The following is a 55,528-nucleotide window of genomic DNA, read 5'->3' as shown; positions in this document are numbered from 1 at the left end:
GGGCAGCCTGCCCTAAGGCCCGGTCCCGACCACGCAGAGGACGGGTCGCCCGTTCTCCGCCTCCGGGCAGGCGAACGCCGAGGCGTGCGCGGAGAGCAGTGGTGCCGGGACGCCGCGGCCGTCCTGCTCGGAGGTGTACCAGCCGGTGGGCGGTGGCGGTTCCGCCGATGCCCGGAGCCAGAGCGTGAGGGCGCCGCCCCCGGTCACGACGACCGCCCACACCACCAGGACCCACCGCCACACCCGGCGTCGTCCCCCCGCCGCGGTCACGCCGAAGCCGCTTCGCCCCGGTCCCAGACCTCCACGTCCACGACGGCGTCCACCGGAATCGGCCCGTAGATGTGCGGGAACTCCTCACCACCGGGCTCCATCGCCTCGAACCGGACGGGCACGTCCAGCCGTTCGGCGTCGACGACGAGGACCACGAGCTCGTCGGGTCCGGTGTAGGAGCCGTACACCATGGCGGCCACGGCCGGGAGTTGGTGGCGCACCGAGCAGTGGATGAAGCCCTCCTCCTGGAGGGTCCGGCCGCGGGTGGACATCTCGAAGGCGCCCGGCGCGCGGGCCGCGTCCCAGAGGGAGCGCTCGGTCAGGTGCAACAGGGGTTCGGACATACGGCCAACGCTATGGCCTCAGCCGGGCCGCCCGCGCCTCCAGATATCGCCGTTCGGGGAGGCTGAGGGTCTGACCGGCCGCCGACGCGTAGGCGGCCCTCGCCCCGGCCGTGTCACCCGCGCGCTCCAGCAGATGGGCGCGGACCGCGTCCAGCCGGTGTCCCGCTGCCGCCGCCCCCTCCAGTCGGTCGAGTTCGGCGAGGGCGGCGCGCGGGCCGTGCACCATGGCCACGGCGACCGTGCGGTTGAGGCGTTCGACGGGGCCCGGGACCCGGCGGACGAGGACGTCGTACAGGCCGAGGATCTCGGTCCAGTCCGTCGCCTCGGCCGAGGGTGCCTCGTCGTGGACCGCGGCGATCGCGGCCCGGAGCGCGTAGGGGCCCGCCGGGCCCCGCGTCAGCGCCTCCGTCACGAGGGCCACCCCCTCCCCGATCGCCGCCTTGTCCCAGCGGTCGCGGTCCTGCTCGTCGAGGGGAACGAGCTCCCCGTACGGTCCGGTCCGCGCGGTGCGCCGGGCGTCGGTCAGCAGCATCAGCGCGAGCAGGCCGGTCACCTCGCCGTCCTCGGGCAGCAGCCGGTGGACGGTGCGGGTCAACCTGATGGCCTCGCGGGCGAGTTCGGCCCGTTGGAGTGCGGTTCCGGAGGTCGCCGTATAGCCCTCGTTGAAGATCAGGTAGAGGGTGTGCAGGACGGCGGGCAGCCGTTCTTCCCAGTGGTCGGGGCGGCCGAAACCCATACCCCGCACCCGCTGCTTGGCCCGGCTGATCCGTTGCGCCATGGTCGCCTCGGGCACCAGGTACGCCCGCGCGATCTCCGCCGTGGTCAGACCGCCCACCGCGCGCAGGGTGAGCGCGATCTGCCCGGCCGGGGGCAGATCGGGGTGGCAGCACAGGAAGAGCAGGGAGAGCGTGTCGTCCTCCGAAGGGGCACGGTCCGCGCCCGGCGGCGGTGCCGTGAACGCGTCCCGCGGCGTCAGCGCCGCCGCCTTCTCCTCCCGCAGCCGCCGCGCCTCCTCCGCGCGCAGGGCGTCGACGAGCCGTCGCGAGGCGACCTTGATCAGCCATCCGCGCGGGTTGTCCGGCACGTCCTTCGCGGGCCACTGCCCGGCGGCCGCGAGCAGCGCCTCCTGCACGGCGTCCTCGGCGGCGTCGAAGTGCCCGTAGCGACGGACGAGCGCGCCGAGGACCTGCGGCGCATGGCGGCGCAGCAGGTCCTCGACCTCGGTCGTGCCTCTCATCCCGCTCAGATGTCCCCGGCACCGTCCTGGATACGCCGGACGACCACCGGGTATTCGGTGAGGCCCTCGGGGCCCGGGCAGCGGGTGACGCGCTCGGCGATCTCGGTGACCCGCTCCAGGCTCGCGCAGTCGACCACCCAGTAGCCGGCCATCAGCTCCTTGGTCTCGCTGTACGGGCCGTCGGTGATCACGGCCTTGCCGTCGGGCCCCCTGCTCACCAGGCGGGTCTGCGCGGGCTCGACCAGCCCCTGCGCGTCGACCAGTTCACCCGATTCCGAGAGGTCGTCGCTGATCGCGCCCATGTAGGCGTACATGGCCTGCAGTTCCTGCTCGCTCCAGGCCGGCGACTGGGCGGTCGCCTTGCCCCGCATGCTCTCGTAGTCGGCCTGTGTGCCCTGCACCATCACCAGGTACTTCATGAGTCCGCTCCTTCGGCTTCCTCGGCTCGGACCGCCCGTACCGGGCGGCTCTCACAGGGGACGTCGGAGCCGGCCCGCCCTTCTCTACACGGCGGCGGCCGGCGCTTCAGGAATTCTCCGCGGCGGGCTCGTCCGGCAGATCGTGCCCGGGGCCGCGCCCTGCCGGCAGGTGGTGTCCGTGCCCGGGTTCGTCGGTGTACGCCTCACACTCCGGGTTCCGGCAGGGGCCGGGGCCCCATCTGGGGACCCAGGCGCCCAGGGTCTTGTACCGGTGCACCACCGTGGCGACCGGTTGCCCGCAGACGGGACATGCATGCTCATCGGTGCCCATGCCTTCAGGGTAGGGCGGCGGCGGACTCAGCGCTTCCTGCGGTACGTCCGCACGAGCACCCCGTTCCCGAACACCCGGACCACGTCGAGCGTGAAGTCGCTGATGTCGAATCCGGAGCCGAACATCGGCATGCCGGAGCCGAGGACCACGGGGTACGTCTTGACGACCAGTTCGTCCACCTCGTCGATCAGCGCGCCCGCGAGCATCGAGCCGCCGCACAGGTAGATGCCGAACGCACTGTCCTCCGACTTGAGTTCGCGGACCGTCGCGCGGATGTCGTCCGCGACGATCCGCACCTGCGGGTCGGGCGACTCGGCGAGGCTCCGGGAGGCGACGTACTGGCGCAGATGCGCGTAGGGGCTGGTGACTCCGACGTCCAGCGCCACGTCGTAACTGGCACGGCCCTGGACGACCGTGTCGAACACCCGGTTCTCCAGGTCGTCGACGCCGAGGGCCCGGCGGCCTTGCGTCGGCAGGGTCTCCGGGTACTCCGCCTTGAGGAAGGCGAGGAACTCCTCGTCGACGAACGGCATGAACGCCTGGGCGTCTCCGTCGGGGTCGCCGATGAAGCCGTCGATCGAGCAGGCGACGAAATAGGTGAGCTTGCGCAAGCGGGTCTCTTCTCGTAGGTGGCGTCTTCTTGGACGGCTTTCGCCGAACCACGTCAGTTATAGTGCTTCACCTGTAGTGGTTACAAGGGGATTTCCCGGCCGGTCCCGGAGAAGGTCCGGACGGCCGACGCGGAGGAGGCCCGCATGGCGAGGAACATCGAGCGCAGAGCCGCTCTCGTCGACGCCGCCGTGGCGGTGCTGGCGCGGGAGGGGGCCCGCGGGCTGACGTTCCGCGCGGTGGACGCCGAGGCCGCCGTCCCGGTGGGCACCTCGTCGAACTACTTCACCGACCGCGACGACCTGCTCCACCAGATCGACGCCCACCTCCACCGGCGCCTGGCCCCGGACCCGGCGGTGCTGGCCGATCTGCTGAAGGGAGCCCGGAACCGGGCCCTGGTCCTGGAGTTCATGCGCGACCTGCTGGCCCGAGCGACCCGTGACCGCACCGGGTATCTCGCCCTGTTCGAGATGCGCCTGGAGGCCACCCGCCGCCCCGCCCTGCGCACCTCGTACACCGCGTCGGTGCGCGGTGACCTGGATCAGGCCATGGGGTTCCACCGGGACGCGGCGCTGCCGGGCGGCGACGAGACCGTGGTCGTCCTCTACCTCGCGGTGCTCGGGCTGCTCCTGGAACACCTGACCCTGCCCGGGGTGCTGGACGACGCCCTGCCGGGCGTCGCCGTACCGGACGCCCTGCTCGAAAAGATCGTGTCGACCATCGTCCCGGAGGCCTAGGCCTCCGGGACGATGGTCGGGGTCGGGGTCGGGGTCCGGGTCGAGGTCGGGGTCCGGGTCTCCAGGCCGTCGGTGGTGCAGGCCGCCGAGGGGCAGGCCGTCGGGGCACAGGCGGCGGGGGCGCCGGAAGCGGGCGGGGCGGGCCGGGATCTAGAGCTGGGAGGACCGGCCACCGGGGCGAGGGTCGCGCCACATCGGCCACATCCGCGGACCCTCCGGCAGGTCGAGGGGACGGCCCGTGAGCACGAAGCCGAGCCGTTCGTACAGCGCGCGGCTGCGGTCGTTGCTCGCCTCCAGATACGCGGCCAGGCCCTCGCGGTCGCAGCGTTCGAGGACCGACTCGATGAGCGCGCTGCCGAGCCCCTCGCCCTGGCGCTCCGGCGCCACGCCGATCATCCACAAGTACGCGTGGGCGCGTCCCACGGGGTGGACATCCGCCGTGAGCCGGCCGATCAGCTCGACCCGTTCATTGTCCGGGTCGACAGCCGCGCGCAGGTGCGCGGGGCCGTCCTCGTCCGCACCGTCGCCCTCCACCGCGTCCTCATGACCGCCGTCGGGGAGGGACAGCCACAGGGCGCACGCCGAACCGTCCTCGGCCAGGTCCACACGCCCCTCCGCGAGCACCACGTCGGTGAAGGCCGCCATCAGCTTGGGGTGCGTCGCACGGCGGTGCGCCCGGTCCGGGAAGACCCAGTTGCTCACCGGATCGTCCTGGAACGCCTCGTCCAGCAGCCGGACGACCAGCTCCCGGTCCGCCTCGCCCGCCACCCGTATCGCCACACCCATGACCCGCCCCACCCTTCGCCCCAACCAGCCTTGACCGTACGGCGGTTGAGCCTAATGCGCCCCGGAGCCGACGGACCGACCCCGGGTGCCCGAGGGGTGGGGGCGGCCGGATGTCCGGCGCCCGGAAGATCCGGATGCTCGCGGGCGCGGGGGCCGGGGCTCGGCAGCGAGGGCGCCGGGCGCGGCGGCGGCACGCGTGGCACGGGGAACAACACGCGTGGCGTGGGCGGCTGTGCGGTCCGGCATGTGCGAAGGCGCGGGCCCCGCACACCGTGGGGATGTGCGGGGCCCGCTCTCCGGAGCCCGGCACCGTACGGATGTCAGGTGCCGTACGGTGCCCGGGACTCCGGGGTCTTCGACCGGCCGGGCCGGTCAGGTGCTGCGCCGGGTGACGAACTCGGCGAGGGCGAGAAGACCGCCCGCGGCCTCGGGGTCGGGGACAGCCCGGGACAGTTCGTGCATCGCCCGGGACATCCGGTCGGCCGCCTGGACCTGCGCCCAGTCGCGCCCTCCCGCACGCTCGACGGCGAGCGCCGTGCGCTCCAACTCTCCTTCCCGGTAAGGCGCCGCGTACAACTCGGCCAGCTCCGCGGCCGCCGGGGTGCCCGAGGTGAGCGCGGCGACCACGGGCAGCGACTTCTTGCGGGCGGCGAGGTCCGCCCCGGCCGGTTTGCCGGTGCGGCTCGGGTCCCCCCAGATCCCGATCACGTCGTCGATCAGCTGGAAGGCGAGCCCGGCCTCCCGGCCGAACGCGTCGAGCGCCTCTACGTCCTCGGCGTCCGCCCCCGCGTACAACCCCCCGATGGCACAGGCGCTGCCGAGCAGGGCGCCGGTCTTCGCCTCGGCCATGGCCAGGCACGCGTCGAGGGTGACCTCGCCGGGGCCGAGCCGCTCCATGGCCGTGTCCGTGTGCTGTCCGGCGCACAGTTCGACGACGCAGCCCGCGAGCCGCGCGGCGGCCGGCGAGGACGCGGGGTGCGGGTCCTCGGCGAGCAGCCGCTGGGCAAGCGCCTGCAGGGCGTCCCCGGCGAGGATCGCGTCGGCGTCGCCGAACACGGTCCACGCGGTGGGACGGTGTCTGCGGGTGGTGTCCCGGTCCATCACGTCGTCGTGCAGCAGGGTGAAGTTGTGGATCAGCTCCACCGCGGCGGCCGCGCGTACGGCCGTCGCGTGCTGTCCGCCGAGCGCCTGGACCGCGGTCAGCACGAGCGCGGGCCGGATGGCCTTGCCGGGGTTCCCCGCCGCCGGAGTGCCGTCCGCCTGCTCCCAGCCGAAGTGGTACAGCGCGATCCGGCGCATCGAGCCCGGCAGCGAGTCGATGGCCCTGCGCAGTTCGGGGTCGACGGACGCCCGGGCGCGCTCCAGGATGCCCGCGGCCTCCTGCGCGTCGAGCGGGTTCGACGTGCCCTCCCCTCCCATGGGTCTCCCGCCGGCACTTCGCCTGTCCGGAGCCCCGGCCGGGCGCCGCCCGTTCGGAATTCCGGCCGGACCCTGCTGCGTCTCCGTCGTCATGCGATCACCTGCGCGATCGCACCGGACCGTCGGCCGACGGTCGCCGAACGGCCGCCGGGCGCGCACCCCCGTCGCGTTCCCGCCCAGGGGGAGGGGAACACGACGGGCTCCGCTTCGCGGAACGTCACCGCCAGCGGCCGATCTCGACGTTCTCCAGGATGCCGAGGGCGTCCGGCACGAGCACCGCGGCCGAGTAGTACGCCGTCACCAGGTAGGAGATGATCGCCTGTTCGTTGATGCCCATGAAGCGCACCGACAGGCTCGGCTCGATCTCGTCCGGGATACCGGCCTGCTGGAGCCCGACGACTCCCTGCTCGGCCTCGCCGGTGCGCATGGCGATGATCGAGGTCGTACGGGCGTCGCTGACCGGGATCTTGTTGCACGGGAAGATCGGTACCCCGCGCCAGGTCGGGATGCGGTTGCCGCCCATCTCGATGGTCTCGGGGACGAGTCCGCGCTTGTTCAGTTCGCGGCCGAACGCGGAGATCGCGCGCGGGTGGGCGAGGAACAGTTTGGTGCCGCGCCGGCGGCTGAGCAGCTCGTCCATGTCGTCGGGGCTCGGCACGCCGTCGTGGGGCTGGAGCCGCTGGTCGTACTCGCAGTTGTTGAGCATGCCGAACTCGCGGTTGTTGATGAGCTCGTGCTCCTGGCGCTCCTTCAACGCCTCCACGGTGAGCCGCAACTGCTGCTCGGTCTGGTTCATCGGCTGGTTGTAGAGGTCGGCCACGCGCGTGTGCAGGCGCAGGACGGTCTGGGCGATGCTCAGTTCGTACTCGCGGGGTGCGGCGTCGTAGTCCACGAAGGTGCCCGGGATGTCCTGTTCACCGGTGTGTCCTGCCGCGAGGTCGATCTCCTTCTCGCCGTACTTGTTGGTGCGCTGCGAGGGAATCGCACGCAGGTCCGTGAGATGCTCCCGCAGCGAATCGGAGCGCTCCGCCACCTGTTCGAGGTCCTGGCGGGGCAGCGCGAGCACGGTGACCGCCGTCACCGCGCGGGCCGTGTACTCCCAGATGGCCTCCGGGTCGATGAGCGCCTGCTCGCCGAAGTACGCGCCGTCGGCGAGGACACCGAGCACCGCGTCGTCTCCGTAGGGGCCGGTACCGATCTTCTCGACCTTGCCGTGCGCCAGCAGGAACACCTCGTCGGCCTGGCTGCCGAACGAGGCCAGCACCTCCCCCGGGCCGAACTCCCGCTGCTGGCACCGCTGGGCGAGCTCGCCCAGCACCTCCAGATCCTCGTACGACCGCAGTACGGACAGTTCGCCGAGCTCCGCGGGGATCACCTGGACACGGTCGCCGGTCTTGACGAACGTGACGCGACCGTCGCCCACGGAGTAACTGAGCCGCCGGTTCACGCGGTACGTGCCACCCTGCACGTTCACCCACGGAAGCATGCGCAGCAGCCACCGTGAGCTGATCTCCTGCATCTGTGGCGCGGACTTGGTGGTGGTGGCCAGGTTCCGCGCGGCTGATGTGCCGAGACTCTGCTGCGGACGGTTCTGCTCCGCGCGGACCTCTTCGCCTACCGACATGAAAATTGCCCTCCCGGTCGTGCACTGATCTTGCGGAACAAGCCTTTCATCACAGAGCGTGCTGGTGCTATTACACGAATGAGGGGGAATGGATCACCCCGGACCTGGGCAGAGAGGGTGATTCTGTCGAGCCGTCGCCGCCCGCCGGCCGGGGAGGCTCCACGGTCCGGCCTCTTCGACGCCCGAGAACCGCGCCGCCGCCCGCGGAGATGCTTTCCTCCGGTCCTGACCGGTTCCTCCGCGACTGACCGGATCGGCTCGCACGCCGTGCGAACGGGTGGGTCCGGCGGCCCGGTCGGCGATAGAAGCTGCGATACGAGACGGCCGCGCAAGGTGGCCGGCGCGCAGCGCGAAGGAGGCGGCCATGGCCTCGCCCATGTCCGCGGGCAGCTTCCTGGACCGGATCAGGGAGGAAGGCGTCCATGTCGTCGAGGTCGGCGACTGGAAGCATCACAACCGCAATCACAAGGGCCCGTGGGGGCCGGTGCACGGCGTGATGATCCACCACACGGTGACCTCGGGCACCGAGCGAACGGTCGGGATCTGCCGCGAGGGCCACGGGGACCTGCCCGGGCCGCTGTGCCACGGCGTCATCGCCAAGGACGGCGTCCTCCACCTGGTCGGCTACGGCCGGGCCAACCACGCGGGCCTCGGGGACGACGACGTGCTGCGCGCGGTGATCGCCGAGAAGGCGCTTCCGCACGACAACGAGGCGAACACCGACGGCAACCGCCACTTCTACGGCTTCGAGTGCGAGAACCTCGGCGACGGCAAGGACCCGTGGCCCGAGGCGCAGCTCGACGCCATCGCCAAGGTCTCCGCCGCGATCTGCCGGCACTACGGCTGGACGGAGCGCTCGGTCATCGGCCACTTGGAATGGCAGCCCGGAAAGGTGGACCCGCGAGGATTCACGATGAGCTTCCTGCGGGGGCGCGTCCGCGAGCTGCTGAAGTGAGCGCATGAAGCAAGGGGCCGAACCCCGCGTCTGAATCGCGAGGCCCGACCGAGCGCGCGCCATGAGCGGCCGGCACCGCGGACCACCCCGGTGTCCGGCCGTCCCCGGACAGGTGTCCGACAATGAGAGCGTGAGCAGCCCCGATGCCCCGGATCCCGCCGCCGCTCCCGGCGCGCCGGGAGCGGCCGAAGCGCTCGGCCCGGCAGGCCCCCGGCCGCGGCTTCCGTCGCCGCTTCGGGAGGCCGTGGACGGGCGCTTCGCGCGCCACGGCGTCCGTCTGCTGCTGAAGCGGGACGATCTGATCCACCCGGAGCTGATCGGCAACAAGTGGCGCAAGCTGACGCCGAACCTCGAAGCGGCGGCGGGCCGCACCCTGGTCACCTTCGGCGGGGCCTACTCGAACCATCTGCGCGCCACCGCCGCGGCCGGCCGCCTGCTGAGCCTGCCGACCCTCGGTGTGGTCCGCGGCCAGGAGCTGGCGGACCGCCCCCTCAACTCCTCGCTCGCCCGCTGCGCGGCCGACGGCATGCGCCTGCACTTCGTCGACAGGTCGACCTATCGCCGCAAGACGGAGCCGCGGACGCTGGCCGGGATCCTGCGCTCGACGGACACCGAGGACGCGTACGTGGTGCCCGAGGGCGGCAGCAACGCCCTCGCCGTGCGCGGCTGCCGGGCGCTCGGCGAGGAGCTGCGCGACCATGGCGGCATCGACGTGGCCGCCCTCGCCTGCGGTACCGGCGGCACCCTCGCGGGCCTGGCCGCGGGCCTCGCACCCGACCAGCGCGCCCTCGGCTTCCCGGTGCTCAGAGGCGGGTTCCTGGACGCCGACACGACGGCCCTGCAGACGGCCGCCTTCGGTGCCCGGCGCGGAACCTGGTCCCTCGACGACCGCTTCCACTTCGGCGGCTACGCCCGCACCACTCCCGAACTCGACGCCTTCGCGGAGGACTTCGAGCAGCGCCACGGGCTGCCCGTCGAACGTCTCTATGTCGCCAAGATGCTGTACGGACTTGTCGCCCTCGCCGAGGAGGGCGCGTTTCCGCGCGGCACGACGGTGGCGGCGGTGATCACCGGTGCGCCGTTCCCCGCCGCGGGGACCGGGCCTCAGGCCGCCTCCCGGTAGGCCGCCGCCTCCTCCAGGTCCAGTCGGCGCAGCAGCGTGCGCAGCATCTCGTCGTCGATGTAGCGGTAGTCGCGCAGCTTGACGAAGACCTCGCGCTCGGCGCCGATCATCTCGCGGGAGAGGCGGCGGTAGGTGTCGTCGGCGGTCTCGCCGGTGACCGGGTTGACCGCGCCGAGCCGCTCCCAGACGGCGTTGCGGCGCCGCTCAAGGACGGTGCGCAGCCGCTCGGCGAGCGGCGGGGGCAGTGCGTTGCGCTCGTCGGCGAGGAGTTCGTCGAGGCGCTGCTCGGCGGCGCGGGAGGCCTGCGCCTGGGCGTTGGCCTCGGCGAGCGTCTCGGCCTGTGTGTCGCGTCCCGGAAGTTTCAGCAGCCGGATCAGCGGGGGCAGCGTCAAGCCTTGGACGACCAGGGTGCCGATGACGGTGGTGAAGGTCAGGAAGAGGATCAGGTTGCGACCGGGGAAGGGGCCGCCGCCGTGCACGGTGAGCGGGATGGAGAAGGCGATGGCGAGCGAGACGACGCCGCGCATGCCGGCCCAGCCGATGACGAACGGCGCCTTCCAGGTGGGGTTGTCCTCGCGTTCGCGGATGCGCGCCGAGAAGATGCGGGGCAGGAAGGTGGCGGGGTAGACCCACACGAAGCGGGCCGCGACGACGACGAGGAAGAGGGCGATCGCGTACCAGGCGGCAGTCGTGCCCGAGTACGCCCCGAGGCCCTTCAGGACGACGGGCAGCTGCAGTCCGATCAGCGCGAACACCGCGGACTCCAGGACGAACGCGACCATCTTCCAGACCGCCTCCTCCTGGAGCCGGGTCGCGAAGTCCACCTCCCAGGAGCGGTGTCCGAGGTAGAGCGCGACGACGACGACCGCGAGCACGCCGGAGGCGTCGAACCACTCGGCGACGCCGTAGGCGACGAAGGGGATCAGCAGGGAGAGGGTGTTCTGCAGGAGCGCTTCGTTCATGTGGGTGCGCAGCCAGTGGATGGGGATCATCAGCACGAGTCCGACGACCACCCCGCCGACCGCCGCGAGCAGGAACTCGCGGATGCCGCCCGCCCAGGTCGCGCCCTCGCCGACCGCCGCGGCGAGCGCCACCTTGTAGGCGGTGATCGCGGTCGCGTCGTTCACCAGCGACTCGCCCTGCAGGATCGTGGTGATCCGTGAGGGCAGCCCCACCCGGCGCGCCACCGCCGTCGCGGCCACCGCGTCCGGCGGCGCGACCACGGCGCCCAGCACCAGTGCCGCGGTGAGCGGCAGGCTCGGCACGAGCAGATAGGTGACCCAGCCGACCACGAGGGTCGCGAAGAGGACGTAGCCCACCGACAGGAGCGCGACGGGCCTCAACTGGGCCCTCAGGTCGAGGTAGGAGCTGTCGGTGGCCGCCGTGTACAGCAGCGGGGGCAGCAGCAGCGGGAGGACGACTTCGGGGTCGAGTTCGTACGGAGGCACTCCGGGGATGTACGAGACGATCAGGCCCACGGCGACGAGCAGCAGGGGCGCCGGAACCGGAGTACGGCGGGCGGCGCCGGCGACCGCCGCGCTCCCCGCGACCAGCAACAACAGTGGCAACACGTGCATCGTCTTCCGCCCGCCCTCTTTTTCGCGCGGCATCCCGCACACCCGACGTAACCTGGCAATCATGAAACAGTGCACGCACGCCGACGCGCTGCCGCAGCCCGAACCCGGGCCCCGCAGCGAAACCTGCCTGGAGTGCGTGGCGGCCGGCACCCACCCGGTGCAGCTCCGGCTGTGCCTGGAGTGCGGACATCTCGCCTGTTGCGACTCCTCACCGCTGCGGCACGCGACGGAGCACCACAAGGACACCGGACATCCGATCATGCGCACGTTCGAGCCGGGGGAGAACTGGCGTTGGTGTTTCGTGGACCACGTACTGGTCTGAGCCGTGGATCACGTACGCGCGTGACTCAGGATCCGGACGGTTCGACCGTCTGACGTCTGGGTACGTCAACCCGGCGCGCGCTCTTCCTATTTGGGGCCGCAGACCCCTAGCCACTGTCCGTACTCATAGGCTTACTATGAGTGACAGCAAGGGACGGGGTCCCCAGGACAGGAAAGTCGGGAGCGCGGTAGCGTCACCGCTGAACGACGTAGCGCGTTACCCCGGGGGGCGACCCTCGGCCCCCGAAAGAGCTCGAATGAGCTTGTACCACCATGGAGGTGAGGGTGTCCCAGATCGCAGGCGAGCCCGCGACGAAGGACTTCGTGGAAGTCCGGCTGCCGGCCGCGGGTGCCTACCTGTCGGTACTTCGCACGGCCACGGCCGGGCTGGCAGCCCGTTTGGACTTCACCCTCGACGAGATCGAGGACCTGCGCATCGCGGTGGACGAGGCCTGCGCGATCCTGCTGCAGCAGGCCGTCCCCGGTTCGGTGCTCAGTTGTGTCTTCCGGCTCATCGACGACTCACTGGAGGTCACGGTCTCGGCGCCGACCACGGACGGTCACGCTCCGTCACGTGACACCTTCGCGTGGACCGTCCTCTCGGCCCTCGCGGGCAAGGTCGACTCCACCGTCGCCGAGGACAAGACCGTTTCGATCAGCCTCTACAAACAGCGCGGCGCGGGACCCGGGCCGGCGTGAGGAACGGGGACGGGCCGGTGCGGGACGAAGAACGCGGCACACGGGAGCCTCCCGCGGAGCGCGTCGACGGCCTCGACGGGCCGCGGCACACGGCGGACGGCGTCGACGGCATCCCCGAACAGGCCCGGCCGCATCCGGAGAACGGCGTCTCCTCGGCAGCCGCAGCGCAGCTGGGGGTCGCCTCCCCCGTCCGGGGAGGTCCCCCCGGTTCGAGCGCAGCCGAGGACACGGGGGAAGAGCCGCGAGCTCGGGGAATGGTGACGGGCGGGACTATGAGCGAGCACGAGCGAAACGCGGAGCAGAACGTGCAGGGCGCGCAGCACGGGCCGAGCGCCCAGCCGGTCCAGCACGGGCCGAGCGCCCAGCCGGTCCAGCACGGGCCGAGCGCCCAGTACATCCGGCACGACCCGCAGGACCGCAGTGGGGCCCGGGCCATGTTCATCGAGCTGCGCAAGCTGCAGGACGGCAGCGCCGAGTACGCGGAGCTGCGCAATCAGCTGGTCCGCATGCATCTGCCGCTCGTCGAGCACCTCGCGCGCCGCTTCCGCAACCGCGGTGAGCCGCTGGACGACCTCACCCAGGTCGCGACGATCGGGCTGATCAAGTCGGTCGACCGGTTCGACCCGGAGCGCGGCGTCGAGTTCTCGACCTACGCGACCCCTACGGTGGTCGGCGAGATCAAGCGGCACTTCCGTGACAAGGGCTGGGCGGTGCGCGTCCCGCGTCGCCTCCAGGAGCTGCGGCTGGCTCTGACCACGGCGACCGCCGAGCTCTCCCAGCTGCACGGCCGCTCACCGACGGTCCACGAGCTGGCCGAGAAGCTGGCCATCTCTGAGGAGGAGGTCCTGGAGGGCCTGGAGTCCGCCAACGCGTACTCCACGCTGTCCCTGGACGTCCCCGACACGGACGACGAGTCCCCGGCCGTCGCGGACACCCTGGGCGCCGAGGACGAGGCGCTGGAGGGCGTCGAGTACCGGGAGTCGCTGAAGCCGCTCCTGGAGGACCTGCCGCCGCGGGAGAAGCGGATCCTGCTCCTTCGCTTCTTCGGCAACATGACGCAGTCGCAGATCGCGCAAGAGGTCGGCATCTCGCAGATGCACGTCTCGCGACTGCTGGCCCGGACCCTGGCCCAGCTGCGGGAGAAGCTCCTCGTCGAGGAGTGAGAACCGCCTACTTCTCGTCCTGTACGTCGCCGCCGGGCCCTCGGATTCCGAGGGCCCGTGTCGTTGCCGGGTTCAGCAGCAGCACCAGGGCCGCCACCGCGACGGCCGCGAGGGCGATGCCGGCGGGGATCGCGACGCTGTCGGCCTGGAGCAGGGTGTAGGCGACCGGCAGCGCCATGATCTGGGTGATGAGGGCCGGGCCCCGGCTCCAGCCGCGGCGCAGCAGCAGTCCGCGCGCGGCGAGCAGCGGCAGCAGCGCGAGCACGATCAGCGTGAGGCCGCCGGTGACGGCCTGCTGCCGGTTGTCGGGGTCGCCGGTGAGTCCGAGGACGAGGACGCAGACGCCGCCCGCCACGAGGGCGGTCCCCTCCAGCGCGGCCAGCGCCGCCGCGGCGGTCAGCCGCCCGGGACGGGGTTCGGCGAGGGGGGCGTCGGGGGTGGGATTCTGCTCTCGGCTCACTCCTGAAGAGTAGCCGTCGGCCCCGGACCGCCGGGCGCCCCGGGGGCCGGGTACCGCCCGGTCCCGGGGCTCGCGCCGATCCATGGCCACGTCCCCGCTCACCCTGGAACCTCTTACTCGATCCCTACCTCGGTCTGGGCCGAGTACCACCCAGTAGGTACGCTGCATCGCATGCGTGCACTCCTCGTGGTCAATCCGGCAGCAACCACCACAAGTGCGCGGACGCGTGACGTCTTGATCCACGCACTGGCCAGCGAGATGAAGCTGGAGGCGGTCACCACCGAGTACCGCGGGCACGCCCGGGACCTCGGGCGGCAGGCCGCGGACAGCGACGACATAGACCTGGTCGTGGCCCTCGGCGGGGACGGCACGGTCAACGAGGTCGTGAACGGTCTTCTCCACCGGGGCCCCGACCCGGAAAGCCTCCCCCGCCTCGCCGTGGTCCCCGGCGGCTCCACCAATGTCTTCGCCCGCGCCCTCGGCCTGCCGAACGACGCCGTGGAGGCGACCGGCGCCCTGCTGGACGCGCTGCGCGAGGAGCGCGAGCGCACGGTCGGCCTCGGCCTCGCCGCGGGGACTCCGGGCACGGAGGACGAGGCCGTGCCCTCCCGCTGGTTCACCTTCTGCGCCGGCCTCGGCTTCGACGCGGGTGTGGTGGGGCGGGTCGAGCAGCAGCGCGAACGCGGCCGCCGTTCCACCCATGCGCTGTATCTCCGCCAAGTGGTACGCCAGTTTTTGGACGAACCTCACCGCCGGCACGGAACGATCACCCTGGAACGCCCCGGCGCGGACCCGGTCACCGATCTGGTCCTGTCCATCATCTGCAACACCGCGCCGTGGACGTTTCTCGGCAATCGTCCGGTGTACGCGGCACCTAAGGCCTCGTTCGATACCGGACTCGACGTACTCGCCCTCAGCCGCATGTCGACGGCCTCGGTTGCCCGGTATGCCACCCAGTTGCTCACTTCGTCCCCCGCACGCGGCCCCCAGGGCAAGCACGCCGTCTCTCTGCATGACCTGACGGACTTCACCTTGCATTCCAAGGTGCCACTGCCCCTTCAGATGGACGGCGACCATCTGGGACTGCGTACCAGCGTGACGTTCACAGGCGTACGCCGTGCACTGCGTGTGATTGTGTGAGTGGAAGGGGCCAAAATCCTTTCACTCGAACGTTTAGGCCAGGGACCACCCCATGGAAGTACGGCTGTGACCCAGCCGACACCGAGGAATCAAAAAAAACTTTTCAGAAGGGGTTGTATCCGCCGCTGAGGTTTGCGAGTCTCTACGTGGCGCTCGGGGCGGCCCGCAACATCGGCCCCACAGAGCACCGGAACCCCTCCTCAAATCACAGGACCACACCAGTCCGTCTGGTTGTCGGCCCTTCACTTGTTGAGGGATTCGTGAAAGCGTTCACATTCACAAGCAACGTGCATGTAATACCAAGGAGAGGTAGCAGCCATGGACTGGCGTCACAACGCCGTTTGCCGCGAGGAAGACCCCGAGCTCTTCTTCCCCATCGGCAACACCGGTCCTGCGCTGCTGCAGATCGAGGAAGCCAAGGCCGTCTGTCGCCGCTGCCCCGTCATGGAGCAGTGTCTGCAGTGGGCGCTCGAGTCCGGCCAGGACTCCGGCGTCTGGGGTGGCCTCAGCGAGGACGAGCGCCGCGCAATGAAGCGCCGTGCCGCCCGCAACCGAGCTCGTCAGGCCACCGCCTGACGTTCCACCCCGCACGAGCCTGAGCTTGGCGGCGCGTACAGCGAGTACGCAACTCCCGCCCCCGAGCCGCAGCGCGCAGTACCCCGATGCGCTTGATGCAACGAGCTTTCAGCCCCGGACCACCTGGTGGTCCGGGGCTCATTGCTGTCCGCGTCCGGGCGTTCGTCGCCCTTGGCGTCCGATGCCGGTCACAGTGAGTGACGGTCGCTCATGGGCATCGGCTGCCCCCGCACTTGTGCGGGCATTTGTCCGGGCCGGCTACTTGGGTACGACCACCGGGATGTCCAGGAGCACCTGAGTGCCGCGCTCCGGAGCGGCGACCATGTCGAAGGTGCCGCCCAACTCGCCCTCCACCAGCGTCCGTACGATCTGCAGGCCGAGGTTGCCCGAGCGGTGCGGGTCGAAGCCCTCGGGCAGTCCGACCCCGTCGTCCTGGACGGTGACCAGCAGACGGGCATCCTTGGAGGTGCCGCCGCGCACCGCGGAGACCTCGACGGTGCCCCGGTCGCCCTCGCGGAAGCCGTGCTCCAGCGCGTTCTGGAGGATCTCGGTGAGGACCATGGAGAGCGGGGTCGCGACCTCGGCGTCCAGGATGCCGAAGCGTCCGGTGCGCCGGCCGGTGACCTTGCCGGGTGAGATCTCGGCGACCATGGCGAGCACCCGGTCCGCGATCTCGTCGAACTCCACCCGCTCGTCGAGGTTCTGGGAGAGCGTCTCGTGCACGATGGCGATCGAACCGACCCGGCGCACGGCTTCCTCCAGGGCTTCCCGGCCGCGGTCCGAGTCGATGCGGCGGGCCTGGAGCCGCAGCAGGGCCGCCACCGTCTGGAGGTTGTTCTTCACCCGGTGATGGATCTCCCGGATGGTGGCGTCCTTGGTGATCAACTCGCGCTCGCGGCGTCGCAGTTCGGTCACGTCACGGAGCAGGACCAGGGAACCGACGCGGGTGCCCTTGGGCTTGAGCGGGATCGCCCGCAGCTGGATCACGCCCTCGGCGCTCTCGATCTCGAACTCGCGGGGTGCCCAGCCGCTGGCCACCTTGGACAGCGCCTCGTCCACCGGGCCCCGGGACGGGGCGAGTTCGGCTGTCGTGGAACCGAGTTCGCAGCCCACCAGGTCGGTGGCCAGGCCCAGGCGGTGGTACGCGGAGAGCGCGTTCGGTGAGGCGTACTGGACGACGCCGTCCGCGTCGAGACGGATCAGTCCGTCGCCGACCCGCGGCGAGGCGTCCATGTCGACCTGCTGGTCGGGGAACGGGAAGGTGCCGGCGGCGATCATCTGCGCGAGGTCGGAGGCGCTCTGCAGATACGTCAGTTCGAGGCGGCTCGGGGTGCGCACGGTGAGCAGGTTGGTGTTGCGGGCGATGACACCGAGGACACGGCCCTCACGGCGTACGGGAATGGACTCGACCCGGACCGGGACCTCCTCGCGCCACTCGGGGTCGCCCTCGCGCACGATCCGGCCCTCGTCGAGCGCCGCGTCCAGCAGGGGGCGGCGTCCGCGCGGGACGAGATGGCCGACCATGTCGTCCTGATACGAGGTGGGCCCCGTGTTGGGGCGCATCTGCGCGACCGAGACATAGCGGGTGCCGTCGCGCGTGGGAACCCACAGCACGAGGTCGGCGAAGGAGAGGTCGGAGAGCAACTGCCACTCCGAGACCAGCAGATGCAGCCACTCGAGATCGGAATCACCGAGGGCGGTGTGCTGGCGTACGAGGTCGTTCATGGAGGGCACGTGTGCGAGCGTACCCGGCGGATCCGACAGGTCCCGAAATCAGCCACCCGCGCGGGGCGCCCAGCGGCGCCACAGGGCCCCGGAAACACCCGCGGGCCGCGGCGCCTGGGAGGGACCCTCAGCCCTCCCGGCACCGCAGCCCGGAGCAACATCGGCCGTGGGGTGTGCGGTCCCGGTCGGCCGAGGAGAGGAGCCGGAGCAGTCAGGGCAGAGAGCGCCGGTTCCTCGGTCCGCCTTCCTGTGCGGGGAAGACGGAGGTTTGTTCAGTTTCTCAAAGCATTGTGGACTAGACCATGGTCTCGCGTCCATGTGTCCGCAGCCCGTGCGCCCGCCGATGTTCTTCGCTGTCCGCTTATCCAACACCAGGAGCATCCGCCAGACTATCCCGCTTCGGTTCGTGAACGGGCGGAGTTGCCGGATGAGCGCGTCCGGGGCCGGTCCGGAGGCGCGGGCCCCCTTCCCGGGAGCACAAGGGAAGCGCGCCATGGCCCGTCGGGGCGACGGGAGGGTGACGCTCTGCTAGATTGGTCTATACCACATGCCCTTCGGGTTCCAGTTGAGTCCCCTGAGTCCCCTCTCCAGATCGGCAGGCCCAGCGTGGAAGTTGTCATCGTCCCGGACGCCAAGGCAGGCGGCGAGCTGATCGCCGAGGCCATGGCGGAACTGCTCAGGCGCAAGCCCGACGCCCTGCTCGGCGTGGCCACCGGCTCGACGCCGCTGCCCATCTACCAGGCGCTGGCGGCCCGAGCGGGTTCCGGTGCCGTGGACGCCTCGGGCGCGCGCATCGCGCAGCTCGACGAGTACGTGGGGCTGCCCGCCGAGCACCCCGAGTCCTACCGCTCCGTCCTGCGCCGTGAGGTGCTGGAACCGCTGGGCCTCGGCATGGACGCGTTCATGGGGCCCGACGGCACCGCGACGGACGTCCAGGCCGCGTGCGAGGCGTACGACAAGGCACTGACAGCCGCCGGCGGGGTCGACCTCCAGCTGCTGGGGATCGGGACGGACGGGCACATCGGGTTCAACGAGCCGTGCTCCTCGCTCGCCTCGCGGACCCGCATCAAGACGCTGACCGAGCAGACCCGGGTGGACAACGCGCGGTTCTTCGACGGCGACATCGAGCAGGTGCCGCACCACGTCATCACGCAGGGCATCGGCACGATCCTGGAGGCTCGGCACCTCGTGCTGCTCGCCACCGGCGAGGGCAAGGCGGACGCGGTGGCGGCGACCGTCGAGGGGCCGGTCGCGGCGGTCTGCCCGGCATCGGCGTTGCAGTTGCACCCGCACGCGACCGTGGTCGTCGACGACGCCGCCGCGTCCAAGCTGAAGCTCGCGGACTACTTCCGCCACACGTTCGCCGCCAAGCCGGACTGGCAGGGCATCTAGGGCCTGCGGCCACCCGGCCCGCGCCCGGCCTCCCTGGCCGCGCCGGGCCGCGCCGGGCCGCACGGATCATGCCCGGGCCGCACGAATCGTGCCCGGGCTTCGCGGATCATGCCCGGCCTTCGCGGATCGTGCTCCTCGGTCCGGCGTCAGGTTCGGTGCCGCGAGCGCACCCCGAGCGGTGAACGCACGGATGCCGGGCCTCCCTGGGGAGGCCCGGCATCCGTGCGTGTGGCCCCGGGGGCGGCCCGCTACTCCCCCGCGATGACCTCCGCCGCCGCCTGGCCGCACACCCGTGCCGCGCCGTGGGTGGCGATGTGCAGGGCGCCCCGGGGCGCCGACTGGGGAACGCCCATCTCGACCACGACGGTGTCGGGGCGGGACGCGAGGAGGGTGTCGAGGGCAGCCGCCATCCAGGGATGACGGTGTTCGTCGCGGACGACCGCGACGAGGGGCCGCGCGCCAGCGGCGGCGAGGGCCGAGGAGCCCGCGTCGTCGCCGGTGAAGCTGCCGGTCTCGGTGCCGGGAAGCAGCCGGGCCAGCTCCGCGGCCACACCCCAGGGAGTCTCGTCACCGACGGCGATGTTCGCCACCGGGGTGAGCGCGGCGACGAAGGGGGCCTCGGTGAGCGGGGTGTACGACGCCGAGCGCGTCACGGTGAGCGCGCGCCGGGCGGCAATCAGGCCGACATCGGCGGCCCCGCCCGTACTGTTCGAGCCACCCGAACCGATCGAGCCGCCCGAACCGTTCGAAACGTTCGAACCGCCCGTGCCGTTCGAGCCGCCCGCGGCGTTCGAAGCGTTCGAGCCGTTCAAGCCATTCCTGCGGTGCGCGCCGGGGGCGGTGGCGCTCCCGCCCGTCACCGCGGCGCGCGGCGCGGCCGCGGTGGTACCGCCCGCGGTCCCGGCCGCCGAGCCGGAGGCGGCCGTGGTGGTCCTGGAGATCGCGGAGGCCGCGGCCGTCCACTCGGCCAGCGCCCGCACCCGGTTCGCCGCGTCCGCGAGGCGTTCCTCGGGGAGTTCGCCGGCGCGGACGGCGGAGACCAGGGCGTCACGGAGACGGCGCACGGTGTCGTCGTCCGCCAGTCCGCCGCCGACGCAGATGGCGTCCGCGCCGGCCGCGATGGCCAGCACGCTGCCCCGCTCGATGCCGTACGTCGCGGAGATGGCCTGCATCTCCATGCCGTCGGTGACGATGAGGCCGTCGTAGCCGAGTTCCTCGCGCAGCAGGCCCGTGAGGATGCGGCGGGAGAGGGTGGCCGGGCGGTCCGGGTCCAGGGCCGGGACGAGGATGTGCGCGCTCATCACGGCACGGCTGCCCGCGGCGATCGCGGCCCGGAACGGGACGAGCTCGCGCGCCTGCAGGACCGACAGGTCCGCGTCGATCCGGGGCAGGGCGTGGTGGGAGTCCACCGCGGTGTCCCCGTGGCCGGGGAAGTGCTTGGTGCAGGCGGCGACGCCGGCGGCCTGGAGGCCGGTGACGTAGGCGGCCGTGTGCCGGGCCACCAGGTCGGTGTCGGCGCCGAAGGACCGTACGCCGATGACCGGGTTGGAGGGGTTGGAGTTCACGTCGGCGGACGGCGCCCAGTTGAGGTTCACTCCGCACGCGGCCAGCCGGCGGCCGAGCTCACGGGCGACGTCCTCGGTGAGCGACACGTCGTCGACGGCGCCCAGCGCGTGGTTGCCCGGGAAGGACGAACCGGTGCGCACCTCCAGGCGGGTGACGTCGCCGCCCTCCTCGTCGATGGCGACGAGGACGTCGTCGCGTTCGACGCGCAACTGGGCGGTCAGCGCGGCCAGTTGATCGGGCGAGACGATGTTGCGGCCGAACAGGCCGACGGAGGCGAGGCCTTCACCGAGGCGGCGGAGCAGCCAGTCCGGGGCCGTGGTCCCGGTGAAACCGGGCTGGAGCACGGTGAGGGCGTCGCGCGTCAGGGTGTCTGTACCGCTGGCGAATGTCGTCATCGGGTGGCGTTATCCCTTCACGGCGCCCGCGGTCAGACCCGCGGCCATCTTGCGCTGGACGAGGAGGAACAGGACGACGATCGGCACGGCCATCATGGTGGATCCGGCCATCATCGGGGCGTACTCGGTGCCGTGCTTGGTGGTGAAGTTGCCGAGCCAGACGGTGGCGGTCTGGTTCTTCTGGCTCATCAGCATGAGGGCGTAGAGGTATTCGTTCCACGCCTGGATGAAGGCGTAGACGGAGGTCGCGACCATGCCGGGAGCCAGCAGCGGGAAGACCACGCGGATGAAGGCGCCCGTGCGGCTGCACCCGTCGACCATCGCCGCCTCCTCCAGCTCCTTCGGGATGTTGACGATGAAGCCGCGCAGCGTCCACACCGTGAAGGGGAGGATGAAGGTCAGATACGTGATGATCAGACCGGAGAGCTTGTCGTACTGGTCGAGGTCGTTCAGCAGCAGGAAGACCGGGATGATCATGGCGACCAGCGGGACCATCTGGACCGCCAGGATGCCGACGATCACGACCTTGCGGCCGCGGAAGGCGAAGCGGGAGATGGCCAGCGCGGCCAGCATCCCCACCACGATGCCGATCACGACCACGGCGAGCGACACGACGAGGCTGCGGCCCACCGGGCCCCAGAAGTCGGCGATGTCCAGCGCGCGGCGGAAGTTGTCGAGCGTCAGCCCCGTGGGGAACAGGCTCGGGTCGGGGTCGATGGCGTCCTTGGCCGGCTTGAAGGCCGTGTTGAACATCCAGTAGACGGGGAAGCCGGCGGTGAGGAAGACCAGCAGGCCGAGCAGGTTCCAGCCGAGCTTGGACTTGCGGGGCCCGGAGGACTTCCGCCCCGCGGCGGACGCACGCCCGGGCGTGGCGACGGCGCTCATTCGACCTCTCCGATCTTCAGCATCTGACGCATGTACACGGCGACCACGCCCAGGAGCAGCAGCACGGTCAGCAGGGCGATCGCCGATCCCTGCGCGTAGTCGTTGACGACGAAGGCGCGGTCGTACGAGTACGTGGTGAGCAGTTGGAACTCGGCCTCGGGGTGTCCGCCGCGCATCACGAAGACCTGCGGGAACACACCCATGTCCCAGATGACGGAGAGCGTCGTGAGCATCACGATGATCGGCTTGAGGATCGGCAGCGTCACATAGCGGAAGACGCCCCAGGCGCCCGCGCCGTCGAGCCTCGCGGCCTCCTCCAGCTCCGCGGGCACCTGGGTGAGTCCCGCGCTGAGTGTGATGACGACGAACGGCACCGCGCCCCAGACGACCAGCAGCATGATCACGGCCAGGCCCTGCGGACCGCTCGCGAACCAGTTGTGGCCGATCATGTCGACGCCGGGGAGCTTGCTGAGCAGGGCGTTGAAGACGCCGTAGTCGGAGTCGAAGAGCCACTTGAAGACCGTGGTGGCCACGATGATGGGCATGCCCCAGCTGGCCACCAGCACGATGTTGATGAGCGTCTTCACCCAGCCCGAGACGCGCTGGAGGAGCAGCGCGATCAGCATGCCGATGACCATCGTGAAGATGACGGCCCCGCCGGCGAAGACGATCGTCCGGACGACCACCGCCCAGAACTCGCTGTCCCCGAGCACCTTGGAGAAGTTGTCGAAGCCGACCGACTCGGCCGGCTGGAAGCCCCAGAGCTGGGACTGCCCGAACTTCTGGAAGGAGAGCGTGACCAGGCGCACCAGCGGATAGCCGAGGACCACCGCGAGGATCAGCAGACAGGGAGCGAGCAGGGCCCAGGGGGCCGCCGTCGTGCCCGAGGTCCGCTTGACGCGTGGTGCCCTGGGGGCGGCCGGTGGCGGTGCCTGCCGCGGAGGCGGCACCTTGGCGGGGGTGGTCGTGTCTGCGGCACTCATCGCGCGCTCCTCAGCGGTCCCTCAGGTCGTACGAAAGCGAAGGCCCGCACGGCCGGGCGCCGCGGGGGCGAGCCCCGGGCCGGGCCGTACGGGAGGCAGGGCCCCGCCCCTCCGCGAAGGAGGACCGACGGGGCCCTGCACTCAGGTCACTTGGTGTTGATGACCTTGTCGATCTTGGCGTCCGCTTCCTTCGCGGCGTCCTCGACCGACTTCTTGCCGGTGCCGATGCTCTGCAGCATGGTCTGCAGGACCTGGGCCTTCTCGACCTGGCCCCAGCCCGGCGCCATCGGGACGAACCAGTTGGACTCGGCCGCGGTGGCCGGGACGACCGTCGCCGGGTCGTTCTTCAGGGTGGCGAGGTCGGTCTTGTTGTTGGGCAGGTTGCCCTTGCCCATCAGGCCCTTCTGGCCCTTGGCGCCGGTGAACGCGTTGATCCACTCGGCGGCGACGGTCTGCGCCTTCGACTTCACCGGGACGGCGAGGTCGGAGCCGCCCAGGAAGACCGGGAGGTTCTTGCCGGACGGGCCGGGCATCACGAAGTTCTCGAGGTTGCCCTTGAGCTTGCCGGTCTTGTCGCTCTTCGGGTCCTCGGCGGTCGCGCCCTCCCAGGCGGCGCCGAAGATCATGCCGGACTTGCCCTGGCCGTAGACGATGTAGCGGTCGGACTCGTCCTTGGTCTTGTCGCCGTGCATGTACGAGTCGACGACGTTCTTGAACTCGGTGAGGCCCTTGACCGACTCGGGCGAGGAGAGATTGGCCTTCCACTGGCCGCCCTCCTCCTTCGCGATGGAGCCGCCGGCGTCGTAGACGAAGGACATGGCCGCGTACCAGTCGCGGGTCGGCTGGTACCAGGCGCTGAACTTGTCGCCCTGCTTCTTCTGGATCTTGTCCAGGGCGGAGGTGAGCTCCTTGTACGTCTTCGGCGGGGTCTTCACGCCGACGGAGGCGGCGACATCCTTGCGCCAGTTGCCGACGCGGCCACCGGCGTAGTACGGCACGCCGTAGGCCTTGCCGTCGTAGGTCACGGAGGCCTTGAGGCCGTCCAGCCAGGCGTCCGAGTTCTCGAACTTGGCCGCGTCCAGGGGAGCGAAGGCGCCCTTGACCATGTAGCCGAGCATCTCGGTGTTGCCCATCTCGACCACGTCGGGCACCTTGTCGGTGGCGAGGACCGCGTCGAGCTTGGTGTTCTTGTCCGGCCAGCCGTAGTACTCGTGGTTGATCTTGATGCCGGGGTGCTTCGCCTTGATCGCCGCGTCGGCCGCCTTGACCAGCTCGGGCCAGTTGTTCTGCGCGTCGACCGTGAGCCAGACCGTCAGCTCCTTGGCGTCCGCGCCCTTGTCCGACCCCCCGGACTTGTCGTCGTTCCCGCACGCCGCGATGGAGAACATCATGCCCGCGATACCGATCGCGGCTATCAGCTTGCGCTTCACGCCACCCTCCTCAGGGATGTCACAAACCCCCCTGCTCCCCGCGGTGACATAACGCCGTGTACCACCCGTGGGGCCGGGACTGGACCAATGGTGTAGACCAGTACGGGGAGCTTGGCCTAGACCTAGGGGGGTGTCAAGGGTGTGTAAGCCCGTCCAGTCGGCCGTTATGGGACCTACATATGCAAGGACCTTTAAGTAGGTAAGCGGCATAAACAGCGGGCCTGTTCACGGCCCGCGGCGGAGCCGCCCGTGCGGCCGTCTGTACGCGATGGACTAGACCAACGGGTACGTCGACGGTATATAGAGGGGATCACGGAGCGTGCGGGGGACACTCGCACGTCAAGCCGTGCCACGATGTGAGCCGTGGCCGACGGTAGGTCGGTCGCTTCGGCATCCGGAGCCGGGAAGGCAGAGCATGAGCACCGACGTCAGCAGTGCGGAGAACGAGGGTGGGGCGCCCATCCGTACCGCGCGCGTGCCCAAGTACTACCGCCTCAAGAAGCACCTGCTCGACATGACGGAGACACTGCCGCCGGGTACGCCGGTACCGCCCGAGCGGACTCTCGCGGCCGAGTTCGACACTTCGCGCACCACGGTGCGGCAGGCCCTTCAGGAGCTGGTCGTCGAGGGCCGCCTCGAACGCATCCAGGGCAAGGGCACCTTCGTCGCCAAACCGAAGGTCTCCCAGGCGCTCCAACTGACCTCGTACACCGAGGACATGCGCGCCCAGGGCCTCGAACCCACCTCGCAGCTGCTGGACATCGGCTACATCACCGCGGACGAGAGCCTCGCCGGTCTGCTCGACATCTCGGCCGGCGGCCGGGTGCTGCGCATCGAGCGGCTGCGCCTCGCGAGCGGCGAGCCGATGGCCATCGAAACGACCCACCTCTCCGCCAAGCGCTTTCCCGCCCTGCGCAGGTCGCTCGTCAAGTACACCTCTCTCTACACCGCGCTCGCCGAGGTCTACGACGTCCATCTCGCCGAGGCGGAGGAGACCATCGAGACCTCGCTGGCGACCCCGCGCGAGGCCGGACTGCTCGGCACCGACGTGGGCCTGCCCATGCTGATGCTCTCCCGCCACTCGCTCGACCGGCAGGGCGAGCCGGTGGAATGGGTGCGGTCGGTGTACCGGGGAGACCGGTACAAGTTCGTCGCCCGACTCAAGCGCCCGCAGGACTGATCCGCGCGGGGTGGCGCGCGGGCCCGGACGGGCCGTCAGGATCCGTACCCCTCCGAGGGGTTGCGCTCCTGATGAGGGCCCCGCGCGCACCCTCACGAACCCTCCACACCCGCCGTCCGGCCAGGGGTTCCCGAAAGCGGAACCATCCCCTAGATTGCCTGCGCGTTACCCAGGTGATCGATGAGGGGACGGAGCCGACCCATGTCAGACCTGCCCGAAGTGAAACCACCGGTGGTGACACCGGTCCGTGCGGTGATCGCCATCTGTCTGCTCGCGCCCTTCGTGGCGATGCTGTGGGTCGGTTCCTACGCCAAGACCGACCCGGTCTTCATCGGCATCCCGTTCTTCTACTGGTACCAGATGCTGTGGGTGCCCCTCTCCACGGCGCTGACCGTGACCGCGTACGTGCTGTGGAAGCGTGACCAGCGGGCCCGCACCTCCGTGAAGGGAGGTGCCGGAGCATGAACGACGGTGTGAACGGCGTCGCCCTCGGCGTCTTCGTCTTCTTCTTCCTGGCCGTCACGGTCATGGGCTTCCTGGCCGCGCGCTGGCGCAGGGCCGACAACGAACACAGCCTCGACGAATGGGGCCTGGGCGGCCGGTCCTTCGGCACCTGGGTGACCTGGTTCCTGCTCGGCGGCGACCTCTACACGGCGTACACCTTCGTCGCCGTACCGGCGGCGATCTACGCGGCGGGCGCGGCCGGCTTCTTCGCCGTGCCGTACACGATCCTGGTCTACCCGCTGATCTTCACCTTCCTGCCCCGCCTCTGGTCGGTCTCCCACAAGCACGGCTATGTGACGACCTCGGACTTCGTGCGCGGCCGCTTCGGCTCCAAGGGCCTGTCCCTCGCCGTGGCCGTCACCGGAATCCTGGCCACCATGCCGTACATCGCGCTCCAGCTGGTCGGCATCCAGGCCGTCCTCGACGTGATGGGCGTGGGCGGCGGCGAGAGCACCAACTGGTTCGTCAAGGACCTGCCGCTCCTCATCGCCTTCGGCGTGCTGGCCGCGTACACCTACTCCTCGGGGCTGCGGGCCCCCGCCCTGATCGCGTTCGTGAAGGACACCCTGATCTACATCGTGATCGCGGTGGCCATCATCTACATCCCGATCAAGCTCGGCGGCTTCGACGAGATCTTCAAGGCGGCGAGCGACAAGTACACGGCCGCGGGCGCCGGCGGGCTCGTCCCCGCCGAGGCGGGCCAGTGGACGTACGCCACCCTCGCGCTCGGCTCCGCACTGGCGCTGTTCATGTATCCGCACTCGATCACCGCGACGCTGTCCAGCCGCAGCCGCGAGGTGATCCGCCGGAACACCACGATCCTGCCGCTGTACTCGCTGATGCTGGGCCTGCTCGCCCTGCTCGGGTTCATGGCGATCGCGGCCGGCGTGAAGGTGCAGAACGGCCAGCTCGCCATCCCCCAGCTCTTCGAGAACATGTTCCCGGACTGGTTCGCGGGCGTGGCCTTCGCCGCCATCGGCATCGGGGCACTCGTCCCGGCGGCCATCATGTCCATCGCGGCCGCGAACCTCTTCACCCGCAACATCTACAAGGACTTCATCAAGCCGGACGCGACCCCGCGGCAGGAGACCCAGGTCTCCAAGCTGGTCTCGCTCCTGGTGAAGGTGGGCGCGCTGGTCTTCGTCCTGACCATGGACAAGACCGTCGCGATCAACTTCCAGCTGCTCGGCGGCATCTGGATCCTGCAGACGTTCCCGGCGCTGGTCGGCGGGCTGTTCACCCGCTGGTTCCACCGCTGGGCCCTGCTCGGCGGATGGGCCGTCGGCATGCTCTACGGCACGATCGCCGCGTACGGGGTGGCCTCGCCGACCCAGAAGCACTTCGGCGGCAGCTCGAAGGAGATCCCCGGCATCGGGGAGATCGGCTACATCGGCCTGACGGCGTTCCTCCTGAACGTGGCCGTCTCCGTCGCCCTCACCTTCGCCCTGCGGGCGTTCAAGGCCCCGGACGGCGTCGACGAGACGTCGCCCGGGGACTACACGGCCGACGCGGGAGACCCCGGCGTCGAGACGGAGCTCCCCCCGGCCACGGCGGGCGCGAGCCACTAGCCGGCAGGAAGCGACAGCGCCGTACGACGGGCCGCCGGGCGGGAAGCCGGCGGCCCGTCGCCGTGCCGGGCGGGCGCCGCGAGGCCCTCGTACGCAGCCCGACGACATCCGGCCGCTCACCTACGAGTTGACGCTCCAGCACGCTCCGTAGCGCTCCCTGACACCGACTCGACACAACATGTGGGGGTACTCCCGAAGCCCGGCACAAGATGTATGCTCATGGTCGCTGTCGCCGCAGGGGAATCCGGTGCGAATCCGGAACTGTCCCGCAACGGTGTACTTGTGTGTGTTCGCGTATCCACGCGCCCGCACTCGCGTCAGTCCGAGGACCTGCCGACAGCGCGCCCCGGCCGTCCGGCCCGGGTGCCGACGACGTCCGGGCCTCGCGGAATGGGCCGGTGGACGCGGTGCGCTGCTGCCCAGAAGCGCTCCCGTGTGCCCCCTGCCTCCCCGCAAGGCCCCGTGCCGAGCGAGGGAGAGTCCCACGTGACCATCGCGCCAGCCGATCCGGCTTCACTGACCGCGCAGCAGGCCCCGGTGGAGACCGACGGTCCCGGAGCCGCGCTGCTGCGGACCCTGACGGATCTCACCGCCGACCTCCCCGACGCCGACCCCGGCCGGGTCGCCGCCGCGGCGCTGCGCGGCCGGTCCGCCCGCGCCGACGAGGCCGAGCTGCGCGAACTGGCCACCGAGGCGGCCGCAGGGCTCATCTCCGAGGATCCCGCCTACTCCCGGCTGGCCGCCCGCCTGCTCACGATCAGCATCGCCGCGGAGGCCGCCTCCCAGGGCGTCACGACCTTCTCCGAGTCGGTCGCCGTCGGCCACCGCGAGGGCCTGATCGCCGACCGCACGGCCGAGTTCGTCCGCCTGCACACGGCCCGCCTCGACGCGTTGATCGCCGCGTCCTTCGCCGAGGACGCCGACGACCGCTTCGGCTACTTCGGGCTGCGCACGCTGCACAGCCGCTATCTGCTCCGGCACCCGATCACCCGCAGCGTCGTCGAGACGCCCCAGCACTTCATGCTCCGGGTGGCCTCCGGCCTCGCCGAGGACGACACGGCCCGCTCGGTGGACGAAGTCACCGCGCTCTACCGGCTCATGAGCCGCCTGGACTACCTCCCCTCCTCCCCCACGCTCTTCAACTCCGGTACGCGGCACCCCCAGATGTCGTCCTGCTACCTCCTCGACTCCCCGCTGGACGAGCTGGACTCCATCTACGACCGCTACCACCAGGTGGCGCGCCTGTCGAAGCACGCGGGCGGCATCGGCCTGTCCTACTCCCGCATCCGCTCGCGCGGTTCGCTGATCCGCGGCACGAACGGGCACTCCAACGGCATCGTCCCGTTCCTCAAGACGCTCGACGCCTCGGTCGCCGCGGTGAACCAGGGCGGCCGGCGCAAGGGCGCGGCCGCGGTCTACCTGGAGACCTGGCACTCCGACATCGAGGAGTTCCTGGAGCTGCGCGACAACACCGGTGAGGACGCCCGGCGTACGCACAACCTGAACCTCGCGCACTGGATCCCGGACGAGTTCATGCGCCGGGTGAACGAGGACGGCACCTGGTCGCTCTTCTCCCCCTCCGACGTGCCGGAACTGGTCGACCTGTGGGGCGACGCGTTCGACGCGGCCTACCGCAAGGCCGAGGAGGCGGGCCTCGCCAGGAAGACCATCCCGGCCCGCGACCTGTACGGCCGCATGATGCGCACCCTCGCGCAGACCGGCAACGGCTGGATGACCTTCAAGGACGCCGCCAACCGCACCGCCAACCAGACGGCGGAGCCGGGCCACACCGTCCACTCCTCGAACCTGTGCACCGAGATCCTGGAGGTCACGGACGACGGGGAGACGGCGGTCTGCAACCTGGGCTCGGTCAACCTGGGCGCGTTCGTGGTCGGTCAGGACATCGACTGGGAGCGGCTCGACGAGACCGTCCGCACCGCGGTGACCTTCCTCGACCGCGTCGTCGACATCAACTTCTACCCGACCGAACAGGCGGGCCGCTCCAACTCCCGCTGGCGTCCGGTCGGCCTCGGCGTGATGGGTCTGCAGGACGTCTTCTTCAAGATGCGGCTGCCCTTCGACTCGCCGCAGGCCCGCGCCCTGTCCACCCGGATCGCCGAGCGCATCATGCTCGCCGCCTACGAGGCCTCCGCGGACCTCGCCGAGCGCCCCCAAGCACCTTCGACAGGCTCCGGTGCGGGGGAGACCCCCATCGGCCCGTTCCCGGCCTGGGAGAAGACCCGTACCGCCCGGGGCGTGCTGCACCCGGACCACTTCGACGTCGAGCTGAACTGGCCGGAGCGCTGGGCGGCCCTGCGGCAGCGGATCGCCTCGGTCGGCATGCGCAACTCGCTGCTCCTCGCGATCGCGCCCACCGCCACCATCGCGTCCATCGCGGGCGTGTACGAGTGCATCGAGCCGCAGGTGTCGAACCTGTTCAAGCGCGAGACCCTCTCCGGCGAGTTCCTCCAGGTCAACTCCTACCTGGTGGACGAGCTGAAGCGGCTCGGCGTGTGGGACGCGCAGACCCGCGAGGCACTGCGCGAGTCCAGCGGCTCGGTGCAGGGCTTCACCTGGGTCCCGCAGGACGTCCGCGACCTGTACCGCACGGCGTGGGAGATCCCGCAGCGCGGCCTGATCGACATGGCCGCCGCCCGGACCCCGTTCCTGGACCAGGCGCAGTCCCTGAACCTGTTCCTGGAGACGCCGACCATCGGCAAGCTCTCCTCGATGTACTCCTACGCCTGGAAGTCGGGCCTGAAGACGACGTACTACCTGCGGTCCCGTCCCGCGACGCGCATCGCCCGCGCGGCCCAGGCCCAGGCGCAGCCCGAGAAGACCATCCCCGTCCAGCAGGTGGCCGACCCCGACGCCGTCGCCTGCTCCCTGGAAAACCCCGAGTCCTGCGAGGCCTGCCAGTAATGACCGACACGAACACCCAGAAGAACCTGCTCGACCCGGGCTTCGAACTCACCCTCCGTCCCATGCGCTACCCGGACTTCTACGAGCGCTACCGGGACGCCATCAAGAACACCTGGACCGTCGAGGAGGTCGACCTCCACTCGGACGTCGCCGACCTCGCGAAGCTGACGCCGGGCGAGCAGCACATGATCGGCCGGCTGGTCGCGTTCTTCGCGACGGGTGACTCGATCGTGGCGAACAACCTGGTACTGACGCTGTACAAGCACATCAACTCCCCCGAGGCGCGGCTCTACCTGAGCCGTCAGCTCTTCGAGGAGGCGGTGCACGTCCAGTTCTATCTGACGCTGCTCGACACCTACCTGCCCGACCCCGAGGACCGCACCGCGGCCTTCGCGGCCGTCGAGAGCATTCCCTCCATCCGCGAGAAGGCCCAGTTCTGCTTCAAGTGGATGGACTCCGTGGAGAAGCTGGACCAGCTGGAGACCCAGGCCGACCGCCGCCGCTTCCTGCTCAACCTCATCTGCTTCGCCGCGTGCATCGAGGGGCTCTTCTTCTACGGGGCCTTCGCGTACGTCTACTGGTTCCGCAGCCGGGGTCTGCTGCACGGCCTGGCGACCGGCACCAACTGGGTGTTCCGCGACGAGACGATGCACATGAGCTTCGCCTTCGAGGTGGTCGACACCGTCCGCAAGGAGGAGCCGGAGCTCTTCGACGACCGGCTCCAGCAGCAGGTGACCGACATGCTGCGCGAGGCGGTCGAGGCCGAGCTGCAGTTCGGGCGCGATCTGTGCGGTGAGGGTCTGCCGGGCATGAACACCGACTCGATGCGGCAGTACCTGGAGTGCGTCGCCGACCAGCGCCTTCAGCGGCTGGGCTTCGCGCCGGTGTACGGCTCCGAGAACCCGTTCTCCTTCATGGAGCTCCAGGGCGTCCAGGAGCTCACCAACTTCTTCGAGCGCCGGCCGTCCGCGTACCAGGTCGCGGTGGAGGGCACGGTCGACCTCGACGAGGACTTCTGACCGTTCGTCTCCGGACGGTCCGGCCGTGGACGGCACCGCCGCGACGACCGGGTGACAGGTGGACGACCGAGTGACAGGTGACAGGGCTCCGGCCGCCATGGGCGGCCGGAGCCCTGTCGCGCGGAGAGGGATCCTGATCCACCGGTGACACGTCCAACCCGCAAGGAGGCCACCCCATGCGTCGAACGACCCACACCCGGACCATCGCCCTCACCGCCCTGATCCTGCTCCTCGCGGGCTGCGGCACGCAGAGCGGAGGCGACGCGGGCGGCAGCGGCACCGTGTCGCCGTCGCCCACCCCGTCCCCCCGGGACTGCGCCACGGCGAAGGCGGAGCTCGGCGCCGCCGACACCGGCGACACCTACTGTCTGGCACCCGGTGAGACGATCCGTGTCTCCCTGGACGGCACCACGCGCAAACCCTGGAAGCCCGTCAAGGCCGACGGCGGCGGGCTGGAGGCCACCAACAGCGGAATCGTCCTCCAGCCGGGCGACGCGTCCGCCGCCTACAAGGCGGTCTCGGCCGGAACGGTCCGGCTGACGTCCTCCCGGCCGATGTGTCCGAGTGATCCCGCCCGGGTCTCCTGCGACGGGCTTCAGGAGTGGACGGTCACCGTGGTGGTGACGAAGGAGTGAGGCCGCGGCGGCCGCCCGGCCTCCTGGCGGGGGCGGGCGGCGGCCCGGAGCTGACGGTCCACGCGCCGCTCGCGCGCGAGCCCGATCAGGGAGGGGAGTGCCACGGCCGTGAAGATACCGAGAACGGCCAGGATTCCGACGAGGTTGTCCGTCACTGAGTTCATGGACACTAGTGTCGCTTCGGTGACTCCTTACCATCAGTGGCAGAACTGCCGCACACCCTCGAATTACTGCCACTTCCACGGCACACTGGGGACATGCTGAACAACGTGGCGGCCGTCCTGCTCGACGGCGTGCATCCCTTCGAACTCGGCGTTGTCTGCGAGGTGTTCGGCCTGGACCGCAGCGACGAGGGCTTGCCCGTCTACGAGTTCGCGGTCGTCTCCGCCGAGGGGCCGACGCTCGGCACCCATGTCGCCGGGTTCACCGTCTCCACCCCGTACGGCCTCGACCGGCTCGAAGAGGCCGACCTGGTGGTCGTGCCCGCCGGGGACACCTACGCCGTACGCGGCTATCCGCCCGAACTGCTCGCGGCGCTGCGCCGCGTGGTGGACCGCGGGGCCCGGGTGCTCAGCGTCTGCTCCGGTGTCTTCGCGCTCGGCGCGGCCGGGCTCCTGGACGGCCGGCGCTGCGCCGTGCACTGGCAGCAGGTCGACGAGCTGGCCCGGCAGTACCCGCGGGCGATCATCGAGCCGGACGTCCTGTACGTGGACGAGGACCCGGTGATCACCTCGGCCGGCACCGCCGCCGGTATCGACGCCTGTCTGCACATCGTCCGCAAGGAGCAGGGTCCCGAGGTGGCCAACACCATCGCCCGCCGCATGGTGGTGCCGCCTCACCGCGACGGCGGCCAGGCCCAGTACATCGAGCGGCCCCTGCCGCGCTCACGGTGCGACACGGTCGGCGAGGTGCTGGTGTGGATGCAGCGACACCTCGACGAGGAGATGACCGTCGAACAGCTCGCGGCCCGTGCCCATATGGCGTCGCGCACCTTCGCACGCCGCTTCCAGCAGGAGACGGGGACCACGCCCTACCGTTGGATCCTGCGTCAACGGGTCCTGCTGGTACAGGAGTTGCTGGAGGCCACCGACGAGACGATGGACGCGATCGCGGGCCGCGCCGGCTTCGGCAACGCGGCGGCGCTGCGCCACCAGTTCGTCCGGAGCCTGGGGACGACTCCGCAGGCGTACCGGCGCACGTTCAGGGGCCCGAAGGCGGCCTGAACGTGCGCCGGTAGACGTGCGGGTCGGACACCGGCCGGGCCGGGCGCCCGACGGCCTCAGCGGGGACGGGCCTTCAGCCGCAGCTCGTGGGGCCGCAGGGTGATGCCGACGCGGGTCGTGCCGTCGGACCCGGACACCTGCTCGAAGCGCCACCGGGACGCCACGGTCGCTGTGACCAGGCTGAGCAGCGCCATCGAGAAGTGGTCGCTCGGGCACTTGCGGTTGCCGACACTGAAGGGACGCATCGCGTACTTCGGGATGTCCTTGGAGCGTTCCGGAAGCCAGCGGTCGGGATCGAAATCCAGATGCTCCTGGTACGACCGCGGGTCGCGCTGGATCGCGTACGGGCTGTAGATGATGTCGGCACCGGCCGGAATGCGATAGCCACCCAGCTCGGTTTCGGTCACCGCGCGCCGCGTCAATATCCATACGGCGGGGCGCAAACGCATCGCCTCGACGACGACATTGTTCGTATGCGACAGCCTCCGGACGTCGTCGAATCCGACGGGCCGGTCTCCGGCGACGGATTGGACCTCTTCGGCCACCTTGGCCGCCTGTTCCGGGTGTTCCGTCAGGACTTGGAGCAGCCACATGATCGTGGAGGCGATGGTTTCGCTGCCGGGAGTAAGTATCGCGACGACTTGGTCGTGGATCTCCTGTTCGTCGATGGGGTCGCCGTCGTCGTTCTTCGCTTCCAGCAATGCCGTCAGCAAATCGTCCGGCTTTTGACCAGATGCCCGTCGCTCGTCGATGATCTCATCGACGAGCGCATGCAAATCGGCCAATGCCCGGTCGAATGCACGCATCGAGGGAAGCGGGAGCCGATAGAGCGGCCCCGCGGGTATGACCATGCGCCGGTACATGCCGCGGAACACGGTGGCGAGGGCGAGGCTCAGCCGCTCGGCACGCTCGTCCATGAACCGGCCGCGCAGCAGGCAGCGGGCAGCCACGCGGACGGCGACGCGGAACGACTCGGAGGTGCAGTCGACGGCCGTCCCCGGCTCCCAGCGTGCCGCGAACGCGCGCGCCTCCTCCTCCATGATCGGGCCGTACTCGGGGATGATGTCGACCCGGAACGCGGGCTGGATGGTCCGCCGCTGGCGCCGGTGCTGCGGCCCGTTGGCCGTGGCGACGCCCTGCTTGCCCAGCAGCCCTTCGAGCGACTCCCACAGGGGGCCGCCGATCTCGTAGTCGGGGCTGAGCGCCAGGGCCCCGGTGAGCGCGGGGGTGGTCACGGCGTACACCGTCTTGGGGCCCATCCTGAGCCGCACGACATCGCCGTGGTCGCGCAGCTGGGCGAGGAAGCCCAGCGGGTCGCGGACCAGCTTCCAGCCGTGCCCGAGACCGGGCACCCCGCCTCCGGCGAGGGGCGGGACGGAGAGCTCCCGCACCTCGGGCACCTCGGGTCGTACCGACTCGACGGTCATTTCTCACCTGCCGCTTCGTTGTTGACGTACGGGGGTGTGGAGCGGTCGTCCCAGCTGTCGACCATGTACCGGCCCGACTCGTGGTGGAACCAGTACACGGAGCTGAACCAGTTCCGCATATTTCCGAGGCACGCCCTTACGGCGGCACTGGTCTCTTTCCCTCGCACGGTGCCGTCCTCGAGGGTGTCGGCGAGCCTCAGTACGTCTTTCTCGGTGACGAGGAATTGTTCGATGCATTCCTCGATCCGCCGCCTCACTTCGGTGACGGCTTCTTCGAGCGTCAGCCCCTGATGATGAATGAGACTGATTCCGAGATTGTGGACCTCGTCGCCCGCTATTTCCTTGGGCAGTGAACAGAGGTCGTTGTACCAGGCGGCGAATTCCTGACTGAGCAGCGCCGCCCGTTGAAATGCGGGATGCAGTCGCACTCTGTTGGGGATTTCCTGGCCCGCACTCGGTTCCAGAAGGTCGGTCCAGATCCAGTGGGCAAAGGTGAGCCGGCGGAGTTCGAGGTATTCCCCGACCGTGGGGACGGTGCCGGAGGTACGGTTCCGGAACTCCCGGTCGTACGCCTCGATCACCGCGTGGAAGTGGAGCGCGAACCGCTTGTTCCAGTTCTCTCCGAGGAACGAGTACAGCCGCACCATGCTGTCCGCGAACCCTGCCACCAGGGGATCCTGGTGGTGCAGATGGTCCCTGGGAGCGTCGAGGGCCGCGTGAAGCTGGAACCTGAGCCTCCGCCAGGCGCCCGCCCGGCCGTGCACGACATCGCGGTCGTGCCGGTCGTCCCAGACGAAGAACCACGCGCTGTAGTCCGCTATCGCCTGCAGGACCTCGTCGGGGGCGCCAATGTAGTAGCCCGCCATGAGGTCCGTGTAGCACAGGCCGTCGGCATATTCCTCGACCTTGTCCGCGGGCATCAGTCGTTTTTCGAGGAGCCAGGTCCGGGTCTTCTCCTGGAGTTTGGGCCAATACGGGTGCAGTTGACGGGGAAACTCGGACTCGATCACCGGGAGAGAGAGCGCCGGTGGTACCGCGATCGCTGTCGATGAAGAGCCGTATGAGAAAGCATGCACGAACAAACCCCTCTCAGCCGCCTGTTGACGTCACACCCCTCCACCTGTGCCGGGCGTGCGCCGTTGCGTATCCCCGCAGTTCCCATTCAGCACTACAACTGACCGTTCTGGGAACGGATTTGGCCCACTGACTACCTCAGCATGCCGAGAATCTCCCCTTGTATGACTGAATCCGGATCATTGGAGGAGCACAAGGGATCGAACGTGCGACGCACATGCGAACGGTGCCTGGTCAGGGCGTTCACCCGACCAGGCACCGTTCGAGCGGACCCACGAGGGGCCGTGCGTCCCGCCTGTCAAAATGCGTCACAGCCGTACGGGACGACCGGCGACGTGGTAGTTCAGTCGTTCGCGACGATCGCGTAGCGCGGCTCGTTCTCGGCCATCTGCCGCAGCGCGTCCTTGCGCTCGCGCTTGGAGAGCCGGTCGATGTACAGGTAGCCGTACAGGTGGTCCGTCTCGTGCTGGAGGCAGCGCGCGAAGTAGCCCGTACCGCGCACCCTGATCGGGTTGCCCTTCTCGTCCTGCCCGGCGACCTCGGCGTAGTCGGGGCGGGCGAGCGGCGCGTAGGCGGTCGGCACGGAGAGGCAGCCCTCGTTGCTCTCGTCGAGCTGGCGCTGGTCGGCGGGCAGGTCCACGAGCTTCGGGTTGCAGACCACACCGACGTGCCGGGTGCCCTGGTCGTCCTGGCAGTCGTAGACGAAGACCTTCAGGTCGACGCCGATCTGGTTGGCGGCCAGGCCGACGCCCTCCGCGGTGCGCTGGCTCGCGAACATGTCGGCGACCAGCTGCTCCAGCTCGTCCCCGAAGTCGGTGACGTCCTTGCACTCCTTGTGCAGAACCGGGTTCCCGACCACCGTGATCGGCTGCGAGGTGCCGCGCTCGCGGTAGGCCGCCTCGCGCTCCTCGGAGTCCTCGGTGTCGATGACGAAGCCGTCGTCGTCCACGGGGAGCACGCCCACGTGCTGCTGATCGGTGTCCTGCTGCGCCATGACGACGTACGCCTTCCTCAGACCTCGGTAAATTCTGCGAGTACAGCCTAAAGGGGTACTCAGCAGACCTCTTCCAGATCCCGCCAGTCACGGGAGTCCGGGCTGTCCGCGACCCAGCCGTCGAGCAGGCCGCGCACCAGCGAGGCGGGCGCCGCGAGGCCGCACTCCCGCTCGGGAACCCAGAGCTGCCCGTCGGTGCGATGACCGAGCGGACCGGGGTGCCCCGGCTCACTGTGGTCGTGCGGGTCGAGGTGTTCCTCGTCGCCCTCGTCGGACGGCATCCGGGACTCGGAGCACATCCGGCACAGCAGCCGTACGGACGACGACCAGTCCTCCGCGGCGAAGCCGGCGTCGGCGGCGAGCTGCTCCAGCGCGTCCCGGTCGTCCTCGGTGGCCGCCTCCAGGAGGACGACCCAGGTGGGCACCGGAGAGGGGGCCCACAGCTCGATCTCGTCGAAGACCGGGTAGGCGTGCCCCGCGGCGGTGGTCCGCTCGCCGTGCGGGACACCGTCGTGCAGCACGACCTCGCCCCAGCGGCGGCCCGAGGACGGCAGCGGGATCGACAGCACCTCGACACGGGCGGGGTCCAGCCTGCGCCCCCACACCACCTCGGCCTCGCCCTCCGGCGACAGCCGGACGGCCGCGCTGCCGAGGTCCATGCCGACCGGCTCACCGGAGACGGCGGCGCCTCCGGGCACCCGCAGTCCGTACGCCTGCCAGGAACGCCGGGCCAGCGGCCAGTCCTGGAGGGCGGTGGCCGCGATCCCCACGTTCCACCAGTCAGGTGCGCCGGTCTCCCGGTCGAGCAGAGCGACGGCCCGCAGTCCCGCCGCCCGCGCCTGCTCCCAGTCGTGCCGGAACTTGTGCAGCAGCGCCAGGTTGAACCAGGACTCGGACAGCCAGGGCTCCAGGTCCGCAGCACGCGTCAGCAGCGCTCCCGCGTCCTCGTAACGGCCGTCGCCGATCAGCGTGAACGCACGGTCGGTGGCCTGCCGCCATGAGGCGGAGGGCCGGTGTCGTCCCTTGCCGAAGATCCTCACGATTCCCGCCTGCCAGTTCCTTGCGTTTCCCGCCTGCCGGTCCTTTGAAGAGTCCCCTGAAGACAGTGCAGCCCCGGGCTGGCCCATGCCCCCGAACACCCTCTTCCTCGCATCCAACCACGGACCGTCGGACGGCCGCTCATTACCCATGGGTTACCCAGCCCAGGGCAAGGTCAGACCGGGTCGGGACAGGACCCGGGCCAGCGACTCCACGACCTCTGGCTGATAGTCGTGGGCGGTGGCCAGCCGCAGCTTCTCCAGGGCCGTCAGCGGCCCTCCGGGCCCTGCTTCCCGGGCCATCTCCTCGTATGCGTTCACGGCCCGGACGATGCGCGCGGTGACGGGCTGCTCCCGGTAGGGGTCCGCCTGCCGCTCCACCACCACGGCGACCTCGGCGTCCACCCCGGTCTGCCGTACGACGGCGCCGCCGAGCAGCGCGATCCGCCGCTGCTCGTCCACCGGGAGCACGACGGTGGCACCGGCCGGCACGGGGTCGACCAGGCTGAGCTGCCCGATGTCGTGCATCAGCGCCGCGTACTCCAGGACGGTGAGGTCGGGCTCGGAAAGGCCCAGCTCACGGCCGACGGCCCGGCTGAGCGCGGCCACGCGCCGGGCGTGCCCGGCCGGTGTGTACCCGGCGATCTCGGTCGCGCGCGCGAGGGAGGCGATCGTCTGCCGGTAGGTGACCCGCACGGCGGCGTACCGCCGGAAGGACAACTGGGTGAGCAGCAGCGGCAGCGAGAAGACGGGCAGCGCCCACAGCCCGACCACCGCGACCGCGAGCGACATGACGGCCCCGGTCGCGCACACGGCCGACCCGATCCCGAGCGTGGCCCGCAGTTCGTCGCGCAGCAGCGGCCCGAACGGCCACCGGGTCCGCATATGGGCCGTCGCCGCCGCGAGCACGGCGTCCCACAGAGTGGTGAGCACGAGCAGCGCGACGAGCAGCAGAGCGTGGGTCGGGCCGCCCCATTCCAGCAACCTGCCCTGCGTGTACAGGGGTTGGAAGCAGACGGCGGCGAAGGCGACAGTGAGGACGCGACGTGCGAGGTGGTCGACCGTGGGCCCGCGGCCCCGTGCCACATGCGGAACGCAGCCGATCAGCGCCGCCGCCACGACGACGGCGACGACCTGGAGGACGCCGTGGTCGGTGCGGTGCCCTGCATTCTCGCCGAGCAACGCGTACGCGAGGGCTCCGGCGGCCCCCAGGGGCGCGGACTCCCTTTCCCCGGTCCCGCTCCACCGGGCGAGCTCGCCGACGGCGATGAGAACGCCGAAAGCCAGGGCGGTGCCGCGTTCGTCGAGTCCGTCCCAGAGGGTGACGCCGAGGGACAGGAGCGCGAGGAGAAGGGCGACGGCTCGGACCGCGGTGAGCGCGCCGGGCGCCCTCCCGGCCGACGGGAGACGGGCGGAACGGGCGGGAAGCCCGCGGCGCGGGGCGGCGGTGCTCACGGCGCCCTCCGCCCGACGGTGCCGGACGGACGCGTCGGCGGCTTGCCGGGACCCGGCAGGACGGACGGGCCGACGTCCGCGGTGACCGCGGGGTGCCAGCCGTGCCGGCCGAGCGCGCGCACCAGCGCCCCCACCATCCGGGGGTCGAACTGCGCCCCCGCGCACCGCTCCAGCTCCTCGAGGGCCACCGGCACGGGCCGGGCCCTGCGGTAGGACCGGGTCGAGGTCATCGCGTCGAACGCGTCGGCGACGGCCACCACCCGGGCGAACTCGGGGATCTGCGACCCCGCCAGCCCGTACGGATATCCGCTCCCGTCCAGCCGCTCGTGGTGATGCAGGATCGCCGACCGGGCCTCGCCGAGGAACCCGATGCCCCGGACCATCTCGTGCCCGTACTCGGGATGCAGTTCGATGACGCGCCGTTCCTCGGGGGTCAGCGGTCCGTCCTTGCGCAGCAGCCGCGTGGGAACGCCGAGTTTGCCGACGTCGTGCAGGATTCCGGCGAACCGGAGCCCCTCGACGCGCTCGTCGTCCATGCCCAGCTCACGGGCGATCATGACGGACGCCTGGCCGACCCGCTCGCTGTGCCCGCGGGTGTAGCCGTCCTTGATGTCGACGGCCTGGACGAGGGCGCGGATGGTGGCCTGGTGGGCGGCCCGTTCGCGGTGGTACTGGGCGAAGACCCAGCAGGACACGTACATGGGCAGCAGGACGAGCAGCGCGGCGACGGGTCCGTAGGGACTGCGCCACAGCACCGCCATCATCAGCCCGGCGAGCCCGTGCACGGCGACGGGTGCCAGCGAGCGCGCGAAGAGGCCGCGCCAGGCACCGCGTGCCGGCGCCCGCTCGGCCAGCGCCAGGATCCCGCCGTCGAGAACGGTGAGCACGGCACAGAAGGTGAGCACCGCGGCCCCGGCGGGCACCAGCGCGTAGGGGAAGTGGGGCGTGACCACCGCGTCCCGGCCGCCGAGCGCCCCGTGCACCCGGGAGGCCGCCCAGACGGCGACGGCGAGCTGCGCCGCGCGCCAGACCCGGCGCGGGCCGCGCGGCCGCTGTTCGACCCGGGCGAGCAGCGCCCCGGGCAGCGCGACGAGGGCGGCGGCGGGCGGCGGCAGCAGAAAGGCACCGGCCAGCAGTACGGGAAGGAAGGTGCCCATCCCCTGGAGGGACGCGCCGCCGGGCGCACCGGCACCGCGCGGCCGGGGCGGAAACGTGACGCGCTCGCAGCCCGCGTACAGCACGGCGAGCAGCGCGACGATCCACCAGGAGACACGGAGGTGCGGCAGGGGGGCGAGGCAGGCGAGCGCCATGAGAACGACACAGGCCACGTACGCACGGGCCCACGCCGGAACCGAACCCATCTCCTCGTACCTCCCCCGTCCTAGGCTCCGGAGAGCCTAGGACGGGGGAAAGGACGCGGGAACGGGTATGACCCAATCCGCGGGCTCCGAGCCCGCGGATTAGCACGTTCGGGTGATAAACGGACGGACTTCGCCGGTCTTCGCGGACAGCGGCGTCGCCCCGGAGGTCAGGACTCCTGTGCCGTCGCGGTCACGTCGTGCTCGGGCACGGTCTGCCCGGAGCGGATCAGATCGATGCGGCCCATCACCTTGGCCCGCAGATCGGTGGGCACGTCGTCATGGCCGCAGCACCGCTTGACCAGCTTCTTGACGGCCTGCTCGAGGCCGTACTTCTCCAGGCACGGGGAGCACTCTTCGAAGTGGACCTCGAACTTGGTGCAGTCCGCGTCCGGCATCTCATGATCGAGGAACTCGTAGAGATGATCGAGTACCTCACTGCAATCCGTCTCGTGCGGCTCTCCGCAGCTCATGAGCCCGAGCCTTTCGCTTCGTTCGACTCTCCGGCGCCGGCCGGGACGAGCCCGCGGTCACGGGCGTAGTCCTCCAGCATGCCGCGCAGTTGGCGACGACCCCGGTGCAGCCGGGACATCACCGTACCGATGGGTGTCCCCATGATGTCCGCGATCTCCTTGTACGCAAAGCCCTCTACGTCCGCGAGATAGACGGCGATGCGGAATTCCTCGGGGATCGCCTGCAGCGCTTCCTTGACGTCCGAGTCGGGCAGGTGGTCGAGCGCCTGCGACTCGGCCGAACGGAGGCCGGTCGACATGTGCGACTCGGCACGCGCCAGCTGCCAGTCCTCGATCTCCTCGGCCGCACTGCGCTGGGGTTCGCGCTGCTTCTTGCGGTACGAGTTGATGAAGGTGTTGGTGAGAATGCGGTACAGCCACGCCTTGAGGTTGGTGCCCTCACGGAACTGGTGGAAGGACGCGTACGCCTTGGCGTACGTCTCCTGCACCAGGTCCTCGGCGTCGGCCGGGTTGCGCGTCATGCGCAGGGCGGCCGAGTACATCTGGTCGAGGAATTCGAGCGCGTCCCGCTCGAAGCGCGCGGTGCGCTCGGCGGACGACTCCGTGCTCGTGCCCTGGCCCTCGGGCTGCTCCGCCTGGCCGTGTTCGGTCCCTGCGTCGGTCCCAGTGACCGGACCCACCTCCTCCAGCGATGTAGTGGCACCGAGACCGGTCCCACTGGAATCGGAGGATAGACGAACATCATGCCCGCCCGCCGCCCGAATCGGGGCGTTCTTGCCCGCGTGCAGCACCGTCCAGTCCAGGTCAGCGCGGCTGCTGCGGCTCGGGCAGAAGGTCGAACCCATGCGGCGGACTTCCTCTCGTACGAACGGGCCAGCACGCTCCGTGCTGTCTGATCCGCACAACAGAAGTCCGTCACTCTGCATTCCCGGCCGTCACCCGAGTGACGCGGCCCACCGCACGACACCGTCCGTGACGACCTTCAGCGCCTCCTCCTGGCCGAGCGGAGCCCGTTTCGGGACGGCGAAGCCGTGATCTCCGAAGGGCACCTCGATCAGCTCGTACGAGCCCGGCGGGAACTCCTCCGGCTTCCCGAACGGGTCGTTGCCGCCCTGGACGACGAGCGTGGGCACCCCCGCGCCGAGCAGCTCGCCGGCGCGGGACTTCTCGGGGCTGCCCGGCGGGTGGAGCGGGAAGCCGAGTGCGAGGACGGCGGCGGCCCCGAGTTCGGTCGCGGTCCTGCACGCGACGCGGGCACCCGCGCTGCGGCCGCCGGAGACCACCGGGAGCCCGGGCTTCGCCAGCGCCGGCCACACTCCCCGCCATCCCACGTCCAACGTCCTCGGCGCCGGCGCCAGCTTCTTCCCGGCCACCCGCCAGGGCTGCTCCACGAGCGCGACGCTCACCCCGTGAGCGGGCAGCACCTCGGCGAGCGCCCGCAGGTCCCGGGCCTCGATGCCGCCGCCCGCGCCATGGCTCACGGCGAGGACGAGCCGCGCCCGCCGCGCCCGGTGCCAGGTGACGCGGGCCGTACCGGCGTCCGTCTCGATCGTCTCGCTCACGTCGTTGATCTCGGTCACGTCAGAAGAGTGTGCCCTCCTCGGGCCCCTCCAGCTCCTTCAGCAGCTCCGGTCCGTTGTTGCGGACATTGCTGACCGCGGTGGAGACGGGGTACGCGCGCATCAGGCCGGTGGGCGGCGGCGCGAGCAGGTCACGGAGTTCGTCCGGGTCCGCGCGGGACGGGTCGAGCCAGCTGTCCCAGCGGTCGGGGGTGAGCATCAGGGGCATCCGTGGGTGGATGTCGGCCAGCGCGTGCGGGCCCTCGGCGGGGGCGGCCGCGAGCGGGGTCGTCTCCGCCTCTGTCGTGATGACCGAGCAGGTCACCCACCAGGCCAGCGGATGCTCCTCCGGGAGCGTCCTGTCCCGCCAGAACTCGTACAGTCCCGCCATCGCGAAGACCGAGCCGTCCGCGGGCGTCACGAAGTACGGCTGCTTGCGCGGCCGCTTCTTCCTGCCCTCGACCTCCAGATCACGCTCGGCGCTGCCGGTGACCCACTCGTAGTAGCCGTCGGCGGGGATGATGCAGCGCCGGGAGGTGAAGGCCCGGCGGTACGAGGGCTTCTCGTGCACCGTCTCCGCTCGGGCGTTGATCATCCGGGCGGCGCCCTCGGGTGTCTTGGCCCAGGACGGGACGAGTCCCCACTTGAGTCTGCGGAGCTGGCGAACCGGCCTCGGGCTGTCCGCGTCCTTCACAGGACGGTCGAGGACGGCGTAGACCTCCTTCGTCGGGGCCACGTTGTAGTCGGGCGCCAGGGCCTGCTCGGGATCCCTCTTCTCGATCTCAAAGATTCCTGCGAGATCCTCGGGTCCACGACTGGCTGCATACCGTCCGCACATACGTGCAACACTGCCAGATTCCGCGTCACAAAAGGGAGCCACCGCCGACAATGGACAGCACCGCATCCTCCTCGCTGGCCTCGCTCACCTCCCTCTGGGACCAGGTCTTCGGCAGTCAGCCGGATCCCGACCTGTGGGTGGTGATCGCCACCATGGTCGCGGCGCTCGCGGTGATCGTCCCGCACGGGATCTGGCGTCTCTCCCGCAACGCCATCACCATCGCGCACGAGGGCGGCCACGGCCTGGTCGCGCTGCTCACCGGGCGCAGTCTCAGCGGCATCCGGCTGCACTCCGACACCAGCGGTCTCACGGTCAGCCGCGGCAAGCCGACCGGCCTCGGCATGATCCTGACGGCGGCGGCGGGCTACACCGCTCCCCCGCTGCTCGGCCTCGGCGGCGCCGCGCTGCTCGGCGCGGGCCACATCACCCTGCTGCTGTGGGCGGCCACGGCCCTGCTGATAGCCATGCTGGTGATGATCCGCAACGCCTACGGCGCGCTCACCGTGATCCTCACCGGCGGCACCTTCCTGCTGGTGTCCTGGCTCGCCGGACCCCAGGTGCAGGCCGCGTTCGCGTACGCCGTGGTGTGGTTCCTGCTCCTCGGCGGCGTCCGCCCGGCCTTCGAACTCCAGGCCAAGCGGATGCGCGGCAACGCGGGCGACTCGGACGCCGACCAGTTGTCGCGGCTGACGCACGTACCCGCCGGGCTCTGGCTGTTCCTCTTCCACGCCGTGTCGCTGTGCTCGCTGATGGGCGGCGGGCGCTGGCTGCTCGGACTGTGAACCGCGGGCCGCTGCCCGAAGCGCCCTGAACTGCGTCGCGACCCTTCGGCGAGCCCCCGGAGGATGCCGTGCCCGGTTCCCCCGCGCGGACGTCACCGGCGGTGACGGACCCGCGGCTGCCCCGCCCCCTGCCACTAAAGTGGGGCGCATGACCGTGAACCCCGCCCACACCGCCCTCTGGCCAGCCCCGCACGCAAGCGGAGCCGTCGACGCGACGGTTCACGTGCCGGGGTCCAAGTCGGTCACCAACCGCGCTCTCGTGCTGGCCGCGCTGGCCTCCGAGCCGGGCTGGCTGCGCCGCCCACTGCGTTCCCGCGACACCCTGCTGATGGCCGGCGCGCTGCGCGAGATGGGCGTGGGCATCGAGGAGACGGTCGGCTCCAGCTCGACGGTCGCGGGGGGCCCGGAAGCCTCCGGCGAGGCCTGGCGGGTCATCCCCTCGGGCCTGCGCGGCCCGGCCACCGTCGACGTCGGCAACGCGGGCACCGTGATGCGCTTCCTGCCCCCGGTCGCCGCGCTCGCGGACGGCCCCATCCGGTTCGACGGCGACCCCCGGTCGTACGAACGTCCGCTGAACGGCGTGATCGACGCGCTGCGCCTGCTCGGCGCCCGCATCGACGACGACAGCCGCGGCGCGCTGCCGCTGACGGTGCACGGCGGTGGCGCCCTGGACGGCGGCCCGGTGGAGATCGACGCGTCGTCGTCCTCCCAGTTCGTCTCCGCGCTGCTGCTGTCGGCCCCGCGCTTCAACCAGGGTGTCGAGGTCCGGCACATCGGCTCGACGCTCCCTTCCATGCCGCACATCCGGATGACTGTCGACATGCTGCGCGCGGTCGGCGCCCAGGTGGACACCCCGGAGTCGGGCGGCGAGCCGAACGTCTGGCGGGTGACGCCGGGCGCGCTGCTCGGCCGCGACCTGATCATCGAGCCGGACCTGTCGAACGCCCAGCCGTTCCTGGCGGCGGCCCTGGTGACCGGCGGCACGGTCGTCGTCCCCGACTGGCCCGCGCACACCACCCAGCCCGGCGACCGGCTGCGGGAGATCTTCACCGAGATGGGTGGCTCCTGCGAACTGACCGAGAGCGGACTGGAGTTCACCGGTTCGGGTGCGATTCACGGTATCGATGTGGACCTCGGCGAGGTCGGTGAGCTGACCCCGGGCATCGCGGCGGTCGCGGCGCTCGCCGACTCCCCCTCCACGCTCCGCGGCGTGGCCCATCTGCGGCTGCACGAGACGGACCGGCTGGCCGCGCTCACCAAGGAGATCAACGAACTCGGCGGCGACGTCACCGAGACCGCCGACGGCCTGCACATCCGGCCGCGCCGACTGCACGGCGGCATCTTCCACACGTACGACGACCACCGCATGGCGACGGCCGGCGCGATCCTCGGGCTGGCGGTGGAAGGCGTCCAGATCGAGAACGTGGCGACGACGGCGAAGACCCTGCCGGACTTCCCCGACCTGTGGACCGGAATGCTCGGGAACTGACGGGCGGACCTGGATCATGCGCCGTTACGGCAAGAACACCGACGAGGACGACATCCGCCAGCGGCCGAACCGCAAGGGCAACCGTCCGCGTACGAACATCCGCCCCAAGCACGAGGAAGCCGTCGAGGGCATGGTCCTCACGGTCGACCGGGGCCGTCTGACCTGCCTCGTCGAGGACCGCGTCGTGATGGCGATGAAGGCCCGCGAACTGGGCCGCAAGGCCGCCGTCGTCGGCGACCGGGTGGCCATCGTCGGCGATCTGTCCGGCGAGAAGGACACTCTCGCCCGCATCGTCCGCATCGAGCCGCGCGGTTCGGTGCTGCGCCGCACGGCCGACGACGACGATCCGTACGAGCGCGTGGTCGTCGCCAACGCCGACCAGCTCGCCATCGTCACCGCTCTCGCCGACCCCGAGCCGCGCCCCCGCCTGATCGACCGCTGTCTGGTGGCGGCCTTCGACGGCGGCCTGACCCCGCTCCTCGTGCTGACGAAGTCGGACCTGGCCCCGCCGGACAAGTTCCTGGAGCTGTACGGCGCGCTGGACATCCCGTACGTGGTGACCAGCCGCGATGAGCTGCGGAGCAAGGCCGCCGCCGATCGTGTGCGCGAGCAGCTGGACGGCAGGATCACGGCGTTCGTCGGCCACTCCGGTGTCGGCAAGACGACTCTGGTCAACGCGCTGGTGCCGCCCGAGCAGCGCCGGACGACCGGTCACGTCAACGCGGTCACGGGCCGCGGCCGGCACACGACCACCTCGGCGCTGGCCCTGCCGCTGGCGGGCAGCGCCGGTGGCTGGGTCGTCGACACCCCGGGCGTCCGTTCCTTCGGCCTGAACCACGTCGATCCGTCCCGGGTCATCAACGCCTTCCCCGACCTCGTACCCGGCACCGAGGGCTGCCCCCGCGCGTGCAGTCACGACGAGCCGGACTGCGCGCTCGACCAGTGGGTGGCGGACGGCCACGCGGACCCGCAGCGGCTGTACTCGCTGCGCCGGCTGCTGTCCACGCGGGAGCGCCGCGAGGGCGACTGACCTTCCCCGTGTTTGCGTGCGCCCGCCGTCGGTAAGGGCTTCTCCCGACCGGTGAATGCATAATCGCACCGAGCCGGATCCGGGCCGGCCGAAGCAGTCGACGTGCGGATGAGGGAGGACACGACATGGCGTGGCTGCTGGTCGTTGTGGCGGGACTGCTCGAAACAGGCTTCGCCGTCTGCCTGAAGCTCTCGCACGGCTTCACCAGACTCTGGCCCACCGTCGCCTTCTGCGTCTTCGCCCTCGGCAGCTTCGGCCTGCTGACGCTCTCCCTGAAGAAGCTCGACGTCGGTCCGGCCTACGCGGTGTGGACCGGCATCGGCGCGGCGGGCACCGCCATCTACGGCATGATCTTCCTCGACGACCTGGTCTCCATCCTCAAGATCGTCTCGATCAGCCTGGTCATCATGGGCGTCATCGGACTCCAGCTGTCGGGGTCGGCGCACTGAGCACACGCCCCGGGGCCCTCAGACCCCGAGCCGCTGGGACGGCGCCAGCGCGGTCTTGACCAGCTCCGTGACCCCTCCCCGGGCGGGCGGCGCCACGACCCACGACAGCGCGAGCCTGACCACCAGTTCGCACGCCCGCGTGACCTCGGGGGTGTCCGCCCTGGACATGGCGAGGGCGGCGACCGCGCGGTCACGGACCAGCGCCACGAAGTCGCTGGGCGAGGGCAACGGCCCGTCGGCGCGCCGCTGCGCGGGCACCGCGGACGACGAGGGCACGGCGGACAGCCCGGGCGAGGGCAGCCGCTCGCCCCAGCACCCGGTCAGCATCGCCCGCACGAGCGCGTTGCTGCGCGCCGCCGACGCGGTCCACTCGGCGGCCGCGACCAACCGCTCCCGCGCGTCCGTATGAGCGGCCAGGGCCCGGTCGACCCCGGCTAGATAGGCATCGGCCTCTCGCCGTACGAGGGCACGCGCGAGCCCGTCCTTGCTCCCGAACTCGTTGTAGAGCGTCTGGCGTGACACCCCGGCCACGGCGGCCACATCGACCATCCGCACCGCGGACCACGCCCGGCGCACCAGCGCCGTATAGGCGGCGTCCAAGAGGGATTCTCGCGCTGCGGGCATCATCGCCTCCCTGGGGCGAGCGACTCTGCAGCCAGATTTGACGCGTGCGGAAGCACTGTCAAGGGTTCGCGGCGGCTCCGAGGGGCGCGTGTACGAACCCGCACGCATCCGGGCCCCGGACACGAGCCCCCGCGGCCGTCCCCGGCGGACGCGCCCGGCGCGGCACCGGTGCGCCGTCCCCGCGATGATCCCCGTCCTGTGTAGCCCCGTCCGGACGCGGGCAGATACGGTTCACCCATGCCCGACTATCGCGATGACCTGCGCCTCGCCCATGTCCTGGCGGACGCCGCCGACGCCGCGACGATGGACCGGTTCAAGGCGCTCGACCTGAAGGTCGAGACCAAGCCGGACATGACGCCGGTGAGCGAGGCGGACAAGGCCGCCGAAGAGCTCATCCGCGGACAGCTCCAGCGGGCCAGGCCGCGCGACGCGATCCTCGGCGAGGAGTACGGCATCGAGGGCACGGGCCCGCGCCGCTGGGTCATCGACCCGATCGACGGCACCAAGAACTACGTCCGCGGTGTCCCCGTCTGGGCCACGCTGATCTCCCTGATGGAGGTGGGCGAGGGCGGCTACCAGCCGGTCGTCGGGGTCGTCTCCGCCCCCGCGCTCGGCCGTCGCTGGTGGGCGGCGAAGGGGCACGGCGCCTTCACCGGCCGCAGTCTGTCCTCGGCGAGCCGTCTGCGGGTCTCCAGCGTCTCGCGGATGGCCGACGCCTCCTTCGCGTACTCCTCGCTGTCCGGCTGGGAGGACCAGGGCCGCCTCGACGGCTTCCTCGACCTCACGAAGGCGGTCTGGCGCACCCGGGGTTACGGCGACTTCTGGCCCTACATGATGGTCGCCGAGGGCTCGGTGGACATCTGCGCCGAACCCGAGCTGTCGCTGTGGGACATGGCGGCGACCGCGATCGTGGTGACCGAGGCGGGCGGCTCCTTCACCGGCCTCGACGGACGCCCCGGCCCGCACAGCGGCAACGCGGCCGCGTCGAACGGCCTTCTCCACGACGAGATGCTGGGCTATCTCAACCAGCGCTACTAGTGACACTCGGTCAACCCGGGCCCGGCCGTTGCGCGTTGCACGGCGTTCTTCCCGGCAGTCCACCGCGACAAGGCCAACGGCCGCCGACCGGGCCGACGACCGACGAGTCGGTTCGGTCCAGCCGGGCCGGGTGACGTACGTAGGCACGATGGCCGTGATGTGACCGTGACGCATGGTGGTGCTGCTCGCTGCCATGCTGCGGACATGTCTGATGAAACGCTCGCCGAGAGCGCCGCTCCGGCTACGTCACCGTCCACACCGGCACCGGCAGAGCCTGCGCGGGGGAATCGGTTGTGGGGCGCCGTGGCGGCGTCGGTAGCGGCCGGGCTCGTGATCGGTGCCGGTGCCGTCGCCCTGGCATGGAATCTCTCCGGGTCCGGGGACGACCGGGCGTTCACGCTCGTGGGGCGGGTGCAGATCGGGGGCAGTTCAGGAGCCTCGGGGCCTTGCGGCGGCAATCAGGAGTTCGGCGACCTCGACAAGGGTGCGCCGGTGACCGTCTTCGACTCGGCAGGTCGGGTCGTCGCGACCGGGTCACTGGGAAGCGGCGCCTACGACGCCTTCGCGAAGTGCACCTTCCCGATCGCCGTGCGGGGGGTGCCGGACGGATCGAACTCGTATGCGGTGCAGGTCGGTTGGCACGAGAGGAAGAAGATCACGAACGAGGATGCACGGACCGGAAGCCTGGTCATGGAGTTCGGCATGTCGTGATCGAGATCCGGGCCGGCGGGCGAGTGGCGCACGCCGGCCCGGGACGCAGGATCTCGCCTCGCGGGCAACCGGCGCACGTCGACCCGGGACGCGAAGCGGTGCCGTACCTCACCGGCCGGAGCATTCGATACCGGCGGTACCGGCGCGACGCGTGAGCAGCCCCGGCCGACCCGGGGCTGCTGAGTAACCCTCGGGCGCCCCCGAACTCACGGCACACGCCCTCTTGTTGACCCTCCCTTTAACTGCGACCCTGAGAGCTCCCCCACTTGTGAACTTGTGAACCGCTTCTCTTTGGACTCCGTCAAGGAACCGAGGAGCCGGCGGATCACCAAGGAGGTGGCTCCAGCCCATGCTCGTTCGCGACGCCATGAGCACGGTGGTCCTCACCATCGGCCCGGCACATACCCTCCGCCAGTCGGCCCGTCTGATGTCCGCACGCCGCGTCGGCGCGGCGGTGGTCCTCGACGAGGAATCCTCCGGCCTCGGCATCCTCACCGAGCGCGACATCCTCAACTCCCTCGCCCACGGCCAGAACCCGGACTCGGAGACCGCAGGCAGCCACACCACCACCGACGTCGTCTTCGCGGCGCCCTCCTGGACCTTGGAGGAGGCCGCATCCGCGATGTCGCACGGCGGCTTCCGGCATCTGATCGTGCTCGACGGCAGCGGCCCGGTCGGCATCGTCTCGGTCCGCGACATCATCCGCTGCTGGGCGCCCGCGCGGCAGAACGTACCGGCCTGAGCACACGAGCGGGCCGGAGCCCGGGGTCGCCCCCGCACTCCGGCCCGCTCGCCCACCACAGACAGGCGCACCCGTCACCCCCGTTGCCCGCCATCAGCCCCGCAGGGCCCGGACCGCGGCTTCCAGCCGCTTGCCGAAGTCACCGTCCGCCCGGCGGAAGTTGTCGATCGCGCGCTCGGCGATGTCGTCACGGGAGACCTTGGCGATGAAGCCGGCCAGGTTCTCGATCAGCCTGCCCTTCTCGTCCTCGGACATCAGGCGGTACAGGTTGCCCGCCTGCACGAAGTCGTCGTCCTCGGAGTGGACCGGGGCCGCGGTGTCGCCGGTGGCACCGGTGACCGCGACCGGCTGCCACAACGGACGGTCCGTCTGGAAGGGGCCACCGAAGCTGTTCGGTTCGTAGTTCTTCGCGCCCCTGTGGCGGCCGTCGTACAGGAAACCGTCGCGCGCGTGGGTGCGCGCCTCGGTGGCGTGCGGGCGGTTCACCGGCAGCTGGCCGGCGTTGATCCCGACCCGGTAGCGGTGCGCGTCCCCGTACGCGAACAGCCGTCCCTGAAGCATCTTGTCGGGCGAGGGCCCGATCCCCGGAACGAAGTGCGCCGGGGAGAAGATGCTCTGCTCGACCTCGGCGAAGATGTTCTCCGGGTTGCGGTCGAGCTCCAGCCTGCCGATCTCGACCGGCGGGTAGTCCTCGTGCGGCCACACCTTGGTGAGGTCGAACGGGTTGAAGCGGTAGTCCGCGGCCTCGGCCGCCGGCATGACCTGCACCTGCACGGTCCAGGAAGGGAAGTCACCGCGCTCGATGGCCTCGCGCAGGTCGCGCTGGTGGGAGTCGGGGTCCTCACCGGCGAGCCGGCCGGCCTCGGCCGGGGTGAGGTTCTTGATGCCCTGGTCGGTCTTGAAGTGGTACTTGACCCAGAAGACCTCGCCGGCCTCGTTGTTCCACTGGTACGTGTGCGAGCCGTACCCGTTGAGGTGCCGGTAGGAGGCGGGGATCCCCCGGTCGCCGAAGAGCCAGGTCACCTGGTGGGTGCTCTCCGGACTCAGTCCCCAGAAGTCCCACACGTTGTCGGCCTCCTGGGAGCCCGTGTACGGGTCGCGCTTCTGCGTGTGGATGAAGTCGGGGAACTTGATGGCGTCCTTGATGAAGAACACCGGGGTGTTGTTGCCGACGAGGTCGTAGTTGCCCTCCTCGGTGTAGAACTTCAGCGCGAAGCCGCGGGGATCCCGCACGGCGTCCGCCGATCCGAGGTTCCCCGCCACCGTCGAGAACCGCAGGAAGGTCTCGGTCCGCTTGCCGACCTCGGAGAGGAACGCGGCGCGGGTCCACCGCGAGACATCACGGGTCAGCGTGAACGTGCCGTACGCGGCGGCACCGCGCGCGTGGACGACACGCTCCGGAATGCGCTCCCGGTTGAAGTGCGCGAGCTTCTCCAGCAGGAGCTGGTCCTGCACGAGGACGGGTCCGCCGACGCCCGCGGTCTCGCTGTTCTGGTTGTCGGCAACCGGCGCGCCGGCCTCCGTCGTAAGCGGTCCCTGCGTCACGTGCGCCTCCAGCGTCATCCAGGCCAGTCCGGTCGCATGGCCAATACCCAACGACCCTACATTAGACAATGTCCAAATCAAGCAGGCTTCTAAAGTCACACCCGTTCGGGATCTGGTTCACCTGCTGTTACGCTGACCTGTATGAGTGACCTGTTGGAACGACTGCGCGGACGTGGATGGCGGATGACCGCACAGCGACGTGTCGTGGCCGAGGTCCTCGACGGCGATCACGTCCATCTGACGGCCGACGAGGTGCACGCCCGGGCCGTGGCCAAGCTGCCCGAGATCTCCCGGGCGACCGTCTACAACACGCTGGGTGAGCTGGTCTCGCTCGGCGAGGTTCTGGAAGTCGCCACGGACAAGCGCGCCAAGCGGTACGACCCGAACGCGCACCGGCCGCACCACCATCTGGTCTGCGCCCAGTGCGGCGCGATCCGCGACGTCCACCCGATCGGCAACCCGCTCACCGACCTCCCCGACTCGGAGCGCTTCGGCTTCACGGTCTCTGACGTCGAGGTGACGTACCGCGGCGTCTGCCCGAACTGCGCGGCGGCAACGGCGGCATAGAAGCACGCACACGAAAGCCCCGGCACGCGACGCGTGCCGGGGCTTTCGTCTGCCCACCGTTCCGCCGACCACGGCCCACCACCGCCGTTCGGGACCCCTGCTCCGCGTCCGCTGCCCTCCTCCGCGCTCCCTGCTCCGCGTTCGCTGTTCGCTGTTCGCTGTTCGCAGGAGCGCTTCGGCGCCACGGTCCGGGAATGCACCGAGGGCCGGAACCCTTTCGGATTCCGGCCCTCGGCCTTCAGTAGCGGGGACAGGATTTGAACCTGCGACCTCTGGGTTATGAGCCCAGCGAGCTACCGAGCTGCTCCACCCCGCGTCGATGAACTGAACAGTACGTCAACTCTGTGGCCAGCGCAAATCCCTTGATCGAACACTCCGGCAGGCAGCTCTTCACCTCTCGACGACCGGTGACATCGCGGCCCACCCGACGACCGAGGGCGGGGTAGCCATGGCCGGCGGCGAAGAAACGGAGCCGGGGAGACGGCCGCCAGAGGCGGCAGGGGCGCCCCTCCCGTCGCACGAAGCCGACATCCGGAGAGGGCGGGGCGACGGAAACAAAAGCAACGCGGGCCCCCGCCCGTCGGACCTGGTCGGGGCCCGGTCCGCCCGGTCCACTCGGTCCACTCGGTCCGAAACTGGTCAACCGGCGTACCTGGGCCGAGGCGGAGCCACCGATGCGCCCAGCCCGATAGCGGAGCCCCACACGCCCAAGCCACGACGGGCCCCGCGCCCGAGGCCGTAGCAGGCCCGGTCCCACCCCGGCCGAGACGGCCGCCGGCACGCCCCAGCCGAAGCCGAGCCCCACCCGCTCCAACCGAAACACGCTCCGGCCCTGTCCCCGCCGAGGGTGCGCCCGACGCGCTCAGGCCGATCTGGAGCCCGGCGCTCAGGCCGGGGCAAGGCTCGACGCGCTCAGGTCGACACCGAGCCCGGTGCGGGCCTCAGGCCGGGCAGGGCCCCGGCCGAGCCCCGCGACCCGGCCCACCGCACCTCACGCGGACAGCTCCTCCCGCAAAGCGTCCCGCAGCCGCGCCGCCCGTTCGGAGACCTCCGCGGGTCCCAGGGACACGGCCCGGTCGGCCCATCGCTGTCCCTCCGCCAGCTCCCCGCGCCGCGCGTACACGAGCGCCAGCCGAAGGGCCGCCCGCCCGTGTCCCGCGTCGGCCGCGCGGGTCCACCACAGCGCCGCCTCCGGCTCGCTCCCCTCCCGGGCGAGCAGCAGCCCGAGATTGAAGGCACCGTTGCGCGACCCGGCCTCGGCGGCCTCGCGGTACCAGCGGGCCGCCTCCACCACGTCGCCCCGCGCCGCGGCCAGCATCCCGACCCGCACCTGCGCACGCCGGTGCCCCTGGGACGCCGCCCGCTCGTACCACTCCTCGCACTCGCTCTTCTCCTGCTCGGGCTCCCCGAGTTCGTGCGCGGGCGCCGGTGGCCGCCGGGCGTCGAGCACGGCCGCCAGGCGGTACGCGGCCTCGGCGCTGCCGCCTCCCGCGGCGCACCGCAGATACCGCTCCGCCGCCGGCTCGTCGCCCTCCCGCAGCCGCGCGATGGCGACCTGAAGCGCCGCCTCCGTGTGTCCGGCGGCGGCCGCCCGCTCGTACCACCGCAGCGCGGCGGCGTCATCGCTGTCGGTGGCGCGTCCGGCGTGCAGGATGCCGAGGTTGAACGCGGCGTCCACGCTCCCGGCCTCCGCGGCCTTGGAGAACCACGGCTCGGCTCCGGCCGCGTCGCCGACCTGGAGCAGCAGGATCGCCAGGGCGTTCGCGGCCTCCCGATGACCGGCGTACGCGGCCCTGCGGTACCACTGTTCGGCCTGCGCGGTCCGCCCCTGCTCGGCGCAGAGCAGTCCGAGGTTGTACGCGCCGTTGACATCCCCCGCGTCCATCGCGGCCCGGTACCACCGCTCGGCGGTCTGCGTCTCACCGCGCTCGGCGTGCTGTGCGCCCAGCGCGTTGGCGGCGTTCCCGTCGCCGTCCTGTGCGGCCCGCAGCCACCAGACGGCGGCGCTCTCGGGGTCTCCGGCGTCGCGCAGCAGGAACCCGAGTGCGCACGCGGCACGCGCCTCCCCGTCCTTGGCGGACGTCAGATACCAGCGCCCGGCCTCCTTGAGGTCGCCCCGCTTCTCCAGGATCGCCCCGAGGTGCAGCGCGGCCCTCCGGTGCCCGCGCGCGGCGGCCTGCCGGTACCACTGCTCGGCGTCCTCGCCCGCGGCACCGATGACACCGTTGTCACCCACGGCCTCACCCGAGTCCAGGGCCTTGCGATCAAGCGTGCGCGCCAGCCGGTACGCGGCCTCGCGATGCCCTCGCTCCGCGGCGGCCCGCATCCACTGCTCGGCACCCACGTCGCTGCGGTGCTCGAGCAGATCGGCGAGCGCGTACGCGCCGAGGGCGTGACCCTGCTCGGCGGACTGGCGCAGCCAGTACTCGGCGGCGGGCTCGTCGCCGCGCTCGCGGTGGAAGCGGCCGAGCGCGTGCGCGGCGGCCGCGCTACCGGCGACGGCGGCGATCCGCCACCATCCGGCGGCCTCCTCGGCGTATCCGCGCTGGTGCAGGAGGACGCCCAGATTGTTGGCGGCCGCGCGGTCACCGGCGGCGGTGGCCGCGCGCAGGTGGGGTTCGGCCGCGCCGAAATCGCCGCGGCGCAGCAGCATGGCTCCGAGGACGCTCATCGCCTCGACGTCGCCGGCTTCGGCGGCCGACCACTGGCGCGCCTCCTCGGCAGCCTCGCCGGTCTCGTCCCGGTCGGAAGGCTGCGTGAGATCCGCAGGCTGCACAAAGTCGGCAGGCTGCGCAAACCGCCCTGTATCCAACAGAGTTGCCTTGTCCCCCATAACGTCCATCGTCGCACCACCTGCAACCTGGGTACACCTGGTATACCGCAGCCAGTGAGGTCACTTCAGCGTTTTGTCGACATGCCCACAGAGAGACAAGTCAAACACAGATCGCCCAACTCCCCCCGCATGTCGCGGCACTTCACACGAGTCGCCAGGTCACCGGGGCGCTCCGGCGTGGCGTCACACACGTCGAAGGCCCGGATCCATGATCTGGATCCGGGCCTTCGACTTCAGTAGCGGGGACAGGATTTGAACCTGCGACCTCTGGGTTATGAGCCCAGCG

Annotated in this window: 54 protein-coding genes, 1 tRNA gene and 1 riboswitch (1 of these 56 cut by a window edge); of the genes, 25 read left to right on the top strand and 30 right to left on the bottom strand. The window is 70.7% G+C overall.

From position 1 onward, the window contains the following. A protein-coding gene (locus ACWD68_RS05650) for a VOC family protein (RefSeq protein WP_451805202.1) crosses the window boundary here: on the top strand, positions 1-16 show its end. 737 nt of this gene lie to the left of the window's left edge; only the last 16 of its 753 coding nucleotides appear in the window; its start codon lies off the left edge, out of view; it ends in the stop codon at positions 14-16. Here ACWD68_RS05650 and ACWD68_RS05645 read toward each other — a convergent pair. The 5 genes from ACWD68_RS05645 to ACWD68_RS05625 all read right to left on the bottom strand — a co-directional run bounded on the left by ACWD68_RS05645 (position 13) and on the right by ACWD68_RS05625 (position 3,212). Then, positions 13-270, bottom strand: coding sequence for a hypothetical protein (locus ACWD68_RS05645; RefSeq protein ID WP_451805201.1), 258 nt, complete (start codon positions 268-270; stop codon positions 13-15). The two genes, ACWD68_RS05650 and ACWD68_RS05645, sit on opposite strands and share 4 nt — an antisense overlap. Further along, on the bottom strand, positions 267-614 hold the full coding sequence (locus tag ACWD68_RS05640) for a DUF952 domain-containing protein (protein ID WP_451805200.1): 348 nt from the start codon (positions 612-614) through the stop codon (positions 267-269). The genes ACWD68_RS05645 and ACWD68_RS05640 overlap by 4 nt, the downstream gene beginning before the upstream one ends. 10 nt (positions 615-624) lie before the next feature. Beyond that, complete coding sequence (locus ACWD68_RS05635) at positions 625-1,851, bottom strand: RNA polymerase sigma factor (RefSeq protein ID WP_451805199.1); 1,227 nt, start codon at positions 1,849-1,851, stop codon at positions 625-627. A 5-nt stretch (positions 1,852-1,856) separates the two neighbouring features. Further along, positions 1,857-2,270 carry a YciI family protein gene (locus ACWD68_RS05630; protein ID WP_451805198.1) on the bottom strand — a complete coding sequence of 138 codons (414 nt, stop codon included), beginning with the start codon at positions 2,268-2,270 and terminating at the stop codon, positions 1,857-1,859. 357 nt (positions 2,271-2,627) lie between these two features. Next, the gene (locus tag ACWD68_RS05625) at positions 2,628-3,212 is read right to left on the bottom strand and encodes a dihydrofolate reductase family protein (protein ID WP_451805197.1); all 585 of its coding nucleotides are present in this window, start codon (positions 3,210-3,212) and stop codon (positions 2,628-2,630) included. A 144-nt stretch (positions 3,213-3,356) separates the two neighbouring features. Between ACWD68_RS05625 and ACWD68_RS05620 the strand changes: the two genes are divergently transcribed. Further along, positions 3,357-3,947 carry a TetR/AcrR family transcriptional regulator gene (locus ACWD68_RS05620; protein WP_451805196.1) on the top strand — a complete coding sequence of 197 codons (591 nt, stop codon included), beginning with the start codon at positions 3,357-3,359 and terminating at the stop codon, positions 3,945-3,947. A gap of 150 nt (positions 3,948-4,097) precedes the next feature. Here the strand turns inward: ACWD68_RS05620 and ACWD68_RS05615 are convergent, their stop codons facing one another. The 3 genes from ACWD68_RS05615 to ACWD68_RS05605 all read right to left on the bottom strand — a co-directional run bounded on the left by ACWD68_RS05615 (position 4,098) and on the right by ACWD68_RS05605 (position 7,776). Continuing rightward, the gene (locus ACWD68_RS05615) at positions 4,098-4,733 is read right to left on the bottom strand and encodes a GNAT family N-acetyltransferase (protein ID WP_451805195.1); all 636 of its coding nucleotides are present in this window, start codon (positions 4,731-4,733) and stop codon (positions 4,098-4,100) included. A gap of 372 nt (positions 4,734-5,105) precedes the next feature. Next, on the bottom strand, positions 5,106-6,245 hold the full coding sequence (locus ACWD68_RS05610; protein ID WP_451805194.1) for a family 2 encapsulin nanocompartment cargo protein polyprenyl transferase: 1,140 nt from the start codon (positions 6,243-6,245) through the stop codon (positions 5,106-5,108). A 124-nt stretch (positions 6,246-6,369) separates the two neighbouring features. Next, positions 6,370-7,776: a family 2B encapsulin nanocompartment shell protein gene (locus ACWD68_RS05605; RefSeq protein WP_451805193.1), complete on the bottom strand. Its 1,407-nt coding sequence runs from the start codon at positions 7,774-7,776 to the stop codon at positions 6,370-6,372. A gap of 364 nt (positions 7,777-8,140) precedes the next feature. Here ACWD68_RS05605 and ACWD68_RS05600 point away from each other — a divergent pair, with 364 nt between their 5' ends. Together ACWD68_RS05600 and ACWD68_RS05595 are read left to right on the top strand one after the other, a co-directional pair. Next, on the top strand, positions 8,141-8,731 hold the full coding sequence (locus ACWD68_RS05600) for an N-acetylmuramoyl-L-alanine amidase (protein WP_451805192.1): 591 nt from the start codon (positions 8,141-8,143) through the stop codon (positions 8,729-8,731). A 61-nt stretch (positions 8,732-8,792) separates the two neighbouring features. After that, positions 8,793-9,854, top strand: coding sequence for a 1-aminocyclopropane-1-carboxylate deaminase/D-cysteine desulfhydrase (locus ACWD68_RS05595; RefSeq protein ID WP_451805191.1), 1,062 nt, complete (start codon positions 8,793-8,795; stop codon positions 9,852-9,854). Here ACWD68_RS05595 and ACWD68_RS05590 read toward each other — a convergent pair. Further along, on the bottom strand, positions 9,836-11,431 hold the full coding sequence (locus ACWD68_RS05590; protein ID WP_451805347.1) for a Na+/H+ antiporter: 1,596 nt from the start codon (positions 11,429-11,431) through the stop codon (positions 9,836-9,838). The two genes, ACWD68_RS05595 and ACWD68_RS05590, sit on opposite strands and share 19 nt — an antisense overlap. A 61-nt stretch (positions 11,432-11,492) precedes the next feature. Here ACWD68_RS05590 and ACWD68_RS05585 point away from each other — a divergent pair, with 61 nt between their 5' ends. The 3 genes from ACWD68_RS05585 to ACWD68_RS05575 all read left to right on the top strand — a co-directional run bounded on the left by ACWD68_RS05585 (position 11,493) and on the right by ACWD68_RS05575 (position 13,614). Further along, complete coding sequence (locus ACWD68_RS05585) at positions 11,493-11,753, top strand: UBP-type zinc finger domain-containing protein (RefSeq protein ID WP_451805190.1); 261 nt, start codon at positions 11,493-11,495, stop codon at positions 11,751-11,753. A gap of 284 nt (positions 11,754-12,037) precedes the next feature. Continuing rightward, complete coding sequence (locus ACWD68_RS05580) at positions 12,038-12,451, top strand: ATP-binding protein (RefSeq protein ID WP_054228129.1); 414 nt, start codon at positions 12,038-12,040, stop codon at positions 12,449-12,451. Between the two features lie 17 nt (positions 12,452-12,468). Then, a complete protein-coding gene (locus tag ACWD68_RS05575; RefSeq protein ID WP_451805189.1) occupies positions 12,469-13,614 on the top strand; it encodes an RNA polymerase sigma factor SigF in 1,146 nt (381 codons plus the stop codon). Positions 13,615-13,621: 7 nt separating this feature from the next. Here ACWD68_RS05575 and ACWD68_RS05570 read toward each other — a convergent pair whose 3' ends face one another. Next, positions 13,622-14,074: a hypothetical protein gene (locus ACWD68_RS05570; RefSeq protein WP_451805188.1), complete on the bottom strand. Its 453-nt coding sequence runs from the start codon at positions 14,072-14,074 to the stop codon at positions 13,622-13,624. A 171-nt stretch (positions 14,075-14,245) separates the two neighbouring features. On the opposite strand from ACWD68_RS05570, the gene ACWD68_RS05565 reads away from it, so the two are divergent. Both ACWD68_RS05565 and ACWD68_RS05560 read left to right on the top strand, forming a co-directional pair. Continuing rightward, the gene (locus ACWD68_RS05565; protein ID WP_451805187.1) at positions 14,246-15,214 is read left to right on the top strand and encodes a diacylglycerol/lipid kinase family protein; all 969 of its coding nucleotides are present in this window, start codon (positions 14,246-14,248) and stop codon (positions 15,212-15,214) included. Positions 15,215-15,532: 318 nt separating this feature from the next. Then, positions 15,533-15,790, top strand: a complete 258-nt coding sequence (locus ACWD68_RS05560; RefSeq protein WP_006380970.1) for a WhiB family transcriptional regulator — start codon at positions 15,533-15,535, stop codon at positions 15,788-15,790. A gap of 258 nt (positions 15,791-16,048) precedes the next feature. Here the strand turns inward: ACWD68_RS05560 and ACWD68_RS05555 are convergent, their stop codons facing one another. After that, positions 16,049-17,524, bottom strand: a complete 1,476-nt coding sequence (locus ACWD68_RS05555) for a sensor histidine kinase (protein ID WP_451805186.1) — start codon at positions 17,522-17,524, stop codon at positions 16,049-16,051. 597 nt (positions 17,525-18,121) lie between these two features. Here ACWD68_RS05555 and nagB point away from each other — a divergent pair. Beyond that, positions 18,122-18,907 (top strand): glucosamine-6-phosphate deaminase, encoded by a 786-nt coding sequence (nagB, locus tag ACWD68_RS05550; protein WP_451805185.1) that lies wholly within the window; start codon positions 18,122-18,124, stop codon positions 18,905-18,907. Between the two features lie 248 nt (positions 18,908-19,155). Here nagB and ACWD68_RS05545 read toward each other — a convergent pair whose 3' ends face one another. The 4 genes from ACWD68_RS05545 to ACWD68_RS05530 form a co-directional block, all read right to left on the bottom strand. After that, complete coding sequence (locus tag ACWD68_RS05545) at positions 19,156-20,868, bottom strand: glycoside hydrolase family 3 protein (RefSeq protein WP_451805184.1); 1,713 nt, start codon at positions 20,866-20,868, stop codon at positions 19,156-19,158. A gap of 9 nt (positions 20,869-20,877) precedes the next feature. Further along, on the bottom strand, positions 20,878-21,753 hold the full coding sequence (locus ACWD68_RS05540) for a carbohydrate ABC transporter permease (protein WP_351552825.1): 876 nt from the start codon (positions 21,751-21,753) through the stop codon (positions 20,878-20,880). Continuing rightward, positions 21,750-22,736, bottom strand: coding sequence for a carbohydrate ABC transporter permease (locus ACWD68_RS05535; RefSeq protein ID WP_451805183.1), 987 nt, complete (start codon positions 22,734-22,736; stop codon positions 21,750-21,752). Before ACWD68_RS05535 ends, ACWD68_RS05540 begins: the two co-directional genes overlap by 4 nt. A gap of 146 nt (positions 22,737-22,882) precedes the next feature. Further along, positions 22,883-24,166 carry an extracellular solute-binding protein gene (locus tag ACWD68_RS05530; protein ID WP_451805182.1) on the bottom strand — a complete coding sequence of 428 codons (1,284 nt, stop codon included), beginning with the start codon at positions 24,164-24,166 and terminating at the stop codon, positions 22,883-22,885. 415 nt (positions 24,167-24,581) lie between these two features. Between ACWD68_RS05530 and ACWD68_RS05525 the strand changes: the two genes are divergently transcribed. The 6 genes from ACWD68_RS05525 to ACWD68_RS05500 all read left to right on the top strand — a co-directional run bounded on the left by ACWD68_RS05525 (position 24,582) and on the right by ACWD68_RS05500 (position 31,994). Further along, positions 24,582-25,346: a GntR family transcriptional regulator gene (locus tag ACWD68_RS05525; RefSeq protein WP_451805181.1), complete on the top strand. Its 765-nt coding sequence runs from the start codon at positions 24,582-24,584 to the stop codon at positions 25,344-25,346. Between the two features lie 201 nt (positions 25,347-25,547). After that, positions 25,548-25,811 carry a DUF3311 domain-containing protein gene (locus ACWD68_RS05520; RefSeq protein WP_451805180.1) on the top strand — a complete coding sequence of 88 codons (264 nt, stop codon included), beginning with the start codon at positions 25,548-25,550 and terminating at the stop codon, positions 25,809-25,811. Beyond that, positions 25,808-27,418 (top strand): monocarboxylate uptake permease MctP, encoded by a 1,611-nt coding sequence (mctP, locus tag ACWD68_RS05515; protein WP_451805179.1) that lies wholly within the window; start codon positions 25,808-25,810, stop codon positions 27,416-27,418. The genes ACWD68_RS05520 and mctP overlap by 4 nt, the downstream gene beginning before the upstream one ends. A 203-nt stretch (positions 27,419-27,621) precedes the next feature. Further along, positions 27,622-27,770: riboswitch (cobalamin riboswitch) on the top strand. Between the two features lie 134 nt (positions 27,771-27,904). After that, complete coding sequence (locus ACWD68_RS05510; RefSeq protein WP_451805178.1) at positions 27,905-30,340, top strand: ribonucleoside-diphosphate reductase subunit alpha; 2,436 nt, start codon at positions 27,905-27,907, stop codon at positions 30,338-30,340. After that, positions 30,340-31,359 (top strand): ribonucleotide-diphosphate reductase subunit beta, encoded by a 1,020-nt coding sequence (locus ACWD68_RS05505; RefSeq protein WP_451805177.1) that lies wholly within the window; start codon positions 30,340-30,342, stop codon positions 31,357-31,359. The genes ACWD68_RS05510 and ACWD68_RS05505 overlap by 1 nt, the downstream gene beginning before the upstream one ends. 176 nt (positions 31,360-31,535) lie before the next feature. Continuing rightward, complete coding sequence (locus ACWD68_RS05500; RefSeq protein ID WP_451805176.1) at positions 31,536-31,994, top strand: hypothetical protein; 459 nt, start codon at positions 31,536-31,538, stop codon at positions 31,992-31,994. Here ACWD68_RS05500 and ACWD68_RS05495 read toward each other — a convergent pair. Continuing rightward, complete coding sequence (locus ACWD68_RS05495) at positions 31,955-32,158, bottom strand: hypothetical protein (protein WP_451805175.1); 204 nt, start codon at positions 32,156-32,158, stop codon at positions 31,955-31,957. The two genes, ACWD68_RS05500 and ACWD68_RS05495, sit on opposite strands and share 40 nt — an antisense overlap. A gap of 93 nt (positions 32,159-32,251) precedes the next feature. On the opposite strand from ACWD68_RS05495, the gene ACWD68_RS05490 reads away from it, so the two are divergent. Then, positions 32,252-33,217 (top strand): helix-turn-helix domain-containing protein, encoded by a 966-nt coding sequence (locus tag ACWD68_RS05490; RefSeq protein ID WP_451805174.1) that lies wholly within the window; start codon positions 32,252-32,254, stop codon positions 33,215-33,217. A 56-nt stretch (positions 33,218-33,273) separates the two neighbouring features. Here ACWD68_RS05490 and ACWD68_RS05485 read toward each other — a convergent pair whose 3' ends face one another. The 10 genes from ACWD68_RS05485 to ACWD68_RS05440 form a co-directional block, all read right to left on the bottom strand. Continuing rightward, entirely contained in the window at positions 33,274-34,644 is a 1,371-nt protein-coding gene (locus ACWD68_RS05485) for a bifunctional albaflavenone monooxygenase/terpene synthase (protein ID WP_451805173.1), read from the bottom strand. Beyond that, the gene (gene cyc1, locus ACWD68_RS05480; RefSeq protein WP_451805346.1) at positions 34,641-35,720 is read right to left on the bottom strand and encodes an epi-isozizaene synthase; all 1,080 of its coding nucleotides are present in this window, start codon (positions 35,718-35,720) and stop codon (positions 34,641-34,643) included. Before cyc1 ends, ACWD68_RS05485 begins: the two co-directional genes overlap by 4 nt. A 341-nt stretch (positions 35,721-36,061) precedes the next feature. Beyond that, positions 36,062-36,712, bottom strand: coding sequence for a peptide deformylase (gene def / locus ACWD68_RS05475; protein ID WP_451805172.1), 651 nt, complete (start codon positions 36,710-36,712; stop codon positions 36,062-36,064). Positions 36,713-36,771: 59 nt separating this feature from the next. Then, positions 36,772-37,752 carry a tetratricopeptide repeat protein gene (locus tag ACWD68_RS05470; protein WP_266762575.1) on the bottom strand — a complete coding sequence of 327 codons (981 nt, stop codon included), beginning with the start codon at positions 37,750-37,752 and terminating at the stop codon, positions 36,772-36,774. Positions 37,753-37,905: 153 nt separating this feature from the next. Continuing rightward, a complete protein-coding gene (locus ACWD68_RS05465; protein ID WP_451805345.1) occupies positions 37,906-39,087 on the bottom strand; it encodes an HD-GYP domain-containing protein in 1,182 nt (393 codons plus the stop codon). A 113-nt stretch (positions 39,088-39,200) separates the two neighbouring features. Beyond that, positions 39,201-40,565: an HD-GYP domain-containing protein gene (locus ACWD68_RS05460; protein ID WP_451805171.1), complete on the bottom strand. Its 1,365-nt coding sequence runs from the start codon at positions 40,563-40,565 to the stop codon at positions 39,201-39,203. A 167-nt stretch (positions 40,566-40,732) separates the two neighbouring features. Further along, the gene (rsrA, locus tag ACWD68_RS05455) at positions 40,733-41,035 is read right to left on the bottom strand and encodes a mycothiol system anti-sigma-R factor (RefSeq protein ID WP_103548068.1); all 303 of its coding nucleotides are present in this window, start codon (positions 41,033-41,035) and stop codon (positions 40,733-40,735) included. Next, on the bottom strand, positions 41,032-41,715 hold the full coding sequence (gene sigR, locus ACWD68_RS05450) for an RNA polymerase sigma factor SigR (RefSeq protein ID WP_189189352.1): 684 nt from the start codon (positions 41,713-41,715) through the stop codon (positions 41,032-41,034). The genes rsrA and sigR overlap by 4 nt, the downstream gene beginning before the upstream one ends. A gap of 255 nt (positions 41,716-41,970) precedes the next feature. Continuing rightward, positions 41,971-42,615: an alpha/beta hydrolase family protein gene (locus ACWD68_RS05445; RefSeq protein WP_451805170.1), complete on the bottom strand. Its 645-nt coding sequence runs from the start codon at positions 42,613-42,615 to the stop codon at positions 41,971-41,973. A gap of 1 nt (position 42,616) precedes the next feature. Beyond that, complete coding sequence (locus tag ACWD68_RS05440; protein ID WP_451805169.1) at positions 42,617-43,432, bottom strand: SOS response-associated peptidase; 816 nt, start codon at positions 43,430-43,432, stop codon at positions 42,617-42,619. A gap of 50 nt (positions 43,433-43,482) precedes the next feature. Here ACWD68_RS05440 and ACWD68_RS05435 point away from each other — a divergent pair, with 50 nt between their 5' ends. The 4 genes from ACWD68_RS05435 to ACWD68_RS05420 all read left to right on the top strand — a co-directional run bounded on the left by ACWD68_RS05435 (position 43,483) and on the right by ACWD68_RS05420 (position 47,182). Next, positions 43,483-44,214 carry a M50 family metallopeptidase gene (locus ACWD68_RS05435; RefSeq protein WP_451805168.1) on the top strand — a complete coding sequence of 244 codons (732 nt, stop codon included), beginning with the start codon at positions 43,483-43,485 and terminating at the stop codon, positions 44,212-44,214. 148 nt (positions 44,215-44,362) lie between these two features. After that, positions 44,363-45,703 carry a 3-phosphoshikimate 1-carboxyvinyltransferase gene (gene aroA / locus ACWD68_RS05430; protein ID WP_451805167.1) on the top strand — a complete coding sequence of 447 codons (1,341 nt, stop codon included), beginning with the start codon at positions 44,363-44,365 and terminating at the stop codon, positions 45,701-45,703. 16 nt (positions 45,704-45,719) lie between these two features. Beyond that, positions 45,720-46,733 carry a ribosome small subunit-dependent GTPase A gene (gene rsgA, locus ACWD68_RS05425; protein WP_451805166.1) on the top strand — a complete coding sequence of 338 codons (1,014 nt, stop codon included), beginning with the start codon at positions 45,720-45,722 and terminating at the stop codon, positions 46,731-46,733. 125 nt (positions 46,734-46,858) lie between these two features. Next, the gene (locus tag ACWD68_RS05420; RefSeq protein ID WP_451805165.1) at positions 46,859-47,182 is read left to right on the top strand and encodes a DMT family transporter; all 324 of its coding nucleotides are present in this window, start codon (positions 46,859-46,861) and stop codon (positions 47,180-47,182) included. Between the two features lie 18 nt (positions 47,183-47,200). Here the strand turns inward: ACWD68_RS05420 and ACWD68_RS05415 are convergent, their stop codons facing one another. Continuing rightward, positions 47,201-47,809 (bottom strand): TetR/AcrR family transcriptional regulator, encoded by a 609-nt coding sequence (locus ACWD68_RS05415; protein ID WP_451805164.1) that lies wholly within the window; start codon positions 47,807-47,809, stop codon positions 47,201-47,203. 234 nt (positions 47,810-48,043) lie between these two features. Here ACWD68_RS05415 and hisN point away from each other — a divergent pair, with 234 nt between their 5' ends. The 3 genes from hisN (at position 48,044) to ACWD68_RS05400 (ending at position 50,297) form a co-directional block, all read left to right on the top strand. Beyond that, on the top strand, positions 48,044-48,844 hold the full coding sequence (gene hisN, locus ACWD68_RS05410) for a histidinol-phosphatase (protein ID WP_451805163.1): 801 nt from the start codon (positions 48,044-48,046) through the stop codon (positions 48,842-48,844). Positions 48,845-49,048: 204 nt separating this feature from the next. Further along, entirely contained in the window at positions 49,049-49,555 is a 507-nt protein-coding gene (locus tag ACWD68_RS05405; RefSeq protein ID WP_451805162.1) for a hypothetical protein, read from the top strand. Between the two features lie 349 nt (positions 49,556-49,904). After that, on the top strand, positions 49,905-50,297 hold the full coding sequence (locus ACWD68_RS05400) for a CBS domain-containing protein (protein WP_451805161.1): 393 nt from the start codon (positions 49,905-49,907) through the stop codon (positions 50,295-50,297). Between the two features lie 93 nt (positions 50,298-50,390). On the opposite strand, the gene ACWD68_RS05395 is transcribed toward ACWD68_RS05400, so the two are convergent. Then, positions 50,391-51,860 carry a catalase gene (locus ACWD68_RS05395; protein ID WP_451805344.1) on the bottom strand — a complete coding sequence of 490 codons (1,470 nt, stop codon included), beginning with the start codon at positions 51,858-51,860 and terminating at the stop codon, positions 50,391-50,393. Between the two features lie 123 nt (positions 51,861-51,983). Here ACWD68_RS05395 and ACWD68_RS05390 point away from each other — a divergent pair, with 123 nt between their 5' ends. Continuing rightward, entirely contained in the window at positions 51,984-52,409 is a 426-nt protein-coding gene (locus ACWD68_RS05390) for a Fur family transcriptional regulator (protein WP_266762544.1), read from the top strand. A gap of 242 nt (positions 52,410-52,651) precedes the next feature. Here ACWD68_RS05390 and ACWD68_RS05385 read toward each other — a convergent pair. Together ACWD68_RS05385 and ACWD68_RS05380 are read right to left on the bottom strand one after the other, a co-directional pair. Beyond that, positions 52,652-52,725: transfer RNA gene (locus ACWD68_RS05385), tRNA-Met, on the bottom strand. Positions 52,726-53,400: 675 nt separating this feature from the next. Then, positions 53,401-55,251, bottom strand: a complete 1,851-nt coding sequence (locus tag ACWD68_RS05380; protein ID WP_451805160.1) for a tetratricopeptide repeat protein — start codon at positions 55,249-55,251, stop codon at positions 53,401-53,403. Positions 55,252-55,528: the final 277 nt, after the last annotated feature.

It is taken from the genome of Streptomyces sp. NPDC005141, assembly GCF_053599975.1.
Note: the sequence above shows the minus strand (reverse complement) of the source record. Positions and strands in the feature narration are given on the sequence as shown.

Coding starts and splice junctions, on each gene's coding strand:
- ACWD68_RS05640 (WP_451805200.1), bottom strand. CDS start 614: ATGTCCGAACCCCTGTTGCACCTGACCGAGCGCTCCCTCTGGGACGCG.
- ACWD68_RS05635 (WP_451805199.1), bottom strand. CDS start 1,851: ATGAGAGGCACGACCGAGGTCGAGGACCTGCTGCGCCGCCATGCGCCG.
- ACWD68_RS05630 (WP_451805198.1), bottom strand. CDS start 2,270: ATGAAGTACCTGGTGATGGTGCAGGGCACACAGGCCGACTACGAGAGC.
- ACWD68_RS05620 (WP_451805196.1), top strand. CDS start 3,357: ATGGCGAGGAACATCGAGCGCAGAGCCGCTCTCGTCGACGCCGCCGTG.
- ACWD68_RS05615 (WP_451805195.1), bottom strand. CDS start 4,733: ATGGGTGTGGCGATACGGGTGGCGGGCGAGGCGGACCGGGAGCTGGTC.
- ACWD68_RS05610 (WP_451805194.1), bottom strand. CDS start 6,245: ATGACGACGGAGACGCAGCAGGGTCCGGCCGGAATTCCGAACGGGCGG.
- ACWD68_RS05605 (WP_451805193.1), bottom strand. CDS start 7,776: ATGTCGGTAGGCGAAGAGGTCCGCGCGGAGCAGAACCGTCCGCAGCAG.
- ACWD68_RS05600 (WP_451805192.1), top strand. CDS start 8,141: ATGGCCTCGCCCATGTCCGCGGGCAGCTTCCTGGACCGGATCAGGGAG.
- ACWD68_RS05595 (WP_451805191.1), top strand. CDS start 8,793: ATGAGCGGCCGGCACCGCGGACCACCCCGGTGTCCGGCCGTCCCCGGA.
- ACWD68_RS05590 (WP_451805347.1), bottom strand. CDS start 11,431: ATGCACGTGTTGCCACTGTTGTTGCTGGTCGCGGGGAGCGCGGCGGTC.
- ACWD68_RS05585 (WP_451805190.1), top strand. CDS start 11,493: ATGAAACAGTGCACGCACGCCGACGCGCTGCCGCAGCCCGAACCCGGG.
- ACWD68_RS05565 (WP_451805187.1), top strand. CDS start 14,246: ATGCGTGCACTCCTCGTGGTCAATCCGGCAGCAACCACCACAAGTGCG.
- ACWD68_RS05560 (WP_006380970.1), top strand. CDS start 15,533: ATGGACTGGCGTCACAACGCCGTTTGCCGCGAGGAAGACCCCGAGCTC.
- ACWD68_RS05545 (WP_451805184.1), bottom strand. CDS start 20,868: ATGACGACATTCGCCAGCGGTACAGACACCCTGACGCGCGACGCCCTC.
- ACWD68_RS05540 (WP_351552825.1), bottom strand. CDS start 21,753: ATGAGCGCCGTCGCCACGCCCGGGCGTGCGTCCGCCGCGGGGCGGAAG.
- ACWD68_RS05535 (WP_451805183.1), bottom strand. CDS start 22,736: ATGAGTGCCGCAGACACGACCACCCCCGCCAAGGTGCCGCCTCCGCGG.
- ACWD68_RS05525 (WP_451805181.1), top strand. CDS start 24,582: ATGAGCACCGACGTCAGCAGTGCGGAGAACGAGGGTGGGGCGCCCATC.
- ACWD68_RS05520 (WP_451805180.1), top strand. CDS start 25,548: ATGTCAGACCTGCCCGAAGTGAAACCACCGGTGGTGACACCGGTCCGT.
- mctP (WP_451805179.1), top strand. CDS start 25,808: ATGAACGACGGTGTGAACGGCGTCGCCCTCGGCGTCTTCGTCTTCTTC.
- ACWD68_RS05505 (WP_451805177.1), top strand. CDS start 30,340: ATGACCGACACGAACACCCAGAAGAACCTGCTCGACCCGGGCTTCGAA.
- ACWD68_RS05500 (WP_451805176.1), top strand. CDS start 31,536: ATGCGTCGAACGACCCACACCCGGACCATCGCCCTCACCGCCCTGATC.
- ACWD68_RS05495 (WP_451805175.1), bottom strand. CDS start 32,158: ATGAACTCAGTGACGGACAACCTCGTCGGAATCCTGGCCGTTCTCGGT.
- ACWD68_RS05490 (WP_451805174.1), top strand. CDS start 32,252: ATGCTGAACAACGTGGCGGCCGTCCTGCTCGACGGCGTGCATCCCTTC.
- ACWD68_RS05485 (WP_451805173.1), bottom strand. CDS start 34,644: ATGACCGTCGAGTCGGTACGACCCGAGGTGCCCGAGGTGCGGGAGCTC.
- def (WP_451805172.1), bottom strand. CDS start 36,712: ATGGCGCAGCAGGACACCGATCAGCAGCACGTGGGCGTGCTCCCCGTG.
- ACWD68_RS05460 (WP_451805171.1), bottom strand. CDS start 40,565: ATGGGTTCGGTTCCGGCGTGGGCCCGTGCGTACGTGGCCTGTGTCGTT.
- rsrA (WP_103548068.1), bottom strand. CDS start 41,035: ATGAGCTGCGGAGAGCCGCACGAGACGGATTGCAGTGAGGTACTCGAT.
- ACWD68_RS05440 (WP_451805169.1), bottom strand. CDS start 43,432: ATGTGCGGACGGTATGCAGCCAGTCGTGGACCCGAGGATCTCGCAGGA.
- ACWD68_RS05435 (WP_451805168.1), top strand. CDS start 43,483: ATGGACAGCACCGCATCCTCCTCGCTGGCCTCGCTCACCTCCCTCTGG.
- aroA (WP_451805167.1), top strand. CDS start 44,363: ATGACCGTGAACCCCGCCCACACCGCCCTCTGGCCAGCCCCGCACGCA.
- rsgA (WP_451805166.1), top strand. CDS start 45,720: ATGCGCCGTTACGGCAAGAACACCGACGAGGACGACATCCGCCAGCGG.
- ACWD68_RS05420 (WP_451805165.1), top strand. CDS start 46,859: ATGGCGTGGCTGCTGGTCGTTGTGGCGGGACTGCTCGAAACAGGCTTC.
- ACWD68_RS05415 (WP_451805164.1), bottom strand. CDS start 47,809: ATGATGCCCGCAGCGCGAGAATCCCTCTTGGACGCCGCCTATACGGCG.
- hisN (WP_451805163.1), top strand. CDS start 48,044: ATGCCCGACTATCGCGATGACCTGCGCCTCGCCCATGTCCTGGCGGAC.
- ACWD68_RS05405 (WP_451805162.1), top strand. CDS start 49,049: ATGTCTGATGAAACGCTCGCCGAGAGCGCCGCTCCGGCTACGTCACCG.
- ACWD68_RS05400 (WP_451805161.1), top strand. CDS start 49,905: ATGCTCGTTCGCGACGCCATGAGCACGGTGGTCCTCACCATCGGCCCG.
- ACWD68_RS05395 (WP_451805344.1), bottom strand. CDS start 51,860: ATGACGCTGGAGGCGCACGTGACGCAGGGACCGCTTACGACGGAGGCC.
- ACWD68_RS05390 (WP_266762544.1), top strand. CDS start 51,984: ATGAGTGACCTGTTGGAACGACTGCGCGGACGTGGATGGCGGATGACC.
- ACWD68_RS05380 (WP_451805160.1), bottom strand. CDS start 55,251: ATGGACGTTATGGGGGACAAGGCAACTCTGTTGGATACAGGGCGGTTT.